We start from the raw sequence: 53,636 nt of genomic DNA on the forward strand, positions 1-53,636 counted from the left end.
CGCACCGGGTGCCCCGCCGCCTTCAGCGCCGCCGCCGCGACATAGCCGTCGCCGCCATTGTTGCCCGGCCCGCACAGCACCAGCACCGCGCGGTCGCCCGCGAGCCGCCGCACCGCCACGGCGATGGCCGCCCCGGCGCGCGCCATCAGCGTATCGACGGTGACGCCGCCCGTCATCGCCCCATCCTCCGCCTCCGCCGCGCGCATCGCGGCGGCGGTGAGGATCGGCCGGCCGTCGATCCGGATCATTTGGCGGTCGCGCCCTTTACCGTCGCGGGCAGCCGATACCGGTCCGCACCGATCGCCACCTCGATCTCGGCGGGGCCGCGCACCGTCACCTTCGCGGGCTCGGCACCGTCCGCCGCGATCACGCCGCGGCCGTCGCGCGTGACCAGCAGGCGGTGGAAACCGCCATCGGCATTGCGCACCGTCAGTTCGAGCCCGTGATCGCCCTGGAGCTGGTCGACGGTGCAGGTGTGCGCCATGGCGGCATCGCCATGCGCGCATGCGATCCGGCCGTCGTCCGCGGCCTCGGTCTGCTGGTTCGCCTCCGCCGCCGCCAGTGCGCGGTTGTCGGGCCGGGTGGCCGTGCCGCAGGCGGCGAGCGACAGGGCGAGCGCCAGCGCGCTAGATATCCGCATAGACATGGGTTTCGGCGGCGGCTCCGGGGTGCGTGACCGCCCCCTTGTAGGCCGGGCCGACCGTCTTCGCATAGCGCCAGAGTGCGCCCGCCTGATAATCGTTGGTGCGCGGCACCCAGGCGGCGCGGCGGGCGGCGAGCACGTCCTCGTCCACCAGCAGGTCGATCACGCCCTGTTCGGCGTCGATCCGGATCCGGTCGCCGTCCTCGACCAGCGCGATCGGGCCGCCATCGGCCGCCTCGGGTCCGACATGGCCGATGCAGAAACCGCGCGTGCCGCCCGAGAAGCGCCCGTCGGTGACCAGCGCGACCTTCTCGCCCAGCCCCAACCCATAGAGCGCCGCGGTGGTCGACAGCATCTCGCGCATGCCGGGGCCGCCCTTCGGTCCCTCGTAGCGGATCACGATCACCGCGCCCTCCGCGATGTCGCGGGCCTCGACCGCGGCGAACGTGTCCTCCTCGCAATCGAAGACCCGCGCCGGCCCCTCGAACACCAGCCGCTGCATGCCCGCCACCTTCACGATCGCGCCATCGGGCGCCAGGCTGCCGCGCAAGCCGACGACGCCGCCGGTGGGGGTGATCGGCGTCTTGACGTCGTAGATCACCTTCTGGTCGGGATTCCACGTCACCCGGTCGATATTCTCGGCGAGCGTCTTCCCCGTCACCGTCATGCAGTCGCCATGGAGGAAGCCGCCCGCCATCAGCGTCTTCATCAGCATATAGACGCCGCCCGCCTCGTACATGTCCTTGGCGACATAGCGGCCGCCCGGTTTCAGGTCGGCGATATAGGGCGTGGTCTTGAAGATCTCGGCCACGTCGAACAGGTCGAAATCGATCCCCGCCTCGTTCGCCATCGCCGGCAGATGGAGCGCGCCGTTGGTCGAGCCACCCGTCGCCGCCACCACGCGCGCGGCGTTCTCGAACGCGTCGCGGGTGCAGATGTCGCGTGGGCGGATATTCGCCTCGACGAGTGCCATGACCTGCTCGCCCGCTGCCACCGCGATCCCGGCGCGGTCGACGAAGGGCGCCGGCATCATGTTCGAATTGGGCAGCGACAGCCCGATCGCCTCGCCCACGCACGCCATGGTGTTGGCGGTGAACTGGCCGCCGCACGCGCCGTGGCCGGGGCACGCGACCTTTTCCAGCGCGATCAGCTCCTTCAGCGGGCAATTGCCCGCGGCGTGCTGGCCGACCGCCTCGAACACGTCGACCACGGTCACGTCCTTGTCGTGAAACCGGCCCGGCAGGATCGATCCGCCATAGACGAAGATCGACGGCACGTTCAGCCGCAGCATCGCCATCATCATGCCCGGCAGCGACTTGTCGCAGCCCGCAAAGCCGACCAGCGCGTCATAGCAATGGCCGCGCACCGACAGCTCGACCGAATCGGCGATCACCTCGCGGCTGACGAGGCTGGACTTCATGCCCTGATGGCCCATCGCGATCCCGTCGGTGACGGTGATGGTGTTGAACCGCCGCGGCATGCCGCCGCCGGCGATCACGCCCGCCTGCGCCGCATCGGCCTGCGCATCGAGCGTGGTGTTGCACGGCGCCGAATTGTTGCCCGCGCTCGCCAGCCCGACGAAGGGCTTGGCGATGTCCTCCTCGGTGATGCCCATCGCATAATAATAGCTGCGATGCGGCGCGCGTTCGGGGCCCACCGACACGTGACGGCTGGGCAGGCGGGATTTGTCGAAGTTACGGATCATGACGACAGCCTATTGCGTCGGCCGGGTCGCCCACGCAACCCTGTTGCGTATCACCGCGCGCAAAGGCTTAGAGCGAGTCGAGCGCCTTGGCCACGCCGTCCATCGTGAACGGCTTGTGGAGCTTGGGCCGATCGGCATGATGGCCCAGATCCGAATCCGCGCTGCCCCCGGTGGCGAAGACGAAGGGGATGCCCAGCTCGGCCAGCCGGTCCGCGATGGGCGCGCTCTTCTCGCCGCCGCGCAGATTGACGTCGAGGATCGCGGCATCGATCCCGCCCGCGTCGATCAGCGCCAGCGCCGACTGCACGCTATCCGCCGAACCCGCGACCTGACGATCGAGCACGTCGAGGAAATCCTCGAGCATCATGGCGATCAGGGGTTCATCCTCGACAATGAGGATACGCGAAGGCGATGTCATCACCGTCCCTTTGGCAATGTTCGCGGTTTGAGCCAAGGAAATTGTGCATCAACCAGATCAGTCGACCGACCGGCGCCGCGAGGGCTTCAGCGCCCCGCCAGCACGTCGCGCGCGGCCTCGGCGAGCTGCTGCACCGAAAAGGGTTTGGGCAGGAACGCGACATTGTCGAGATCGATCGACTTGCGGAGCTGTTCCTCGGCATAGCCCGACATGAACAGGATCGGCAGATCGGGATAGCGCGTGCGCACCTCGCGCACCATCGTCGGCCCGTCCATCAGCGGCATCACCACGTCGCTGATGAGCAGATCGGGCCGACCGCTCGTCTCGAGCAGCGCCAGCGCCGCCTCGCCATTGGCGGCGGTCAGCACGCTATAGCCCTGCCGGGTCAGCGCGCGCTCGGCCACCGCGCGGACCATGTCCTCGTCCTCAACCAGCAGGATCGTGCCCGTGCCCCAAAGCTCGGCGGGCTTGGCGGTGCCGCGCACCGGCGCCGACCGCGCCGCCGCGACGGGCGCGGCATGGACGGGCAGGTACATCGTGAACACCGCCCCTTGCCCCGGCGGCGACTCGGCGAAGATATAGCCGCCCGACTGTTTGACGATGCCATAAACGGTGGAGAGCCCGAGCCCGGTGCCCTTGCCCACCTCCTTGGTGGTGAAGAACGGCTCGAATATCTTGGGCAGGATCTCGGGCGCGATCCCGGTGCCGCTGTCGGCCACGACGAGCGCGGTATAGTCCGCCACCGGCATGATGTCCGACGCCATCTGCCGCACCTCGGCGGACGACACCGTGCGGGTGGTGATCGACAGCGTGCCGCCGCCCCGGGCGGTCGCCACCATCGCGTCGCGCGCGTTCACCGCCAGGTTCACCACCACCTGTTCGAGCTGCCCCGGATCGGCGCGCACCGGCCCCAGGCTGCGGCCGTGGCTGACGTCCAGCCGCACCGTCTCGCCCATCAGGCGCTTCAGCAGGTTCGACACCTCCGACACCACGTCGGGCAGTTGCAGCACCTGCGGACGCAGCGTCTGCTGCCGGCTGAACGCGAGCAACTGGCGCGTGAGGCTGGCCGCGCGGTTGGAATTGGTGCGGATCTGCTGGATGTCGTCATAATCGCTGTCGCCGGGCGAATGGCGCATCATCATCAGGTCGCAGTGCCCGATGATGGCGGTGAGGATATTGTTGAAATCATGCGCGACGCCGCCCGCGAGCTGGCCGACCGCCTGCATCTTGGTCGCCTGCGCCACTTCGCGCTTCAGCCGCGATTCCTCGCTATTGTCCTTCAGCGACAGCAGCACCGCGGCATCGCCCAGCCCGCGCGCGCCCGCGATCGTCAACGCCACCGGCTCGTCGGGATGGCCTTTCAGGCGAATCGCCATATCGGTGGTGTGGGCAGCACCACTCGCGAAGCGGCGGATCGCATCGGCCACCGCGGCCTTGTCCTCGCGCACCACCAGATCGCCGGGATAGAGCGGCGGCTGCTGCGAATCGACGCCGGCGGCGCGCTGGAACGAATCGTTCATCTGGAGGAAGCGCCCGTCGCGATCGACCAGCGCCATGCCGAACGGCATCAGGCTGACGAGGCTTCGGACATGCGCCGCCGCGCTGGTGCCGATCGCGGGGGTGCCCTCGGCATCGTCGAGCAGCGCGACCAGCATCGGCGCGTCGACTGCGTCGCTGCCGCTCGGCACCTGGAGCACGCGCAGCGGCGTGCCGTCCAGCCCCTCGCGCTCGAAGCGGATCAGCCCGCGGCTGTCGGTGACGAGCAGATGCGCGAAGTCGCGTCCCTCGATCCGCCCCCCTTCGCCCACGGCGCGCACGCCCAGCACGCGGTTCGCGGCCTGGACGCTGCCGTCGGGCGCGATCAGCGCGGCCATGATCCCCGCCGCGCCCAGCCGGTCGCCCGTACCCTCGCCGAGCAGGGTGGCGAGCGTCTCGACGCCGTCGAACCGCCGTGCGACCGCGAAGCGCCACACCAGCAGATCGGCCTCCTCGCCCGCACGCACCACCGTGAGCGAGAGCGGCGTGCCGCCCGTCACCAGCCCATCGGCCGCCGCCTCGCCGTCGCGCCACGCCGCGCGGCCGACCTGGCCGAGCACCGCCACGCCCGCCTCGCCGAGCGGCAGGCCGGGCGGCGTGGGATAGCCGTCGAACAGCGCGGCATAGCGGTCGTTCGCACACACCAGCCGGCCGGCGCGATCCGTCACCGCGACCGCATCGGCGCTGGCCCCGGCGAGCGCGTGCGCGAAGCTCCAGTCGATCGTTCCGCGCTCGGGCCGGGCGGCGGGCGCCACGCGCGTCCAGGCGATCGCCACTGCCCCCGCGACGATGCCGGCGGCGAGGAAACACGCCGCGAACGCCACGCTGCCGACCGCCCACAGCACCAGCAGCGCGGCGGCGAGGCCGCCGCCGACGGCCACCAGCGCCGCCGAGCGGACCGGCGTCAGGGCGGTGGTGGTGGGAAGCGATGCCATCGCCCCCGGTCTTCCGCGCTCGCGATCAACCGGTCAAGCGGCCTACCAGATCCGCACGCGCTGTTCGGGCGTGAGATACATCGCCTGGCCGGGCTTCGCGCCGAATGCCGCATACCAGGGATCGAGGTTGCGCACCGTCAGCGTGCGGTCATGCCCCGGCGCGTGGGGATCGGACAGCAGCGCCTGGCGGAGCGCCGGCTCGCGCCACTTCACCCGCCACACCTGCGCCCAGCCATAATAGAAACGCTGGTCGCCCGTCGTACCGTCGATGATCGGCGCGGGCTTGCCGCCGAGCGACTTGTGATAGGCGTCGAGCGCCACCGTCAGGCCGGCCAGATCGGCGATGTTCTCGCCAAGCGTCAGGCCACCCTGGATATGCTGGCCCGGCAGCGGCTCATAGGCGTCATATTGCGCGACGAGCTTGTCGGTGAAGGTCTTGAAGCGCGCGACGTCCTGCGGCGTCCACCAGTCGGTCAGCTTGCCGGTGGCATCGTATTTGCGGCCCTGATCGTCGAAATGGTGGCTGATCTCATGGCCGATCACCGCGCCGATCCCGCCATAGTTCACCGCGGGGTCGGCCTTGGGATCGAAGAAGGGCGGCTGCAGGATCGCGGCCGGGAACACCACTTCGTTCATCGGCGGGTTGGCATAGGCGTTGATCGTCATCGGCGTCATGAACCATTCGCCGCGATCAAGCGGGCTCCCGAGCTTCTTCAGGTCGCGATCATAGTCAAAGGCATTGGCACGCGCGACGTTGCCGACCAGATCGCCGCGCTGGATGGTCAGCGCCGAATAGTCGCGCCACGTGTCGGGATAGCCGATCTTGGGGCGGAAGGCGGCGAGCTTCTGCAACGCCTTGGTCTTGGTCTCGGGCGCCATCCATTCCAGGTTGCGCAGCCGCTCGCCCATCGCGGCGATCACGTTCTTGACCAGATCGTCGGCCGCCGCCTTTGCCTCGGGCGGAAAATATTTCGCGACATATTGCTGGCCGATCGCCTCGCCCATGCCGCCGCTGACCGTCGACACCGCGCGCTTCCAGCGCACCTGCTGCTCGGGCGTGCCCGACAGCGTGGTGCCGTAGAAGGCGAAATTGGTCTTGTCGAAATCGCTCGACAGATACGGCGCATAGCCGCGCAGCACCTTGAGCATCGCCCAGTCCTTCAGCACCGGCAGCGGCGTGGCGGCATAGACCTGCGCCTCGCCGGTGATCGCGCTCGGCTGCGCGACGAGATAGAAGGGCCGGCCGCTCACCCCCATGGCGCTCATATAGCGCGCCCAAGGAAAGCCCGGCGCCTTGGCGGCGAAATCGGCGGCGGTCCACTGGTTGTAGGTCTTGTCGGCGTCGCGGCTCTCGATCCGCGTCCAGTGCGCGGCGGCGATCGCCTTCTCCATCCCGAACACCGCCGCGGCGCGCGTCTCGGCATTGGGCTCGCCCGCCAGCGTCAGCATGCGCGCGAGATATGCCTGATAGGCGGTCCGCACCGCGGCGAGCTTGGCATCGTCCTTCAGGTAATAATCGCGGTCGGGCAGGCCGAGCCCCGCCTGCTGCGTGGCGACGACATAGGTCTCGGGCGCCTTGTCGTCCTGGCCCACGCCCATGCCGACGAGTCCGCCGACGCCCATCCGCTGGAGCTTTGCGATCTCCACCGCCAGCGCCTGTTTGTCGGGTGCGGCGGCGATCGCGGCGAGCCACGGCTTCACCGGCGCCACGCCCTTGGCGTCGGCAGCCGCCTGGTCCATAAAGCTGGTGTAGAAATCGCCGACCTTGTCGCCCGGCTGCTTCGCCGCCGTCTCCAGGATGCCGCGGGTGCGCTCGAGCGACAGGTCCTGCAGGACGTGGAACATGCCGTAGGACGAGCGGTCCGCGGGGATCGTGGTGTTCTTGTACCAGGTGCCGTCGGCATAATCGAAGAAGTCGTTGCCCGGCAGCACGCTCGTATCGCGCCCGGCCATGTCATAGCCGAATGCGCCGATCTGCGGCCGGTCGGCGGCCTTGGGCGCGACCGGGCCCACCGCCTCGGTCTTGAGCGTGCGGGCCTGCTGGGCGCCGGTCTGAGCGCCGGTCTGGGCGATGGCGGGAATGGCGGTGGCGGAGGCGAGCAGGCAGGCGACGAAAACCGGGCGCATCAACGATCCTTTGTGACGAAATATGTCACGGGTGTGTCATGACGCGACCGCCATCGTCAATGCCGATCGACGCAGCCCCGATCAGCCGCGATCGCGCATGATCCGGCCCTGTTCGCGCTTCCAGTCGCGCTCGCGGATGGTGTCGCGCTTGTCATGGTCCTTCTTGCCCTTGGCGAGCGCGAGCTCGACCTTGGCGCGGCCCTTGGAGTTGAAATACACCATCAGCGGCACGAGCGTCATGCCCTCGCGCGCCACCGCGCCGTGCATCTTGTTGATCTCGCGCTCGTGCAACAGCAGCTTGCGCGGCCGCTTGGGCTCGTGGTTGAAGCGGTTGCCGTGGCTGAATTCGGGCACGTTCGAGTTGACGAGCCACACCTGCCCCTCGCGCACCTCGGCATAGCTTTCCGCGATCGAGCCGGTGCCGCTGCGCAGCGACTTCACCTCGGTGCCGGTGAGCGCGATGCCCGCCTCGTACACATGCTCGATATAATAATCGAAGCGCGCGCGGCGGTTCTCCGCGACGATCTTGGTCTTCTCGAACAGGGGGGGCTTGGGACGCGACATGCGCGCGACATAGGGACGCGGGGGATCGAGGGGAAGCGCCCAATCCGCCCGCGTGGGCCGGGGCTTAGACGAGCCCCGCCGTTTCGAGCCCGGCGTCCACCAGCGCCCGCGCGGCCTCGCCCGGCCACGTCATCGGCAGGCGGATGCCCGCCGGGAAGCCGGGACGCACGCGCGTCATCGCGTATTTCACCGGGCCCGGCGACGCATCGGCGAACATCGCGTCGTGCAGCGGATAGAGCCGGTCGTGCAGCGCCAGCGCCCCGGCGCCATCCCCACGCGCGCACGCGGCCTGGAACGCGGCGCAGAGCGCCGGTGCGACATTGGCGGTGACCGAGATACAGCCGCCGCCGCCCATCGCGTTGAACGCCAGCGCCAGATCGTCGTTGCCTGAGAGCTGGACGAAACTCGGCGGGCAGGCGGCGCGGTGCTGGCTCACACGCGCGAGCACGCCGCTCGCGTCCTTTACGGCCACGAACACGGCGGGATGCGCGTTGACGATCCGCGCCAGCGTCTCGGGCAGGATGTCGGTCACCGTGCGACCGGGCACGTTGTAGAGGATGATCGGCAGTTGCGCGTGGGTCGCCAGCGCGTCGAAGTGGCGGAAGATCCCCTCCTGCCCCGGCCGGTTGTAATAAGGCGGCACCATCAGCGCGGCGTCCGCGCCCGCATCCTTCGCACGGCCCAAATTCGCGGCGGCGACGCGGGTGTCGTTCGATCCCGCGCCCGCGATCACCGGGACGCGCCCGCGCGCCTGATCGACGCAGACGCGCACGATGTGGAAATGCTCCTCGGCGGTCAGCGTCGCCGCCTCGCCGGTGGTGCCGCAGGGCACCAGCGCCGCCGACCCTTCCGCGATCTGCCACTCGATCAGGTCGCGATAGGCGGTCTCGGCGAAATCGCCGGCGTCGTCGAACGGCGTGACCAGCGCTGGGATGGACCCGGAAAACATGAAACGTGGCTCCTGCGCGCCCAATCGCGCGATTTTGTTCAGGACAGATACGGGTGGCGGCCCTATCCTGTCCACATGGTAGCATTGGCGGCGAAGACGGGCTTGATGATGGCGGCGCTGGCGGGCGTGACGATGCCTTCCGGCGGGGGGCAGGACGCGCTCGACCGCTATCGCACGCAGATGGCGAACATGGGGCCGCAGGCGCCGATGCCCGCCACGCCGGCGGACGGCGCGATCGTCGCCGCCATCGCCCAGTGGCGCGCGGTGCAGCAGACCGACGCGCTGCCGTTCGACAGCTATGCCGGCTTCCTGATGGCGCATCCCGGCTGGCCGGGCGAGGCCGCCAACCGGCGCGCCGCCGAACGCCAGGCGGCGAACGGCGCGCCGGGCAGCGTCATCGCCTATTTCCGGCGCTTCCCGCCGCAATCGGCCGCCGGCGGCGTGGCCTTCGCGCGCGCGCTGCAGGCGAGCGGCATGGCCGCCGACGCCGCGGTGGCGGCGCGGAATGCCTGGCGCAAGGGCGTGCTCGCCCCGCAGGACGAGAGCTATGTGCAGACCGCGTTCGCCACCGTGCTGACGCCTGTTGACCAGGACGCGCGGATGGATGCGCTGCTCTGGGCCGGCGCGATCCCCGCCGCGCAGCGCCAGTTGGCGTGGACCTCGCCGGCGCGGCGCGCGGTGTTCACCGCCCGGTTGTCGCTGCGCAGCAACGCGCCCGACGCCAGCGGCTATGCGACCGGCGGCACCAGCGGCTTCGCGAGCGATCCCGGCTATGTCGCGGACCGGGCGATCTGGCTGCGCGGCGCGAACGACGCGCCCGGTGCACGCGCCTGGCTGGCGCAGCCGCGCGCGCTGACGGCAGCGCCCGCCAATCCGCAGAACTGGTACGACGTGCTGCTGACGAACGCGCGCGCGGCGAGCACCGACGGCCAGTATCAGCTCGCCTACGACATCGCGCGGCAGCTCGACGACGGCTATCCGCAAGGCACCGACATCGCGACCAAGCCGTTCGGCGAGCGCGACAATTACACCAGTCTCGCCTGGCTGGGCGGGCAGACCGCGCTGAAACGGCTGGGCCGCCCCGCCGACGCCGCGACCCTCTTCGACCGCTATGCGCGCGCCAGCCAGGCGCCGCAGACGCGCGCGCGCGGCTTCTACTGGGCGGGCCGCGCCGCCGAGGCCGCGGGGCGCAGCGCCGAGGCGGCGAGTTATTATGCGCACGCTGCGGGCTATCGCGACGTCTTCTACGGCCAGCTCGCGCTCGAACATACGGGGCATGCGCTGGTGGCGCCGGTGGCGGCCACGGGCCTGATCGTCGACCCGACCGCGCGCGCCGCCTTCGCGCAGCGCGAGACGGTGCGCGCCGCGCGCTTTCTCGGCCAGATCGGCGACTGGCAGGACCAGACCGCCTTCATCCGCCAGATCGCGGCGGATGCGCATAGCGACACCGATCACCTGCTCGCCACGGACTTCTCGCGCGAGATCAACCGGCCCGATCTCGCCGTGCTGGTGGGCCGCAGCGCGATGCAGAGCGGGCTGACCGATTATGCCGCGTCGGGCTTCCCCACGGTGCCGGTGCCCGCGGGCTACGAGGACAATTGGACGATCATCCACGCCATCTCGCGCCAGGAAAGCCAGTTCGACCGCGCCGCCGTCAGCCATGCCGGCGCGCGCGGGCTGATGCAGCTGATGCCGGGCACCGCGCGCGAGCAATCAGGCAAGATCGGCCTCGCCTATTCGCCCGACATGCTGACGCGCGATTCCAACATCTCGATCATGCTCGGCTCCAGCTATTTCCAGCGCGTGTTCGCCAATTACGGCAGCTATCCGCTCGCCATCGCCGCCTATAACGCGGGCGGCGGCAACGTGAACAAATGGCTGGCGGCGAACGGCGATCCGCGCACGGGCGCGATCGACATGGTCGACTGGATCGAGGCGATCCCCTTCACCGAGACGCGCAACTATGTGCAGCGCGTGCTGGAGAATGCGGTGGTGTACGACCTCATGAACCCGCAGCGTTCCAAGAGCACGGGCACCGCGCGGCTGAGCTGGTATCTGGGCCGCGCGCGCGCCGGCTGACCATGACCGACCGGCCGAACTATATCAGCCCGGCAGGCTATGCCGCCTTGCGCGCCGAATATGATCTGCTCTTCGGCACGGAGCGCCCCGCGCTGGTCGAGACGATCGCCTGGGCGGCGGGCAATGGCGACCGGTCCGAGAACGGCGATTATATCTATGGCCGCAAGCGGCTGCGCGAGATCGACCGGCGGCTCGGCTGGCTGTCCAGGCGGATGAAGGCGGCGAAGGTGGTCGATCCCGCGGCACAGGCCGACCGGACGCGGATCTGGTTCGGGGCCACGGTGACCGTGGCGGACGAGGACGATGCGGAGCGGGTGCTGACCCTGGTCGGCGACGACGAGACCGATGCAAGCGCCGGGCGGATCGGCTGGAACTCGCCCTTCGCCCGCGCGCTGCGCGGCGCCGGCATTGCCGATCTGCGCCGCGTCGCCTTGCCCATGGGCGAACGTGAATATGAAGTGATTTCCATCCGTTACCCGGATGCGTGAGGGAACGCGGCGCAGCCTGACCGGTTCTCCTTGTCCAAGAGGAGAGCATCCATGGAAAATCCCCGCACCACCGCCGCCCGCGACCATGACGATCACGCGCTGATCGACGCCGCCGTCGCCGATGCAGAGCCGGGCGCGATTGCCGAAAGCGCCGGCGGCGATCTGCAGACCGACATCGGCTCCGCCGCCGACCTGAAGCGCGCGGTCGCCGATCCCGACGGCATGACGCGCCCCGAAAAGCAGGACGATATCGCGCATGGCGACGCCTATGAGCGCGATCGTCGCGGCGACGCCTGATGCCGCGAAGCCCGACGGCTATGGGCGATTGACGCGGCCATCGCCGCGGGTGAGGGTGGCGGCATGACCGACACCACCACCCGCAACGTCGCCCTGTTGATCGACGCCGACAATGCCTCCGCCGCCACGCTCGATCCGGTGCTCACGGTGCTGGCCGAACTCGGCACCGTCAACGTCCGGCGCGTCTATGGCAATTGGTCCAAGCCCGCGCTGAAGGCATGGCGCGACATGTCGATCCGCCACGGAATCGAGCCGCAGCAGCAGTTCGACCTGACCAAGGGCAAGAACGCGACCGACATGAAGATGACGATCGACGCGATGGACCTGCTGTTCCGCGGGCGGATCGACGGCTTCGGCATCATGTCGTCGGACAGCGATTTCATGCCGCTAGCCACCCGGATCCGCCAGGACGGCGTGCCCGTCTATGGCTTCGGCACGAGCCGCACGCCCGAGGGCTTCCGCCAAGCCTGCACGCGCTTCATCGACGTGGGCGCGCTGGACGAGACGCCTGCCGCGATGCCGCTGCCCCCGGCGATCGGCGGCGACCGACCGGCCCCTGCCCCGGCACGCGCGCGCGGCGGCAAGGAGATCGGGCCCGAACTGCTGAAACTGCTGATCGACGCGTACAACGCGGTGAAGCGCGACGAGCGCGGCTATGTCAGCCTGACCGAGATGGGCCAGCTCGCGGGCAACCGCTCGAGCTTCGACGCGCGCAACTACGGGTTCAACCGCCTCAGCGACCTGATCGAGACCGTTCCCAATTTCCAGACCGAACGCCGCGAGGGCGGCCGCGTGTTCGTGAAGCGGCTGCGGTGATGTTGGTCGGCGCAGGTGAGGATGCTATCGTAGCGCGATGAACGTTCATGTGCCCTTCGATCATCGTGAGCCGCTTCGTTTGCGGGCCGATGCATTCTGGGCGCTGAAACAGGCAGGCGCATTTGCGGGCTTTTCGAAATGCGAGTTGCTCGACGGCGAGATATCCGGCGTGCCGATGCAGGACGAGAACGAGCCGGAGTCCGATGCCTCGGTTCCTATCAAGTTGCGTCGTCAGGACTATGCGTTTCTCGACCGGCTCGGCATGCTTGATGGACACGGAAAGACGGAGCTTATCGATGGTCTGGTCTATCCGATGAGCCCGCAATATCGCCGGCACGGTTATATCAAGGACGAACTTGCCTACCGGTTGCGGCGCGCTCTCGAAAATGGAGGCACGTCGTTACGCGTCGCCACCGAACAATCGGTCGCGATCGACACGGTCAGCGAGCCTCAGCCGGACATCATCGTCACGCGAGAGCCAAGAGGCGATGGACCGATCCCGGCGGATTCGGTGGCGTTGCTGGTCGAGGTGTCGGTCCATACCGCGCGGTTCGATCTCGACGAAAAGGTCCGCCTCTATTCTGGCGGTGGCATCCCGGAATATTGGGTCGCCGACGTGAATGCGCGGATCATTCACCAGATGTGGATGCCGCAGGGCTCGGCATTTGACGAACGGCGCCAAATTGCTTTCGGCGATCGGATCGACCTCGCCACGATTGGGGCGATCACGATCGATACTGCGGACCTTTGATCGTCTAGGCGCCGGTTCGAGCCGCCCAATAATCGAACGCCGCCCCCTGAACCCGATCGACATAGGCCCGCGCGTCCGCGTTGTCGCTCGTCGGCCCGTCGCGCCCGATCCACCAGCCCTGCCCCGGCAGCCCGTCGCCCTCGCGCACCACCAGCACCGCGAGTTCCGGTTCACCCGCGGCGCGCCCCGCCTTGTCGATCGCGTCGAGCGTGCGGCACACCGCGCGCATCCGCGGGCGGGTGAAGCGGTGGCCGAGCAACCCCAGCAGTTCGGAATAGCTCAGCGCCCGCCGCTCGCGTGCGGCTTCGACGAGCAGCGCCTTCACCCGCACCACGTCGCCGAGATCCTGCACCTCGGTGGGTACGATCCCCGAATCCTCCAGCCATTGCGACAGCGTGCCGCCATGGCCGGAGGACGTGCGAGTCACCGGGTCAGCTTCTTGTACGCCAGCCGGGTCGGCCGGTCGGCCGCGTCGCCCATCCGGCGGCGCTTGTCTTCCTCATAGCTCTCGTAATTGCCCTCGAACCATTCGACATGGCTGTCGCCCTCGAAGGCGAGGATGTGCGTGGCGAGGCGATCGAGGAAGAAGCGATCGTGGCTGATGACCACCGCGCAGCCCGCGAACGTCTCCAGCGCCTCTTCGAGCGCGCGCAGCGTCTCGACGTCGAGATCGTTGGTCGGTTCGTCGAGCAGCAGGACGTTGCCGCCCTCCTTCAGCATCTTGGCCATATGGACGCGGTTGCGCTCGCCGCCCGAGAGCTGGCCGACCTTCTTCTGCTGGTCGGGCCCGCGGAAGTTGAACGCGCCGACATAGGCGCGCGTCCCCATCTCCTGCTTGCCGAAGCGGAAGACCTCCAGCTCGTCGGAAATTTCCTGCCAGACATTCTTGTTGGGATCGAGATCGTCGCGGCTCTGGTCGACATAGCCGAGCTTGACGGTCGATCCGACCTCGATCGTGCCCTCGTCGGGCTGTTCCTGCCCGGTGATGAGCTTGAACAGCGTCGACTTGCCCGCGCCGTTGGGCCCGATCACGCCGACGATGCCGCCCGGCGGCAGCGTGAAGTCGAGCCCGTCGAACAGCAATTTGTCGCCATAGCTCTTGGTCAGGCCCTTGGCCTCGATCACCTTGCCGCCCAGGCGCGCGGGCAGCTGGATCAGGATCGCGGCCTTGCCGGCGACGCGATTCTCCTGCTTCTCCATCAGCTCGTCGAACGCGCGGATGCGGGCCTTGCTCTTGGTCTGGCGGGCCTTGGGCGTCTGGCGCATCCAGGCCAGCTCGTCGGCGATCGCGCGCTGCTTGCCCTGCTCCTCGCGCTCCTCCTGCTCCAGCCGCTTGGCCTTCTTCTCGAGATAGCCCGAATAGTTGCTCTCATAGGTGTAATAACGGCCGCGATCGAGCTCGAGCACCCAGTTGACGACATTGTCGAGGAAGTAGCGATCGTGCGTCACCAGGATGACGTTGCCGGCATATTCCTTCAGGTAATTCTCGAGCCACGCGACGCTCTCGGCATCGAGATGGTTGGTCGGTTCGTCGAGCAGCAGGATATCGGGCTTTTCGAGCAGCAGCTTGCACAGCGCCACGCGGCGCTTCTCGCCGCCCGAGAGCGTCGTCACATCGGCATCGCCCGGCGGGCAGCGCAGCGCTTCCATCGCCTGTTCGAGCTGGCTGTCGAGCGCCCAGCCGTCGACCGCGTCGATCTTGGCCTGGAGATCGCCCATCTCCTCCATCAGCGCGTCGAAATCGGTGTCGTCCTGGGGATCGCCCATCTCCGCCGAGATCGCGTTGAACCGGTCGACCAGATCGGCGACGGGGCGCACGCCGTCCTTCACATTGCCCATCACGTCCTTGGTCGGATCGAGGACCGGCTCCTGCGCGAGATAGCCCACGCGAATGCCCTCGGCCGCCCAGGCCTCGCCGACGTAATCGGGATCCATCCCCGCCATGATCTTCATCAGCGTCGATTTGCCCGAGCCGTTGGGCCCGATGATCGCGATCTTGGCCGACGGAATGAACTGCAGGTGGATGTTGTTGAGGACGGGCTTGTTGGCGCCGGGGAAGGTCTTGGTCAGACCCTTCATGACGTAGGTATACTGGACGGCCATGACGGTCGCTGCGCTCCGCGTTGAAAGGGAAAGAATATGCGCGCCATGTAAGGGGCGCACGGGCGGTTGGCAAACCGCGCGCGATGGTGAACCATGGCTGCATCGCTTCCCTATCAAGGATCGCCCATGCGCCTCGCCTCCCTCCTGCTCGCCACGTCCCTGTTCGCGGCGCCCGCGCTCGCCCAGCGGACCGCTCCCGCCGCCACCCCCGTCGACGCGGGCGCGGCGGCGCTGCGCGACAAGGCGCTGGGCGACGACACCGCCTATGGCATCGTCGCGGGGATCACGACCGAGGTCGGCCCGCGGATGGACGGCACCGAAGCCGAGGGCCGCGCGCGCACCTGGGCGGTGGCCAGGCTGAAGGCGCTCGGCTTTCGCAACGTGCATGTCGAACCGTTCCAGTTGCCCGTCTGGATTCGCGGCACCGAGAGCGCATCGGTGGTCGCGCCCTATCCGCAGGCGCTGCGGCTCGTCGGCCTGGGCAATTCGGGCGCCACGCCGCCGGGCGGGATGACGCTGCCGATCGTCTATTTCGCCAGCTTCAACGATCTCCAGCTCGCGCCGGCGGGCAGCCTGGCCGGCAAGATCGCCTTCGTCTCGAACGCGATGCAGCCGACGCAGGACGGATCGAGCTATGGCAGCCAGGGCTCGGCGCGGTTCGTGGGGCCGAGCGTCGCGGCGACGAAGGGGGCGGCGGCGATCCTGATCCGCTCGATCGGCACCGATCACGGCCGCGGACCGCATGCCGGCGTCACCAACTTCGCCGCGGGCGTGGCGCCGATCCCCGCCGCGGCGCTGTCGGTGGCGGATGCGGAAAATCTCGAACGCATGGTGAAGCTGGGCAAACCCGTCATTGTCCACCTCGTGCTCGACGATCATCCGGTGGGCTCGCGCGAATCAGGCAACGTGATCGCCGAAGTGCCCGGCCGCGATCCCGCGGCGGGCGTGGTGCTGATCGGTGGCCATCTCGACAGCTGGGATCTCGGCACCGGCGCGATCGACGACGCGTCCGGCATCGCGATCACCGCCGCGGCGGCCCGGCTGGTGATGGAGGCCGGCCGCCCCCGCCGCACCATCCGCGTGGTGTGGTTCGGCGACGAGGAAACCGGCGGCTATGGCGGCCTCGCTTATGCCAAGGCGCATGCGGACGAGCGCCATGCACTGGCCGCCGAATCCGATTTCGGCGCGGACCGGGTGTGGCGCTTCAACACCAACCTGCCTGCCGGTGCCGGCGCGGTGGCCGACCGGCTCGCGGTGCTGCTCGCGCCGCTGGGCGTGGTGCGCGGCAGCGAGACGGCGGGCGACGGCACCGATGTGGAGCCGACGCTCGCCCGCGGCGTCCCCGCGATCGACCTCAACCAATCGGGCCTGCGCTATTTCGATTGGCACCACACGCCCGAAGACACGCTCGACCGCATCGACCCCGACCAAATCCGCCAGAATGTGGCGGCTTGGGCCACAATGCTGGCGGTCGTCGCCAATGCCCCCGAGGAACTGGGCACCGTCGTGCCTAAATCCGGACACTAACCTTTCCAGCAGATGAATTTCGGTTTGACGGGCGCGGAACTGCGGCTATGAAACGGGCTCGCGACGGCAATCGGGTCGGCCGCGATGATTTGCTATGCTTGGGAGCATCCGAATGAAGAAGATCGCCTTTGTTCTCGCTGCCGCCGGCCTGATGACCGTGGCTGCTTGCCACAAGTCGCCCGAGGCCGTCGCTGTCGAGAACAACGCCGACATGCTGGCGGACAACATGGAAATGCAGGCGGACAACATGGACGCCGTGGCCGGTAACACCGCCAACGCGACCACCGCTGCCGTGATGTCGAACGCTGCCGACAACATGAACGCCGCTGCCGACAACGTCCGCGACGAAGGCAAGGCCGAAGCCAAGAACATGAACTAATCGCTATCGGGTGTTCGCATCCGAAGCGTATGTTCTGCCGAAAGGGCGTCCCTGCGGGGGCGCCCTTTTTGCGTCGTCGGAGCGGCGCGGTGGCGTTGCTTGGCGAAACTTTGGCCACGTGGTTCGCGCACGGGCGTGAGCTGAACGAGAACGGGATGACGTTGGGTTACTCCAGCCTCTCCGTCCGTTCGTGCTGAGCTTGTCGAAGCACCTGCTCCGCCGTCGAGCATGGGCGTGTGGTACAGACCCTTCGACAAGCTCAGGGCTGACGGATCGATATATTGTCATCAAACTCCAGAACGAGATCACGCCCCAGTGCGGCCACAGCCATCGGGCGGCGGACTGATCGAACCGTCCGTTGACGCCCGACCAGATGGCCGGCACCATCACGACGTGGATGGCGTGAACGGCGGCCTCATCATGCGGGCGGTGAAGAGATGACCGATACGTCGGAACGGGTTCGGCAGACCTTGTTGACGTTCCCCGGGATAGTCGAGGGCACGGCGTATGGCAGCCCGATATTCAAGATCGGCAAGAGGATGATCGCCCGCTTTCGCGACGATGGCGTGATGGTGCTCAAAGTCGATGCGATGACGCGCGACGTTATGCTGGATACGGAACCAGCCGCCTATTTTCTCGAAGACCATTACCGGCCACACCCCCTCGTTCTCGTTCGCATTCTCCTGGCCGAACCGCACCGGCTGAACGCGCTGATCGAGCAATGCTGGAAGGAACTCGCCCCCAAAAGGCTGGTCGGTTCCCGGCTCGGCAAACCGCCCTGTTGACGTCAGACTCGGTAGCGTCGGCAATCCCCGCCCAGGCGCGCACCTCGGCGTCCGGCTCATTGCGCCATGCTGTCGGATAGCTGCCTGAGCGCGAGAGCGCCATTCGGCGACCAGCGGAGCCGAGGGCAACGGAACAGGGATGGCGGCGGCGACGTTCTCGCTGCGCAACCTCCCACCGGAGCCAATCCCCATGCCTTATGTGAAAACCCGCGACGGGACCGATCTCTACGTCAAGGATTGGGGAAGCGGCCGCCCCGTGATCCTGCTCCATGGCTGGCCGCTCAACGCCGATAGCTGGGATCCGCAGGCGATGGCGCTGGCGGATGCCGGGTTCCGCGCGATCGCCTATGATCGCCGCGGCTTCGGCCGTTCGGGCCAGCCCTGGAACGGCTATGATTACGACACGCTGTCGGACGATCTTGCCGACGTCATGGTGGCGACGGGCGCCGAGCAGGACGCGACGATCGTCGGCTTCTCGATGGGTGGCGGCGAAGTCGCGCGCTACATGAGCCGCCATGGCGGCAAGGGCGTGATCGCCGCCGCGCTGATCGCGTCGGTGGTGCCTTACATGCTCCAGACCGACGACAATCCGCACGGCACGCCGCAATCGACCTTCGATCAGATCTCCGACGGCATCCGTACGGACCGGGCGAAGTTCTTCCACGATACGTTCGTGCCGCAATTCTACGGCGTGGGCATGATCTCCAGCCCGGTCAGCCAGGAGCAGATCGATCATTCGACCGCGCTGGCGATGATGGCCGGCCTGAAGCCCACCCTCGCCTGTGCCGAGGCGTTCGGCCACACCGACTTCCGCCCGGATCTGGCGTCGTTCCGTGTGCCCACGCTGATCGTCCACGGCACGGGCGACAAGACGGTGCCGATCGACGCATCGGGCCGCGCCGCCGCCAAGGGCATCGCGGGCAGCCAGTTGGTGGAATATGAGGGCGCGCCGCATGGCCTGAACGTCACCGAGAGCGATCGCCTGACGCGCGATCTGCTGACGTTCCTCGGGCGATAGCGGGAAGACGCAAGCCCGATCCCTAAACCCGTTCGTGCTGAGCACGTCGAAGCACGCTTGCGATGGCAGCGCCGTCGTGTCCGATACAGGCGCTTCGACAAGCTCAGGGCGAACGGGGAATAGGTAAAGATCGTCGGGTCCGGCCCCCGCCGCCCCGCAGATGACAGACCGCTCGGGCCTATTTCAGTGGAACGATCACCTCGTCGGGGTGCGCGACGTTCAGTTCCTTGCGCACCATCTCGTCGACCATGTCCGGATTGGCGTGATCCGGATCGAGCAGCGCGACACGGTTCTTCAGAACCTCGCGCTGCTGGTCGAGTACCTGATAATCATGCTCGCGCCGCGCAAGCTGGCGCTTGTAGTCCCCATACGCGAGCGCCCCATTGGGCCCGAGCACCGCATAGGCGCCGAAGAACGCCATCAGCGTGAGCCCCATGGCGGGCAGGGCGGCGCGGCGCAGCGTGCGCTGGAGGGGCGTTGCGGTCTTCACCCCTCCATCATCATGCTTAATCTGCCGTCAATCAAGCGCCGATCAGCACGCTTCGTCCCGCATATCGGGCGGCATCGCCCAATTCTTCCTCGATGCGGATGAGCTGGTTGTATTTGGCGAGCCGGTCGGACCGCGCGAGGCTGCCCGTCTTGATCTGTCCGCAATTGGTCGCCACCGCCAGATCGGCGATCGTCGCGTCCTCGGTCTCACCCGAACGGTGCGACATCACCGCGGTATAGCCCGCGCGCTGCGCCATCGACACCGCCTCCAGCGTTTCGCTCAACGTACCGATCTGATTGACCTTCACCAGCAGCGAATTCGCGATGCCTTCGGTGATGCCGCGCTTCAGCCGCTTGGGATTGGTGACGAACAGATCGTCGCCGACGAGCTGGACGGTTTTGCCGACCAGATCGGTGAGCGCCTTCCAGCCCTCCCAATCGTCTTCCGCCATCCCGTCCTCGATGGAGAAGATCGGATAGCGGCGGGTCAGGTCGGCGAGATATTCGGCCATCGCGCCGCTTTCGAGGATCCGGCCCTCGCCCGAGATGTCGTAGCGGCCATCCTTGTAGAATTCGGTCGCCGCGCAATCGAGCGCAAGCATCACGTCGTCGCCGGGGGTGTAGCCGGCCTTCTCGATGCTGGCGGTGATGAAGTCGAGCGCCTCGGTGGTGCTGCCGATATTGGGGGCAAAGCCGCCCTCGTCGCCGACGCTGGTCGACAGGCCCTTGTCCGCCAGGCCTTTTTTCAGCGTGTGGAAGATCTCCGAGCCGCAGCGCACCGCCTCCAGGATCGACGATGCGCCGACGGGCACGATCATGAATTCCTGGAAGTCGATCGGGTTGTCGGCATGTTCGCCGCCATTGATGATGTTCATCATCGGCACCGGCAGCACATGCGCCGCCACGCCGCCGACATAGCGATAGAGCGGCAGCCCGCGCGCCTCGGCGCCGGCCTTCGCCGCGGCCAGGCTCACGCCCAGAATCGCGTTCGCGCCCAGCCGGCCCTTGTTCTCGGTGCCGTCCAGCTCGATCATCGCGGCGTCGAGATCGGCCTGGTCCTCGGCGTCGAGGCCCAGCACCGCCTCCGCGATCTCGCCATTCACCGCGGCGACCGCATCGTCCACGCCCTTGCCGCCCCAGCGGCTCTTGTCGCCATCGCGGCGCTCGACCGCCTCATGCGCGCCGGTCGAGGCGCCCGAGGGCACGGCGGCGCGGCCGAAGCTGCCATCGTCCAGCAGCACGTCCACCTCCACCGTGGGATTGCCGCGGCTGTCGAGGATCTGGCGCGCGTGGATGTCGATGATTGCGGTCACGAAACGATGCTCCTAGGCTGACGCGGGTCGCGTGGATCGCGGCCGGCTCTATCGCGCGGCCAAAGGCGAGGCAATGCGCCGGTCGTGGAACACCCATCGCGGATCGGGGTTGGAACGATCATAACTGGAAAAAGGGATTTCCCATGGCCGACGACTCGCTGAAGCCGATGCAGGATGGGGACGCCATCCCGCCGCCCGCGAACACCGATTTCGAGCCCGCCGCACCGCTGAAGGACGCGGGCGCTGCCTTTTCGGCCGAAGGCGGAACGCTGGGCGACAAGACGGCGGGCGCCCGGCAGACGCGGACCGATGGCGCGGGCAAGCTGCAGCAGCAGGCCTATGACAAGGTCCGCCTGTTCGCCGAGGACGGCAAGGGCAAGGTGAGCGGCGCGCTGGATCAGCTCGTACAGATGCTGACCGACGCGGCGACCACGGTCGACGAGAAGCTGGGCGAGCAATATGGCCAATATGCCCGCACCGCGGCCGAAACTGTGTCCGGCTATTCCGAGCAGGTGAAGGGCAAGGATGTGGACGCGCTGTTCGACGATGCCCGCGGCTATGTCCGCCAGAGCCCGGCGGTCGCGGTGGGCGTTGCTGCCGCGGTGGGTTTCGTCGCCGCCCGGCTGATCCAGTCGGGCATCGAAGCCGGTGCCGATGCCGCCAAGTCCTGATCGCATGACGTTCGCCGGTCACAAGGACAGCGTACCCGATCTGCTGTCGCGGCTGATCGAGGATGCGAAGGCCGCTGCCAGCGCGGAATTGAACCTGCGCAAGATCCGGCTGACCGATCGGATCGCCGCCTACAAGACGGCGATGATCTTCTTCGCGGTGGCGGGCGTGCTGGCGCTGGCGGCGCTGATCGCGCTGCTGGTCGGCGCGATCCTGTCGCTGGCGACGCTGATCGGGCCGGGCTTCGCGACCCTGGCCGTGGTGTTCGGCGTGCTGCTGATCGCCGGTGTGCTGGCGATGATCGGCAAGGCGCGGCTCGCGCCGCCGGCGCCGGTGGGAGACGCGGCATGACGCTCCCCTCCCCCCGCCTCATCGCGGCGGAAGCCGAGGCAGCCGCCACCCGGGCCAAGCTCAACGCCACGCTCGAAGCGGTTCAGGCGCGGCTCGAGCCCCGTCGCCTCGCGCGGGAAACGATGCGCGAAGTGGGCGATGCGGGCGGAGTCGCGGCCCAACGCGGGATCGAGGTCGCGCAGCGGAACCCGGGCGCGCTGGCCGGCGCGGTCGCGGTCGCCGGGCTGTTCCTCGGGCGCCACCGGATCGCCGGGCTGTTCCGGCGCAAAGCATGAAACCGCAGGCGCATCCTAGCGTTGCCTGCCCATACACCCCCGAATCGCCAAGGATGATCCCATGACCGACAAGCCGCATGACGACACCCAGAGCCGCCTTCGCGAAGGCTATAGCCAGGCCCGCGATGTAGCGACCGACGTGATCGACCGCGCCGGCGAGACCGCGCGGCGCACCGCCGCCGGGCTCGACGCCAATCCGATCGGCATCCTGGTCGGCGGGCTGGCGGTTGGCGTGCTCGCCGGCGCGCTGCTGCCGCGCTCGGACCGGGAGAAGGAACTGCTCGCACCGATGGGCGCGCGGATCGGCGCGACCGCCAAGGCCGCGGCGCAGGCCGCCCGCGAGGCCGGCCAGAACGAACTGGCCGAAGCGGGCATCAGCAAGGATGCGGCGCGCGATCAGGTGCGTGGGCTGTTCGACGGCGTGACCAAGGCGCTGTCGAGCGCCGGGGCCGCCGCGGTGAAGGCCGCGACGCAGAAGCCCGCCGCTTAAGGGGGGTTCAATCGCGCCGCGTCTCGCGCTACGCGATCCGGCGTCATCCGCGTCCGGGAACCCCGCATCATGAGCAAGCTCCACCTCGTCTTCGGCGGCCGCGTCAGCGATCCGCAGACGCTCGACTTCAACGATCTGAAGTCGATCGACGTGGTGGGGGTGTTCCCCGATTATGCTAGCGCCGAAAAGGCGTGGCGCGGTGCCGCACAGCGCACGGTGGACGATGCCGAGATGAAATATGTGCTCGTCCACCTGCACCGGCTACTCCAGCCCGACGTGCTCGACGGCGCGGCATAACCGCGCTTTGGACCGGCGGCCGTCCGCTTGATCGGATGACGAGGTCCGTTCGTGCTGAGCTTGGCGAAGCACGCTCTCCGCAGGCGTATCCTAGCATTCGGTCCAGGTCCTTCGACATGCTCGGGGCGAACGGAGCCGGAAAGCCATCCTAGTCTAGCCCGGCTCGCCCGCTCAGGCGTGCCGGTAGCGCCAGAGCAGCAGCGGCCGGGCCAGCGCCAGTCCGGCGACGAATCCGCCGATATGCGCGCCGATCGCGATCGGCCCGGTGCCGGTGCCGGCGCCTTCGCCGAAGCCTGCATAGCCGATGAGCAACTGAATTCCGATCCACGCCGCCGCAAGCCACGCGACATGAACCACGCCGCCCGGGATCGGCCCGATCGCCTGCGCGCGGCGCTCGCCGTACAGCAGCGCATAGGCTGCCACGACCGCCGAGATCGCCCCGCTCGCGCCGATCATCGGCGACAGCGACGACGGATCGAACGCATATTGCGCCGCGGCTGCCGCATAGGCGCCGACGACATAGAGGATCGCGAGCCCCGTGGCCCCCGTCGCGCGCTCGGCCTGCTGCCCGCAATAGACCAGCATCACGAGGTTGAAGCCGAGATGCGCGATGCCGCCATGCACGAGCGTGGCCGTCAGCGGCGTCAGCAGCAACGGCACGAGAAAGGCGTGCGCGACCATGCCCGACGCGCGCACGGGGATGAACCCGGCCTCGACCGCGGCATAAGGCAACCGCCCGGTTAGAAGGATCAGCGCCGAGACGATCGCCGTGCCGATCGCGATGATCGCCGTCGCGCGCGCGCCGGCCATCATGGTCAGATGAATTCGATCTTGGCGACCTGATAATAACGATCGCCCGACGGCACCGTCACCTCGACATCGTCGTCCACCCGGCGCCCGATCAGCGCGCGGCCGAGCGGCGAATTGTACGAGATGCGGCCCGTGCGCGCATCGGCCTCCGTCTGGCCGACGATCTGATAGCGAACCGGCTTGTCGTCGTCGTCGAGCAACGTGACCGTGGCGCCGAACACCACCTTGTCGCCCGACAGGTCGCGCGGATCGATGATCTGGGCGCGGCTCAGCTTGTCCTCGATGTCGGAGATCGATGCCTCGATCTGGCCCTGACGCTCCTTGGCGGCATGATATTCGGCGTTTTCCGACAGATCGCCATGCGCGCGCGCTTCCTCGATCGCGTCGACGATCGTCGGGCGTTCCGCCTTCAGCCGTTTCAGATCGGCATTCAGCTTCTCGTAGCCCTCCTGGAGCATCGGCATCTTTTCGACGGTCGCCATCGGTCGTCCCCATTCTTTCATCCCCGCGCGAAGCCATCCGGCCCCGCCCGCACCCTGCATTCAGCTTTTCGGGATCACTTGTGCGAATGGGAATGATAGGATTGCAGCGGCCTGACTTCAAGGCTGCGCGTTCCGGACTCCACGATCGCGCGCGCCGCCTCGATGCTGGCGGAGGCGGTGGTGAAATAGGGAATGCGCCCCGACAGCGCCGCGGCGCGGATCGGCTGCGAGTCCTTCAGGCTCTGCCAGCCCTCGGTGGTGTTGACGATCAGCGCGATGCCGCCGTCCTTGATCCGGTCGACGATGTGCGGTCGGCCTTGCGCCACCTTGTTGATCCGCTCGACCGCCAGCCCCGCGCGCGCAAGGTGATCCGCGGTGCCGCCGGTGGCGACGATCCGGAAGCCGGCGCCGATCAACTGCTCCGCCGCGCCGAGGATGCCGCGCTTGTCGCCATCCTTCACGCTGATGAAGACGGCGCCCTCGGTCGGCAGCACGGTGCCCGCGCCGAGCTGTGCCTTGGCGAAGGCGGTGGTGAAATCGTCCGCGATCCCCATCACTTCGCCGGTGGACTTCATCTCGGGTGAGAGAACCGGATCGACGCCGGGGAATTTGGCGAAGGGGAACACCGCCTCCTTCACCGCGAAATAATCGATGTGCCGGTCGATCGCGGGCAGGTCGGCGAGCTTCTCGCCCGCCATCACCCGCGCGGCGATCTTGGCGACGGGCGCGCCGATCGCCTTGGCGACGAAGGGCACCGTGCGGCTGGCCCGCGGGTTCACCTCGATCAGATAGACCAGCCCGTCCTTCACCGCGAACTGGATGTTCATCAGCCCGACCACCGACAGCGCATGCGCCAGCGCCACCGTCTGCCGCTCGATCTCGGCGACGATCTCCGCCGACAGCGAATAGGGCGGGATCGAACAGGCGCTGTCGCCCGAATGGACGCCCGCCTCCTCGATATGCTGGAGGATGCCGGCGACGACCACATCGGTGCCGTCGCTGATCGCATCCACGTCCACCTCGGTCGCGTCGCGCAGATACTGGTCGATCAGCACGGGCGATTCGCCCGACACCTGCACCGCGGTAGCGATGTAATCATCGAGCTGCGCCGGGCCGTCGACGATCTCCATCGCCCGGCCGCCCAGCACATAGCTCGGGCGCATCAACACCGGATAGCCGATGCGCTCGGCCGCGGCGATCGCCTCGTCGCGGCTGCGCGCCAGGCCGTTCGCGGGCTGGCGAAGGCCCAGCTTGTTGACCAAGGCCGCGAACCGCTCGCGATCCTCCGCCAGATCGATCGCATCCGGGCTGGTGCCGAGGATCGGGATCCCCGCAGCCTCGAGCGCGCGCGCCAGGTTGAGCGGTGTCTGGCCGCCGAACTGCACGATCACGCCCGCCAGCGTTCCCGCCTGCTGCTCGACATGCAGGATCTCGAGCACGTCCTCGGCGGTCAGCGGTTCGAAATAGAGCCGGTCGGACGTGTCGTAATCGGTGCTCACCGTCTCCGGGTTGCAGTTGACCATGATCGTCTCGTAGCCCGCGTCCGCGAGCGCGAAACAGGCGTGGCAGCAGCAATAGTCGAATTCGATGCCCTGCCCGATCCGGTTCGGCCCGCCGCCCAGGATCACGACCTTCTTGCGGTCGGTCGGCATGCTCTCATTCTCGGGCTCGCCGAAGCTCGGCGCCTCGTAGGTCGAGTACATATAGGGCGTCTTCGCGTCGAACTCGGCGGCGCAGGTGTCGATCCGCTTGAAGACGGGGCGCACGCCCAGCCGGTGGCGCAACGCGCGCACCTCGGCCTCGGTCACGCCGCCGGTCATCGCGACCACCGCGTCGTGGATCAGCCCGGACCCACGCGCGATCCCGCGGGCGTTGCCGCGCAGATTGGCCGATTTCAACGCGAGATAGGCGAGCCGCTTGTCGCTAAACCCCATCGACTTGAGACGCCGCAAGCCGGCGGCTTCGATCGGCAGGCCCTCACGGCACACCACCGCCTCGGCCTCGACGATCTCGGCGATGCGTTCGAGAAACCAGGGATCGTATTTCGCGATACGGTTGATCTCGGCGACGGTGAAGCCCTCGCGCAACGCTTGCGCCGCCACCAGCAGCCGATCGGGCGTGGCGCGAGCGAGCGCCGCCTCGATCTCCGCGCGCGGCGCGCCTACGAGCGCATCGACCTGGTTGAAGCCCGACAGCCCCGTCTCCAGCCCGCGCAACGCCTTTTGCAGCGATTCGTGGATGTTGCGGCCGATCGCCATCACCTCGCCGACTGACTTCATCGCGGTGCCCAGATTGGGCGACGCCCCCTTGAACTTCTCGAACGCGAAGCGCGGGATCTTGGTGACGACGTAATCGATCGTCGGCTCGAAGCTGGCGGGCGTGGCACCGGTGATGTCGTTCTCGATCTCGTCGAGCGTGTAGCCGACCGCCAGCTTGGCCGCGACCTTGGCGATCGGAAAGCCCGTCGCCTTGGACGCCAGCGCCGAGGAGCGCGAGACGCGCGGGTTCATCTCGATGACGACCAGCCGCCCGTCCTGCGGTTTCACCGCGAACTGGACGTTCGAGCCGCCCGTCTCCACACCGATTTCGCGCAAGACCGCGATCGATGCGTTGCGCATGATCTGATATTCCTTGTCGGTCAGCGTCAGCGCCGGCGCGACGGTGATCGAATCGCCGGTGTGGACGCCCATCGGATCGATATTCTCGATCGAGCAGATGATGATGGCGTTGTCCGCACGGTCGCGGACCACCTCCATCTCATATTCCTTCCAGCCGAGCAGCGATTCCTCGATCAGCACCTCGGTGGTCGGCGACAGATCGAGCCCGCGCCGGACGATCTCGACGAACTCCTCGCGGTTGTACGCGATGCCGCCACCCGACCCGCCCATGGTGAAGCTCGGGCGGATGATCGAGGGCAGCCCGGTGACCTCCAGGCCCGCGAGCGCCTCCTCCACGGTATGCGCGATCGCCGAGCGCGCGCTTTCGAGCCCGATCCGGTCCATCGCGTCGCGGAACTTCAGGCGATCCTCCGCCATGTCGATCGCGTCGGCATCGGCGCCGATCATCTGGACGCCGTATTTCTCCAGCGTGCCGTCGCGGAACAGCGCGAGCGCGGTGTTGAGCGCGGTCTGCCCGCCCATCGTCGGCAGCACCGCATCCGGCCGCTCCTTCGCGATGATCGCGGCGACGACCTCGGGCGTGATCGGCTCGACATAGGTCGCGTCGGCCAGCTCGGGATCGGTCATGATCGTGGCGGGGTTGGAGTTGACGAGGACGATGCGATAGCCCTCCTCCTTCAACGCCTTGATCGCCTGCGTGCCCGAATAATCGAACTCGCACGCCTGCCCGATGACGATGGGTCCTGCGCCGATGACGAGGATGGAGGAGATGTCGGTGCGTTTGGGCATTAGAAATTCTCAAATGGCTGCGCCGCGCGGGCGATTATGCGAATGGGGCCGCAATGAGAGCCAATTTCGCGAATGTTCTTGGGCGCGACGTGATGAGTAACGATAAGTGTCGAACTGTCTTGCCAAGCCAAGTCAACCTTAGCTTCGCCATCAGCCCAGAATGCCATGCAACTTAACAGCGGTTCGTCGCTAACATTCCAGGAATGCTTTAACCAAACAAGACGTTCGAAGCCGCTAAGCGCTCCGCCGTCGTCAAACTGAACACGTGCTTCGTGCCATCCATCTGGCGATTTGACTCGTTCATAAACGTTGCGCTTCGCTCCCAAAGCCAGTGCTGCTCCCAACGCAAAACCCATGCCGATGGGTGTCAGCACGATAACTAATGCTACGCAGCCTAAAATCGCGAAGGCAGCGCGCCAGTTTTTCACCCCAGCATCCCCACAAACCGCTCGAACAGATACAGACTATCCTGCGGCCCCGGGCTGGCCTCCGGGTGATATTGCACGCTGAACGCCGGACGATCCGTCAGCTCCAGCCCCGCATTGCTCCCGTCGAACAGCGACACATGGGTCTCGCGCACGTTCGCCGGCAGCGAGTCGCGCTCGACCGCGAAGCCGTGGTTCATGCTGGTGATCTCGACCGCGCCGTCGGACAGGCGCTTGACCGGGTGGTTGGCGCCGCGGTGCCCCTGGAACATCTTGGTCGTGCGCGCGCCGACCGCAAGGCCGAGCAACTGGTGGCCGAGGCAGATGCCGAACAGCGGCTTGCCCGTCTCCAGCAACTGGCGGATGACGGGGACGGCATATTCGCCGGTCGCGGCGGGATCGCCGGGGCCGTTCGACAGGAAGATGCCGTCGGGTGCGAACGCCATGACCTGATCGAAGCTCGCGGTCGCTGGCACCACCGTCACGCGCGCGCCGGCAAGCGCCAGGTTGCGGAAGATGTTGCGCTTGGAGCCGTAATCGATCGCGACGACATGAGGTTTGGCGACGCCGGACTTCTCGACTTCGCTCGAAGCGAACGGAAGGGAAGTGGATTGCCCACCATCATGTCCGTTCGTGTCGAGCGCAGTCGAGACACCCTCGCCATAACCGAAGCCCAGCCGCCACACCCCGCCATCCCAGCCATAATGCGTCTCGGTCGACACCTCCCTGGCCAGGTCCATGCCCTCCAGCCCCGGCCAGGCCTGCGCCATGTTCAGCAGGAAGGGGATGTCGAACGATCCCGCCGCCGAATGCGCGATCACGCCGTTGGGGGCGCCGCCGCCCCGGATCCGCCGGGTGAGCGCGCGCGTGTCGATGCCCGACAGGCCGATCCGCGCATGGCGCTTCATCCAGCCGTCCAGCCGCTCGACCGCGCGGAACGAGGAGGGCGCGGTCACGTCCTCGCGCACGATCATGCCGAGCGCGTGGGGGGCGTCGGCCTCCACATCGTCGGGGTTCGCGCCGACATTGCCGATATGCGGGAAGGTGAAGGTGATGACCTGCCCGGCGAACGACGGATCGGTCATGATCTCCTGATAGCCCGTCATCGCGGTGTGGAAGCACACTTCGCCCACCGCCTGCCCTTCCGCGCCGAAGCCGCGCCCCCACACCACCTCGCCGCTCGCGAGGACGAGAACGCCGGTCGCGCCCTCGGGCTGGGGCGTGGCGGGCACGGGTGTCGGCGTGGCGTCGGCCATGGTCAGGCGGGCACTCTCTTGGCTGTCGATGTCGCTAAGCCGCAGCCGCTAAGGCCGCAGGTCGGCAGCGTCAATCTGTTAAACCGGGCCACCCTCGTCTATGATCCTCGCCGATCCCGGAACGCACGGGCGAACAACACGAAAGCCGACATCATGATTCGCGACGACATCAAGGCCGCGCAACTGGCCGCCATGAAAGCCGGCGACAAGGACACCCGCGGCGCGGTCAGCCTGATCCAGGCCGCGATCAAGAATCGCGACATCGAGGCGCGCACCGGCAAGGCGCCCACCGACGACGACGCGCTGATCGTCGAGGTGCTGCAGAAGATGGTGAAGCAGCGCCGCGAATCGATCGACATGTATGTGAAAGGCGACCGTCCCGAACTCGCCGAGGCCGAGGCGAAGGAGGTGGCGGTGATCGAACGCTTTCTCCCGAAAACGCTGAGCGACGATGAGACGCGCGCCGCGATCGAGACGATCAAGGCCGATCTGGGTGCCGCGGGCATGAAGGACATGGGCCGCGTGATGGCCGAGCTGAAGGCGCGGCATGCGAGCGTGCTGGACATGAGCAAGGCGAGCGGGCTGGTGAAGGCGGCGTTGGGGTAAGGCGGGGCGAACGCGGGAGCGAGCCCACGTCCGCACCCCTCCGTTCGTTTCGAGCGAAGTCGAGAAACCGGCTCCACGGCACGCGGCGGCTCGACGGCGCACGCGGCGAAGGTTAGGGTCCGCCATGACCTTCTGGACGTATATGCTGCGCTGTTCGGACGGTCGCTACTATACCGGGCACACCGACAATCTCGAGCGGCGTATCGGCCAGCACCAGGCCGGCGGATGCTGCGCGTTCACGTCCACACGGCGACCGGTCGTGCTGGTATGGAGCGAGTATTTTGGCTCCCGGCTCGAAGCGCTGGAGGCCGAGCGGATCGTCGGCGGCTGGTCGCGCGGCAAGAAGGAAGCGTTGATCGCGGGCAATTGGTCGATGCTGTCCCATCTCGCCCGCCCTCCCAGGGAGAGGGGTTTCTCGACTGCGCTCGAAACGAACGGCGTGGGACAGGCCAGCTATCCACCGCCGTCGGGATCGGGCGAACGCGAAGACTTTGTAGCATGACCCTCACCCCCCAATTTCTCGACGAACTGCGCGCGCGCACCTCGCTCACCGCGCTGATCGGCAAGTCGGTCAAGCTCACCAAGGCCGGGCGCGAGCATCGCGGATGTTGCCCGTTCCACAACGAGAAGACGCCCAGCTTCTACGTCAACGACGACAAGGGCTTCTATCACTGCTTCGGCTGCTCGGCGCATGGGGATGCGATCCGGTGGATGACCGATCAGCGCGGGCTGCCGTTCATGGATGCGGTGAAGGAGCTGGCGCAGGCGGCCGGACTCGACATGCCCGCGATGGACCCGCGCGCCGCGCAGAAGGCGGAACGCGCCAAGGGGCTGCACGAGGCGTGCGGCGATGCGGCCTCGTGGTTCGCCGAGCAGCTGGGCGGGATCGCCGGCACCGAGGCGCGCGCGCTGCTCGACCGGCGCGGGATCTCGGCCGAGACGGCGCGCGCGTTCGGCATGGGCTTTTCGCCCGACAGCCGCGGCAAGCTGCGCGCGGCGCTGAAGGAGTATGGCGACCCGATGCTGGTCGAGGCCGGGCTGCTGATCCAGGTGGACGGCAAGGAGCCGTACGATCGGTTCCGCGGCCGGCTGATGATCCCGATCCGCGATCCGCGCGGGCGCACCATCGCGTTCGGGGGGCGCGTGCTGGACGGCGGCGAGCCGAAATATCTGAACTCGCCCGACACCCCGCTCTTCGACAAGGGGCGCACGCTCTACAATCTCGATCGCGCCGCCCCCGCCGTGCGCAAGGCCGGGCGCGTGCTGGTGGTCGAGGGCTATATGGACGTCATCGCGTTGGCGCAGGGCGGCTTTCCCGAAGCCGTGGCCCCGCTCGGCACCGCGCTGACGGAGGCGCAACTGGAGCGGCTGTGGCGGCTGGTGGACGTGCCGATCCTCTGCCTCGACGGGGACAGCGCGGGGCAGAAGGCCGCGTTGAGAGCGGCGCACCGCGCGCTGCCGATGCTGGCGCCGGGGCGCAGCCTCGCCTTCGCCACACTGCCACAGGGACAGGATCCCGACGACCTGATCCGCGCCCGCGGGCCCGCCGCGTTCGAGGCGCTGCTCCGCGCGACCGAGCCGCTGGTCGAGCGGCTGTGGGCGAGCGAGCTTCAGGCCGAAGCGCTCGACACGCCCGAGCAGCGCGCGGGATTACGGCGACGGCTCGACGAGCTGGCCGCCACGATCGCCGATCCGTCGGTGCGGCAGGAATATCAGGCCGAGTTCAAGCGCCGCTGCTACGCGCAGTTCGCCCCCAAGCGCGCGCCCTTCGTGCCCCGCGGCGAGCGGCCGAAGGGCGGATGGAAACCGCCGCTCGCCCCCGTCACGGCCGATGCCAAGGCATTCCGTACGGCGGGGATCGACCGCGTGCTGGCCAAAGCGGTGCTGGCGGGCCTGATCCGCCATCCCGCCGAGATCGCGCGGCACATGGAGGTGCTGGGCTCGCTGCGGCTGGCGGACGGCGCGCTCGGGCGGCTGTTCGAGGCCGTGGTCGACGTGGCGCTCGAAGATCGGGCGCTTGATAGCGGGCGGCTGCTCACCATATTGGCCAGATCCGGTTTCGATACGGTCGCTACTGATTTGTTGAGAGCCGATACGATGCCCTATTCGTTCACGCAGAAGTCGGCCGATCCGGTTCGCATCCAGGCCGATCTCGACGAGGCGATCGCCATTTTGGTGGCGCGCCCCGAAGTGGATGCGGCGCTGGAGGATGCGACCGCGCAGATGCAGTCGCGGTTCACGACCGAAGCGTTCGAACGGCAAGTGGCATTGGTGATGGAAAAACAGGCGTTGGACGTGCGGCTTGCAAATCTCGTGCAAGCGAACGAAGACGCCCGAGCGTTGGGCACCGAGGGCGATTGATGGCGAAGGCGATTGCGGCGGATACCGCCGAGACGAACGAGACGGGCGATGCCCCGCTGATCGACATGAACGACGCTTCGATCAAGAAGCTGATCGCGCGTGCCAAGAAGCGCGGCTACATCACCTATGAGCAGCTGAACGAAGGCCTGCCGCAGGACCAGATGACCTCGGATCAGCTCGAGGACGTGATGTCCGCGCTGAACGAGATGGGCATCAACATCGTCGAGAACGAGGATGCCGGCGAGGATGGCGATGCCGAGCCGCAGAAGGACGACGAGGAAGAGGTCGAATCGGTCGATGCCGAGGCCGATACCGGCCCTGTGCCGGAAAAGAAGAAAGAGACGGTCGATCGCACCGACGATCCCGTCCGGATGTACCTGCGCGAGATGGGCGCGGTCGAGCTGCTCAGCCGCGAGGGCGAGATCGCGATCGCCAAGCGGATCGAGGCCGGCCGCGACACGATGATCCTCGGCCTGTGCGAATCGCCGATCACCTTCAACGCGATCATCGACTGGTCGACCGCGCTGAACGAAGGCACGATGCAGCTGCGCGAGATCATGGATCTCGATGCGATGCTGTCCAAGGATCCCGCCCCCGACGCGCTGGCCGAGGACGAGGAAGGCGACGGCGAAATTTCCGAGAAGAACGCCGGCCCGTCGTTCAAGGAAGAGGCCGAGCCCGAAGAGCCGTCGGTGGATGAGGACGAGGATGGCGAGCGCCGCACGCCGCGTGCCTCCGACGACGAGGAGGAGGACAACACCCTGAGCCTCGCTCAGATGGAAGAGCAGCTGAAGCCGATCGCGCTCGAGCGGTTCGCGAGCATCACCGCGCTCTACAAGAAATTCTCCAAGGTGCAGCAGAGTCGGCTCGACGCCATGGCGGCGGGCGGTGAACTGTCCGCTGCCGACGAGCGCAAATATCACAAGCTGCGCGAAGAGCTGACGGCCGAGGTGGAGAGCGTGCAATTCCACAACGCCAAGATCGAGTATCTGGTCGATCAGCTCTATGCCTATAACCGCCGCCTGACCGCGCTCGGCGGGCAGATGCTGCGCCTGGCCGAACGCCACAAGGTGAACCGCAAGGATTTCCTCGATCGCTATCTCGGCCACGAGCTGGACGAGCATTGGATTGCGGGGCTCGGCAAGCTCGACAAGAAATGGACCGCCTTCGCCACCGCCGAGGGCGACGCCGTCGACCGGATCCGGGGCGAGATCGCCGACATCGCGCAGCAGACCGGCATGGCGCTCGGCGAGTTCCGCCGGATCGTCAACATGGTCCAGAAGGGCGAGCGCGAGGCGCGGATCGCCAAGAAGGAGATGGTCGAGGCGAACCTGCGCCTCGTCATCTCGATCGCCAAGAAATACACCAATCGCGGATTGCAGTTCCTGGATCTGATCCAGGAGGGCAATATCGGCCTGATGAAGGCCGTCGATAAGTTCGAATACCGCCGCGGCTACAAGTTCAGCACCTATGCCACCTGGTGGATCCGCCAGGCGATCACGCGCTCGATCGCGGATCAGGCGCGGACGATCCGCATCCCGGTGCACATGATCGAGACAATCAACAAGCTGGTCCGAACCAGCCGCCAGTTCCTCCACGAGCAGGGCCGCGAGCCCACGCCCGAGGAAATGGCGGAGCGCCTCTCGATGCCGCTCGAGAAGGTCCGCAAGGTGATGAAGATCGCCAAGGAGCCGATCAGCCTCGAGACGCCGATCGGCGACGAGGAGGATTCGCATCTGGGCGACTTCATCGAGGACAAGAACGCGATCATCCCGGTGGATGCCGCGATCCAGGCGAACCTCAAGGAGACCGTCACCCGCGTGCTGGCCTCGCTCACCCCGCGCGAGGAGCGCGTGCTGCGCATGCGCTTCGGGATCGGGATGAACACCGATCACACGCTGGAAGAGGTCGGCCAGCAATTCTCGGTCACGCGCGAGCGCATCCGCCAGATCGAGGCCAAGGCGCTGCGCAAGCTGAAGCACCCGTCGCGCAGCCGCAAGATGCGCAGCTTCCTCGATCAATGATGCCATCGGCCGGGGTTCGCACCCCGGCCGTTTCACCCATGACCAGCCGCCTCTTACTCACGCTCGCGCTGCTCGGCGTGGCCGCAGCACCCCCCGCCAATCGGCCGCAGCCGGGGATCGTCCGGGTACGGCTCGACACGTCGGCGGGGCCGATCGTCCTCGCGCTCGACGCAAAACGGGCGCCGCGCACCACCGCCAATTTCCTCGCCTATGTCGATGACGGGCGGCTGGACGATACGCTCTTCTACCGCGCGACGCGGGGCAAGGCCAATCCCCGCACCGGCTTCATCCAGGGCGGGATCGGCACCGACGCCAAGCGCATCCTGCCCTCCTTCCCGTTCGAATCGACCACGCAGACGGGCATCCGCCATCTCGACGCCACCGTCTCGATGGCGCGGGGCGCCTCGCCCGATTCGGCGGGCGGCAATTTCGTGCTGACCGTCGGCCCCGCCCCCGCGATGGACGCGCGCGCGCCCGCGCTCGGCTATGCCGCGTTCGGGCATGTGGTGGACGGCATGGCCGTCGTGAAGCGCATCCTCGCGCTGCCGACCGGCGGCGGCATGGACGAGTTCAAGGGTCAGATGATCCTCCGCCCCGTAACCATCGTGCGCGCGGTGCGGCTGGACGGCGTCGCCAGGCCCACGGGCGGCCCCAAGGTGTGGCTGCTGCTCAAGGGCATCCGGTAACACACAGTACCCCGGCGAAGGCCGGGGCCCAGTTGGGAAGGCCTTGGCAACAACGCGGGCTGCCCGTCACCAGACGCGTTCCCTGGGCCCCGGCCTTCGCCGGAGAACGGCACGAAAAAAGGGCGCGGAGACCATCGCCTCCGCGCCCTTCGTTCCGTCATGCGACCGGGATCACTCCGCGGCGGCGACGCCCTTGGCAGGGCGCGTGTCGCGGCGCTCGGCGATACGTGCCGACTTGCCGGTGCGGCCACGCAGATAATAGAGCTTGGCGCGACGCACCGCACCCTTGCGAACCACTTCGATAGAATCGACGTTGGGCGAATAGAGCGGGAAAACGCGCTCGACACCCTCGCCGAAGCTGATCTTGCGCACGGTGAAGTTGCTGCCCATGCCCTTGTTCGAGCGCGCGATGCACACGCCCTCGTAATTCTGGACGCGGGTGCGCTCGCCTTCGACGACCTTCACGCCGACCTTCAGCGTATCGCCGGGGCGGAAATCGGGGATCGTCTTGCCTTCGAGGAACTTGGCGATCTGCTCGGCTTCGAGCGTCTGGATCAGATTCATGTCTCGTCCTTCGTTCGCCGCGCGCCAGAGGGCGGCTGGACCCGAACGCCCTCGTGGCGCTCCCAAAGGTCCGGCCGCCTTAGCCGTGTATCGGTCTCGGCCATGGCCTTGCGCCATGCCGCGATCCTCGCATGATCCCCCGATCGCAGCACTTCGGGGATCGTGCGCCCTTCCCACATCTGCGGTCGGGTATAATGCGGATATTCGAGGAGGCCGCTTTCGAAGCTTTCCTCGTCCCCGCTGGAAGCCGCGCCCATTACCCCGGGAAGCAGCCGGATGCAAGCATCGAGCAGGACGAGCGCGGCCATCTCGCCGCCCGACAACACATAGTCGCCGATCGACACCTCTTCGATGGCGCGCGCCTCGAACAACCGCTGGTCGAACCCCTCGAATCGGCCGCACAGCAGCGTGACGCCCGGCCCCGCCGCCAGCGCCCGGACGCGCGCCTGCGTCAGCGGGTGCCCGCGCGGCGTCATCGCCAGCACGGGGCGGCCGGGCGCCTGCGCGTCGATCGCGGCGGCCACCACATCGGCGCGCAGCACCATGCCCGCGCCGCCGCCCGCGGGCGTGTCGTCCACCGAGCGGTGCCGGTCGGTCGCGTAATCGCGGATGTTGACCGGATCGAGCGACCAGCGCCCCTCCCCCAGCGCGCGCCCGGCGAGCGACTGGCCCAAGGGGCCCGGAAACATGTCGGGATAGAGGGTGAGGACGGTGGCGGCGAAGGTCATGGCCGCATGCCAGACCACCCCGCCCACGCGCGCGCAAGCGGAACCCTTCCCCGCGCTCCGCGCTTCGTCGTCATGGACGATTGCATCATCATCGGTGGCGGCCCCGCCGGCCAGACCGCAGCGATCTATCTCGCGCGCTTCCATCTCCGTGTGCGGCTGATCGACTCAGGGGACAGCCGCGCCGCGCTGATCCCCTGCACGCGCAACCATGCCGGCTTTCCCGACGGCATCTCCGGCACCGACCTGCTGGAGCGGATGCGTGCGCAGGCGGCGCGCTACGGCGTCGATCATGAGGCGGCGACGGTCGACCGGCTGGAAGTCGCAGATGACGGCTTCGCGGTCGGCATCGGTGATCGCACGCTGAACGCACGCACCGTGCTGATCGCCACCGGCGTGGTGAACCGGCGGCCGCGGATGGACGACGCGCTCCACGATGCGGCGCTGGCGCGCGGGCTGATCCGCTACTGCCCGATCTGCGACGGTTACGAGGTGACCGACAAGCGCGTGGGCGTGATCGGCACCGGCGCGCATGGCATGCGCGAGGCGCTGTTCCTGCGCGGCTATACGCGCGACGTGACGCTGATCGCACCGGGCGCCGCGCACGACCTGGACGCGAGCTGCGAGGCCAAGCTCGACGAAGCGGGCATCGTCCATGTCGATGGCCCGTGCGAGCGACTCGCCATCGACGGCGACCGGCTGGCGATCGAGACCGCCGCCGGCCCGATGACGTTCGACAGCGTCTATCCCGCGCTCGGCTCCGACATCCGCTCCGAACTGGCTGTCGCGGCAGGCGCGCGGCACAATGGCGAGGGCTGCCTGGAGGTGGACGACCACCAGCGGACGTCGATCCCAGGCCTGTTCGCCGCCGGCGACGTGGTGAAGGGGCTGGACCAGATCAGCCACGCCATGGGCGAGGCGGGCGTGGCCGCCACCACCATCCGCAACCTGCTCGCCGAACGCCGGCCGCTCTGGCGCTGATGGCCGCTCAGCTCTCGACGAACAGCGGATCGATCGCGAGCGCTTCGGGGCCGATCGTCACCGCCGCGGCGACGGGCACGAGAAACCGGGCGCCGCCCTCGCGTTCGATCTCGAGCAGATCGCCCGCGCCATAATTCTCGACCGCGACCGAGCGGCCGATCGTTCGGCCGTCGACCGTGCAGGGCAGACCGATCAGGTCGGCATGGTAATATTCGCCGTCGTCGAGCGGCGGCAGCGCGCTGCGGGGCACGCGGAGTTCGGTGCCGCGCAGCGCCTCGGCGGCGTTGCGGTCGGTCACCTCGGCGATGCGCGCGATCGTACCGTTGCTGCCCGCGCGCGCCGATTTCAGCGTGAGCGTGCCGTCGTTGAACAGCCGATAGGCGGCGAGGTCGTCGGTGAACACCTTCAACCGCACCTCGCCCGCAATGCCGTGCGCGCCGATCACCACGGCGAGCACGACGCTGCGATCGGCCACGCGATCAGCCGGCGGGGGAGCCGCCATCGGGGGCGGGTTCGGTGTCGGATCCCTCGGCGGGATCTTCGGCGGAGACGCCCCGGTTCGTGATGTCGTCATCGTCGTCCGCTGCGGTTCTCGGATCGGGTTCGGCCGTCATGCTGTGTCTCCTTCACGAGAGGGAGGAAGGAAACGCATGACGGCCGATGTTCGATGCCTGTTACTCGGCGCCTGTTTACTCGGCAGCCGCGTCGGCGGGCTGCTCGGCCTCGGCGGCGGGCGTCGCCGCGGCGGCGGCAGCGGCGTCTTCCTGCGCCTTCAGCTTCTCGGCCCGCTCCTCGGCGCGCTCGGTCGCCTTCTCACCAGGCTTGCCCTTGTTGGGGTTCTGGCGGGCCGCACGCTCGCGCACGCCGGCCACGTCGAGGAAGCGCGCCACGCGGTCGGTCGGCTGCGCGCCGTTCGACAGCCAGTATTTCGCGCGCTCGGCGTCGAGCTGCACGCGCTGCTCGTTGTCCTTGGCGAGAAGCGGGTTGTAGTTGCCGATCTTCTCGATGAACTTGCCGTCGCGCGGCGACCGCGCATCGGCCACGACGATGCGGTAATAGGGACGCTTCTTGGAGCCGCCACGCGACAGCCGGATGCTGATTGCCATGTTATTCTTCCTTCTTCTTCGCTTTTACGAACCGGCGAGCCGGATCACTTCTTCTTCATGAAATTGTCGAAACCGGGCGGCAGTTGCGGCATGCCGCCCTGCCCCCCGCCCAGCCCCGGCAGGCCGCCGCCCGCCTTGCCGAGCATATCGCCGAGGCCCGGGCCGCCGAGCGCGTTGCCGAGGCCGGCCATGCCGCCCCCCATGCCGCCCTTGCCCAGCATCGCCATCATGCCCTTCAGGCCGCCCATCTTCTTGAGCTTCTTCATGGCGGTGGCCATTTCCTGATGCATCTTGAGCAGCTTGTTCACGTCCTGCACGGTCGTGCCGCTGCCTTTGGCGATGCGGATCTTGCGTTTGGCGTTGATAAGCTCGGGCTTGCTGCGCTCCTTCTGGGTCATCGACGTAATCATCGCGTCCATATGGATCAGCAGCTTGTCGCCGCCCGCGGTCGCGAGCGCCCCTTGCGCCTTCTTCATGCCGGGCATCATGCCCGCCAGCGCGCCGAGCCCGCCCATCCGGCGCATCTGCGCGAGCTGCCCGCGAAGATCGTCCAGGTCGAACTGACCCTTCGCCATCTTCGCGGCCATCCGCTCGGCGTCTTCCTGCTGGATCGACTCCGCCGCGCGCTCGACGAGGCTGACGACGTCGCCCATGCCCAGGATGCGCCCGGCGACTCGTTCCGGATGGAACGCCTCCAGCGCGTCGAGCTTCTCGCCCGTGCCTGCGAACTTGATCGGCTTGCCCGTCACCGCGCGCATCGAGAGCGCCGCACCGCCGCGGGCATCGCCGTCCATCCGCGTCAGCACGATGCCGGTGAGCGGCACCTGATCGGAGAAGTTCTGCGCGACGTTCACCGCGTCCTGGCCGGTTAGCGAATCGACCACTAGCAGGATCTCGGCGGGTTTGGCCACCTCTGCCACCGCCTTCATCTCGTCCATCAGCGCCTGATCGACGTGCAGGCGCCCCGCGGTATCAAGCATCAGGACGTCATAGCCCTGCAGCTTGGCCGCCTGGAGCGCGCGGCGCGCGATCTCGACCGGCTGCTGCCCGGCGATGATCGGCAGCGTCGCCACATCGACCTGCGTGCCGAGCGTCGCGAGCTGCTCCTGCGCGTTGGGGCGATTGACGTCGAGCGACGCCATCAGCACCTTCTTGCGGTCGCGACCCGTCAGCCGCTTCGCGATCTTGGCGGTCGTGGTCGTCTTGCCCGAGCCCTGAAGCCCGACCATCATCACGACGGCAGGCGGCGTCACGTCGAGCGCGAGGTCGGATTCGTCCGCGCCCAGCATCGCGACCAGCGCGTCGTTGACGATCTTGACGACCTGCTGGCCCGGCGTGATCGAGCGCAGCACATTGTGGCCGACCGCCTGTTCGGTCACGTCGTCGACGAACTTTCGGGCGACTGGCAGCGCGACGTCGGCCTCGAGCAAGGCGACGCGCACCTCGCGCATGGCGCCGCGCACATCGGCTTCGGTCAGCGCACCACGGCCGCGAAGACGGTCGAAGACGCCGCCCAGCCGATCGCTCAGACTTTCGAACATGCCAATCCAAACCCTCTTGCCGCCAAACGCAAAAGCGCCGGCGGGCGAAACCTCGCCGGCCAGCGTGCGCCCGCAGACGCTCTACCTCCGCGCCTCGCGAACGAAACGTGGACCGGCCCTACGCCCGATCGCCCCAAAACGCAAGAACATGGACTTGGCGCCCCTCGCGCCCTAGATCGCGCGCCATGCCTGCCGCCACCGAGCCCGAGATCGTCACGCTCGGCTGCCGCCTCAACATCGCCGAGAGCGAGACGATCCGCGCGCTGGTGAACGGCCGCGACCTGATCGTCGTCAACAGTTGCGCGGTGACGAACGAGGCGGTGAAGGCCACGCGCGCCGCGATCCGCCGCGCGCGCCGCGCACGACCCGCCGCCGAACTCGTGGTGACGGGCTGCGCCGCACAGATCGATCCGGCCGGCTTCGCCCGCATGGCGGAGGTCGACCGCGTGATCGGCAATGGCGAGAAGCTGTCACCCGCCGCCTGGCGCGCGCCGGACGCCGTCGTCGTCGGCGACATCATGCGGGTGCGCGAGACCGCGCCGCATCTCGCCGCCAGCTTCGCCGGCCATGCCCGCGCCTTCGTCGAGGTGCAGAATGGCTGCGACCATCGCTGCACCTTCTGCGCCATTCCCTTCGGCCGCGGCCCCAGCCGGTCGGTGCCCGCCGCGATCGTGGTCGCGCGGATCGCCGCGCTGGCGGCGGCCGGGCACCGCGAGATCGTGCTGACCGGCGTCGATCTCACCAGCTATGCTGCCGCCGATGCCGCCGATCTCGGCGCGCTGGTGGAGCGCATCCTGACCGACGTGCCCGCTTTGCCCAGGCTGCGGCTATCCTCGCTCGACTCGATCGAGATCGACGACCGGCTGTTCGCGCTCGTCACGCAGGAGCCGCGGATCATGCCGCACCTGCACCTCTCGTTCCAATCGGGCAGCGACCTGATCCTCAAGCGGATGAAGCGCCGCCATTCGCGGCGGCAGGCGATCGACACCGTCGCACGGCTGAAGGCGGCGCGCGCGGAGATCGCGATCGGCGCCGACCTGATTGCCGGCTTCCCCACCGAGGACGCGGCGATGGCGGCGGACACGCTGGCGCTGATCGCCGACGCCGACATCGTCCATGCGCACATCTTCCCCTATTCGCCGCGCGACCACACGCCGGCCGCGCGCATGCCGCAGGTGGAGCCCGCGCTCCGCCGCGCCCGTGCCGCAACGCTCCGGGCGGCGGCGGCGGAGCGCAAGGCGGCGTGGTTGCGGGATCTGGTGGGGACGGTGCAGGCGGTGCTGATCGAACGCCGCGGCGATGCCGGCCACGCCGCGAACTTCGCAGAGGTACGGCTTTCCGCCGCAGGTGCTTCGACAGGCTCAGCACGAACCGGGACCATCACCTCCCCCGTTCGTCCCGAGCCTGTCGAAAGATATGTCCCGGGCGCCGCCCGAGCCCCAGCCCCCGGCACGATCGCCCGCGTCCGCATCACCGCCGCCACCGACTCCGAACTGCAAGGCATGTCCCTATGAGCAACAGCTGGCACGACAAGCTGCTGGGCGGTTTCCGCCGCACCTCCGATCGGCTGATCGGCAATCTCGCGGGTCTGGGCACCGGGCGGCTCGATACCGCGACGCTGGACGATATCGAGGAAGCGCTGATCGCCTCCGACCTCGGCCCCGAAACCGCGGGCCATATCCGCGGCCGCCTCGCCGAGGGCAGTTTCGAACGCGACATGGAGGAACTGGGCATCCGCCTCGTCGTGGCGGAAGAGGTCGAGAAGACGCTCGCCAAGGTCGCGCGCCCGATCGAGATCGACGCCTTTCCGCGGCCGCAGGTGATCCTCGTGATCGGCGTTAACGGCTCGGGCAAGACGACGACGATCGCCAAGCTCGCGCACGTATTGATGGAGCAGGATTACGGCGTGATGCTGGCCGCCGGCGACACGTTCCGCGCGGCCGCGATCGGACAGTTGCGCACCTGGGCGGACCGGGTGGGCGTGCCGATCGTCACCGGACCGGAGGGCGGCGATGCGGCGGGCGTCGTGTGGGATGCGGTGAAGAAGGCCACCGAGACCGGGATCGACGTGCTGATCGTCGACACCGCCGGGCGGTTGCAGAACAAGCGCGAGCTGATGGACGAGCTGGCGAAAATCCGCCGCGTGCTCGGCCGGATCAACCCCGCCTCGCCGCACGACGTCGTCCTCGTGCTCGACGCCACCACTGGGCAAAACGCGCTCCAGCAGATCGCGGTGTTCAAGGAGGTGGCGGGCGTGACGGGTCTCGTCATGACGAAGCTGGACGGCACCGCGCGCGGCGGCGTGCTGGTTGCCGCGGCCGAGCGTTACGGCCTGCCCATCCACGCGATCGGGGTGGGCGAGGGCATGGGCGACCTGCGCCCCTTCGACGCCAACGAGGTCAGCCGGATCATCGCCGGCGTGGATAGCGTACGAAAGTGAGCGCCATGACGAACAAAGCCTCGACCCCCGGCTTGCGGATGGCGATCGACTATGGCCCGCTGGTCGTGTTCTTCGCGGTCAATTTCCTCGCGCCCGCGGTGCCGCTGATGCGGCTCGTCGCGGCGTCGACCGGGTTTCTGTCGGATCTCGACCGGATGGCGGCGCTGGTGATCGCGCGCGTGATCGTGGCGACGCTCGCCTTCATGCTCGCGACGGTGGCGGCGATCATCGTGTCGAGGGTGAAGCTCGGCCATGTCTCGCCGATGCTGTGGATCACCGGCGCGCTCGTCGTGGTGTTCGGCGGCCTGACGATCTATTTCCACGATCCGCGCTTCATCCAGATGAAGCCCACCTTCGTCTATCTGATCTTTTCGGGGGTGCTCACCTTCGGGCTGCTGACCGGGCGACCGCTGCTGCAGGGGCTGCTGGAAGCCGCCTATCCGGGGCTGACCGCCGCGGGCTGGCGCAGGCTGACACGCAACTGGGCGGTGTTCTTCCTGTTCATGGCGGTGCTGAACGAGGCCGTGTGGCGCAACAGCACCTGGGATTTCTGGGTCGGCTTCAAGCTGTGGGGCGCGATCCCGCTCACCCTGCTCTTCGCCTTTGCCAACATCCCCATGCTGTTGAAGCACGGGTTGCAGACCGAAGGGGATGCCGTGACCGACATCCCCCCCGAAGGCTGAGTCAGCCCGCGACCGCGGCGTAGCGCGTGCCGACAGTGTCCCAGTCGACCACGTCCCACCAGGCCTTCAAATAGCCGGGCCGGTCGTTCATGTACGTCAGATAATAAGCATGTTCCCACACGTCGTTGCCGAGCAGCGGCGTACCGGGCTCCTTGGCATCGTCCATCAGCGGATTGTCCTGGTTAGGCGTGCTCGTCACCTTCAGCGTGCCGCTCTCGTCCGCGATCAGCCACGCCCAGCCCGAGCCGAACTGGCCCGCACCCTTGGTGTTGAACTGCTCCTTCAGTGCGTCGAGCCCGCCGAAATCGCGCTCGATTGCCTCGGCGAGTGCGCCCGACGGCTGGCCGCCGCCCTTCTTCATGCTCTTCCAGAAAAAATCGTGGTTCCAATAGCCGCCGCCATTGTTGCGGATGAGCGGCGGCTGCGACGAGATCATGCCGAGGATCTCCTCGATCGTCTTGCCCTGGAGCGCTGAGTCCTTCTCGACGCCTTCGTTCAGCTTGTCGGTATAGGCCTTGTGATGCTTGTCGTGGTGGAAATGCATCGTATCCTTGGAGATCACCGGCTCCAGCGCGTCATAGTCGTAGGGGAGCGGGGGGAGTTCGAACGCCATCGGAAGTCTCCTTTGAAATGGGTCGCGGCGGTAACGCGCACCCGGTGCAAATGGCTCCGGCGCCGTCGTTGCGCAAGCGTTCCTAGCCGCCGTTCGCGATCAGGTCGTGGCGGCGCAGCGCGTGGCGCAGCTGATCGTAGCTGAGCCCCAGCGCATCCGCGGTCGCGCGCTGGTTGAACCGGTGTTCGCCGAGCGTGCGCGAGAGGAGTTCGCGCTCGAACCGTGCGACCCGCGCCTTGAAGTCGGATGGCCCCGTCTCGCATGCCGCGACCGGCTCGTCGTCATGCGGGTTCGCGGGCGTCGGGATCGCCGGGGCGGGGGCGCCGCGCGCCGCGCCGGGACGATGCGGGGACTGGAACGGATCGATCTCGATCGAATCGATCGGCCCCGCCTGCTCCCAGCGATAGACCGCGCGCTCCACCACGTTGCGCAGTTCGCGAACGTTGCCCGGCCAGTCATGCTGCGCCAGCGCGTCGATCGCGCTCGGGCCGAACCCCTCCCACCGGTCGCGCCCCAGCTCGGACGCCATGCGCCGTCCGAAATGATCCGCCAGCACCATCACGTCGCCCGCGCGCGCGCGCAGCGGCGGCAGCGTGACTACCTCGAACGAGAGCCGGTCGAGCAGATCGGCGCGAAAACTGTGGTTCGCCACCTTGTCGGGCAGATGTTCGTTGGTGGCCGCGACGATGCGCACGTCGACGCGCATCGGCCGTGACGACCCGATCCGCGTGATCTCGCCATATTCCACCGCGCGGAGCAGCCGGTCCTGCGCCGCCATGGACAGCGTGCCGAGCTCGTCGAGGAACAGCGTGCCGCCGTCCGCCTCCTCGAACCGCCCCGCACGGGCCTTGGTCGCGCCGGTGAACGCGCCCGCCTCATGGCCGAACAGTTCCGCCTCGATCAGCGTCTCGGGGAGGGCCGCGCAATTCATGATGACGAGCGGCTGGTCCCAGCGCGGACTCAGGCGATGAAGGCGTTCGGCGACCAGCTCCTTGCCCGTGCCGCGCTCGCCGATCACGAGCACCGGGCGGTCGAGCGCGGCGGCGCGGCTGGCGCGTTCGAGCGCGCCCATGAAGCTGCTCGACTGACCGATGACCTGGGTGGTGCGCTCCATCGCCAAACTCTGGTGGAAAATCCCGACACTTGGCAAGGGGCAAGTGCGAACGGCCGTGCGAACCCACGCTTTTCCGCCATTTTTGCAATTGGCACGGCGCATGCAAAGCCTGGGATATCCCGCCGCAGCGCGGTCCACCAGGGTTCAGGAGAACGACCATGACCAATTCCAGCTTCGGCCGCACCATCGCCACCCTCGCCTGCACGCTGCTCTTCAGCGGCATGGCGATCATCGGCGCGGTCGGCCCCGCGACCGCCGGTACCGGCGCCGCTTCCCCGACGACCCACACCGTCGCATAAGCAGCGGCGCCAGTTCACCCAGGAGTATCCGAATGGGCATTTTTTCCCGCACCCGCGACATCGTCGCCGCCAACTTCGCCGACCTGCTCGAAAAAGCGGAGGATCCCGCGAAGATGATCCGCATGATCATCCTCGAGATGGAGGAGACGCTGGTCGAGGTTCGCGCGTCGGCCGCGCGCACCATCGCCGACCAGAAGGAGATGCGCCGCCATATCGCCAAGCTCGAGCAGCTCGAGGCGGGCTGGACCGAGAAGGCCGAACTGGCGCTGTCGAAGAACCGCGAGGATCTGGCCAAGGCGGCGCTGGTCGAGCGGCAGAAGGCGGCGGACATGGCCGAACAGCTCCAGGCCGAAGTCGGCGTGCTCGACGATGCGCTGCGCGCGTCGGAAGAGGATATCGCCAAGCTCCAGACCAAGCTGCGCGAGGCGCGTACCAAGCAGAACAACGTGACGACCCGCCTCGAAAGCGCGAACAACCGCGTGCGGCTCCGCGAGATGTACAACGGCCCCAAGACTCAGGACGCGTTCAGCCGCTTCGACGTGCTGGAACGCCGGGTGGACGATGCCGAGGGCCGCGCCGAAGCGATGGGCCTGGGAGTCGTGAAGACGCTGGAGGACGAGATCGCCGAGCTGCGCCAGAGCGACCGCGTCGATGCCGAACTCGCCGCGCTGAAGGCCCGCCTGAACACGAAGCGGGAGGGCTGAGCGATGGAAGATCTGTTCGGATTAAGCGTGCCGCTGCTCGCGATCGCCGCGATCTTCATCGGCCTGCCCTGGTTGATCCTCCACTATGTCACCAAGTGGAAGCAGGCGCCCAAGATCACCGTCGAGGACGAGAAGCTGCTGGACGAGATGTTCAACCTGGCCCGCCGCCTCGAAGACCGCGTGAACACCGTCGAGCGGATCATCGCCGCCGACCATCCCGACTGGAAGCCGAGCATCGCGCCCAGCCCGTCGCCCTATCAGCTCGATCGGAGGAACTGAGATGTCCGCCAGCCGCACCAAATTCTACCTCGACAAGCAGGATGCCAAGGTAAAAGGCGTCTGTTCGGGGATCGCCGATTACACCGGCGTCGACGTCACCATCGTCCGCATCGCCGCCGTCGTGCTGGCTTTTGCGACCAGCGGATGGCTGATCCTGGCCTATATCGCCGCCGCGTGGCTGGCGCCGGTCAAGCCGATCGGGCTGTACGACACCGCCGAGGATGCCAAATTCTGGCAGGGCGTGCGCGCCAATCCCAAGCGATCCACCGCCGAGGTCCGCTCGCAATTCCGCGACATCGATCGCCGCCTGGCGGATATCGAACTTCATTATACCAGCCGCAACAGCCAGCTCGCGAGCGAGATCGAAAGCCTGCGCTGACACCGACGTAAAAGGGGGAACATCATGAGCAATCTTGGTATCTTGGTCCCGATCGCGATCTTCACCGTGGGACCGATGAGCTGGGCGTTCAACAACTGGGTGCGTGCGCGGCACGGTTACGAGCCCGAGACCTGGAAGGGCCGCCGCCAGCGCCGTCAGGAGGGGGCGCTCGAAAGCGATCGCAAGATCCTGCTGCTGTCCGACGAGAACGAGAAGCTCGTGGGCAAGATCGGCCGGCTCGAGGAGCGGCTCGCGGTGCTGGAACGCATCGCCACCGATCCCGCCGAGCGCACCGCCCGCGAGATCGAAGCGCTTCGCTAGCCACCCGCCGCAACCGACACCCGGAGCAGATCCATGAATCCCCTCGAAATGGTCGTCGCGATCATCCTGATCGTGACCGTCAGCAAGATCATCCAGACGCACCTACGCACCAGGGCGGAGAGCGCACAGGGCGCGGACATCGCCGAGATCGTCCAGATGCGCGCCGAGATGCGCACGCTGAAGGAGCGTATCGCGGTGCTGGAACGCGTCGTCACCGACAACCACACCAGCCTCGATCTCGACCGCGAGATCGCCCGGCTGCGCGATCGCTGAAGGAGGCGAGACATGGGACCGAACGAATATACGATCGTCGCCAGCGCGGGGCTCGCCGGGCTCGCGATGCTGGTCGCCGCCGGCCTGTCGGGTTGGCGCGGCTGGCTGGCGCTGAAGCGCACCGAGATCGACCAGACCCATGCCCCCGCCAGCGGCGGCGGCGCGGGCGCCCGAAACGAGATCGCCGACCTGAAGGAACGCATCCGCAAGCTGGAGGCGATCGCCGCGGGGGTGGACCTTTGAGGGCACCCGCTCTAGCGCCCGCGCCATGCAGAGCCTCGCCGAACTCCACGACGAATATGATTTCCTCGACGCCGACGATCGCTATCGCCTGCTGATCGATCTGGGCCGTGCGCTGGAGCCGATGCCGGAGGCGCTCAAGACCGAGGCGACGCTGGTGCGGGGATGTTCGGCTTCGGTATGGGTCTACCCCATGGCGCAGGGCGACGGCACGCTGCACTTCCTCGCCGATTCGAACGCGGCGATCACCAAGGGGATCATCGCCCTCGTGCTTGCCGCGCTACAGGACGGCACGCCCTCCGCGATCCTGGCGACCGACATCGCCGCCGCGCTCGCGCCCTTCGATCTCGGCAACCAACTGAGTTCGAACCGGACGCAGGGCATCCCCAACATGATCGCGCTGATCCGGGAAACCGCCGCGCGCTACGCCTGATCGCTGCCACCGCCGATCGACAGTTGCGCGGTCACCGCCGCCAGCGGCGTTCCCATCGGCACGATCAACCAGGCGCCGGGGCGGGCGCCGTCGACCACCATAACCGCGCCCTTCGGGCACACGCCCAGGCATTTCGTCTCGACCACGCCGCCCGCCGCCCTGCGGCCCTTCAGCCCCAGCGCGCGGCGCAACGCCTTGGCGAGCGGGTGCCAGCGCTTCGGTCCGAATCCGCCGCCGACCTTTTTCGAACATTTGCCGCAGACCAGCACCACGTCGTTCCAGCCGCTGCGGAGCGGCCGGATCACGCCGGCTTCCACGTCCGCGCATCCTCGGCGGCGCGCAGCACCTCATAGGCCGCCTGCACCGCCTGGAAACGCCCCGCCGCATCGGCATCGCCGGGGCGCACGTCGGGATGGTTCGCCTTGGCCATGCGCCGCCACGCGGTGCGGACCTCGTCGAACGCCGCGTCGGGATCGAGCTCCAGCACCGCCAGCGCGCGCATCTCGTCGCGCGAGCGGCTGCCATCGCCAGGGCCGGCCCAGCCATAATGTTTCGCCTCCGCAAAGCCCTCGGCGGCGCGCGTCTCGTTCGCCTCGCGCGCGGCGGCCTCCTCGGCGCTCAGCCCCTCGAAATAATTCCAGCCGCGATTGTATTCGCCCGCATGCGTCGTGCAGAAATACCAGCGGTCCGGGCTGTTGGGCGATTTGGGCGCGGGGCAGTTGCCGGGTTCGTTGCAGCCATGCCGGTCGCACAGCCGCACCGTGGTCGCTTCGCGCGCGGCGCCATATTCGCGCCAGCGGGGAAAGCCCCAGTCGTTCGATCGTGTCGGAATGCGCGCCATCGGCCCGACATAGGCCGCGCGGCGCGCGGTGCAACCGAAAGACCGTGCCAGAGGGTCTGTAAGCCGGGTTCTGTCCACCACCCTTGCGGGCGGATGGGCGACCATTCCTCTAGGACGACGCTTGCGCGCCGCCTCCAGCAATCAACCCGGGTGACGAGCCGGAACGAAGCCCCTATGCCACCCCTATTCGATCTTGCTCCCGGTGGGGTTTGCCGTGCCGCCCCCGTTACCGGGCGCGCGGTGCGCTCTTACCGCACCCTTTCACCGTGACCGTCCCGAAGGCCGGCCGTCTGCTCTCTGTGGCACTGTCCCTGGGGTCACCCCCGCCGGGCGTTACCCGGCACCGTCGTTCCGCGGAGCCCGGACTTTCCTCGCGTATCGTGACGATACCCGCGGCCGCCCGACCCTCTGGCGGATCAGGCCCTAATCGTCGCCCTGCGGTTTGGGAAGCAGCAAAGCGAGCAGGATCATCCGGCATTCGGCATCCACCTCACCGTCGATCAGTTCGGGGCGGAAGCGGCGCTGAAACGCCATGATCGCCGCCATCCGGTCGCTCACGTCATAGCCGAAGCGTTCGAGCGCGAGGCAGAAGCCGCCTTCCGTCCACATCGGGTCCATCAGGTTCCGCGTGGGGCGCGGCAGCGCTAGGCGCAGGCGCGCGAGCTGCCCCCAGGGGAACAGCTCGCCCGGATCGCGCTTGCGCGCCGGCGCGACGTCCGAATGGCCGACGATGTCGCCGCGGCCGATCCCGTGGCCTTCCTTGATCGCGGCGACCAGCGGGATCAGCGCCTCGATCTGCTGCGGCGGAAAGGGGCGATAGCCGAATTCATGGCCGGGATTGACGATCTCGATCCCGACACTCGCCGAATTGACGTCCTCGATCCCGCGCCAGTGCGAGCGGCCGGCATGCCAGGCGCGCTTGTCCTCCGGCACCATCCGCAGCACGGTGCCGTCTTCAGCCACGACATAATGGGCGGACACCTTGGCGGCGGGATCACGCAGCCGGTCGATCGCCGACTGCGCGTCGATCATGCCGGTATAGTGGAGCACGATCATCGTCACCGGCAGGGCACGTTCGTCGAAATTGGGCGAGGGCGTCTCGATGATCGTCATGGCGCTTCCCGTGGACGTCGTTGCCGCCAAATGCTTGGCGCGGGCCTGCGTCAAAGTAAACCGTCAGCCGCGCGCGACGTAGAACCCCCGCGCGGTCTTGCTCGGGACGAAATCGGGGGTCTGGCCGATCACCGTCTCGCCTGCCCCCAGCACGAGCGTGCCGCCTGACTGGAGCGATCGCGCCATCAGCGCGAACACCGCGACCTTCGTGGCGGGCGCCAGATACAGCAGGACGTTGCGACACAGCACCAGATCGAACCGGCCCGGCAATGCGTGATCGGCGACCAGGTTCATCCGGCGAAAGGTGATCGCGCGGAGCAGTTCCGGCTTGGCGACCCAGTCTCCCCCGGCCTCGTCGAACCAGCGCACCATGCGGCGGATCGGCAGGCCGCGCTGGATCTCGAACTGGGTATAGCGCCCGGCGCGCGCGCGGGCGAGCGCCGCCTCGGACACGTCGGTCGCCACGATCTCGGGGATCGGCGTGCCGCGCGCCTCGGCGCGTTCGGTGAAGAGCATCGCGAGCGACAGCGGCTCCTGCCCGGTCGAACAGCCCGCGCACCAGATCCGCACCCGGCGCCCCGCGGCCTCTGCCTCGGCCACTACTTCGGCGATCTGGTCGAAGACGGCCGCGTCGCGAAAGAACGAGGTTTCCTGGTTCAGCAGCGCATCGACGATCAGGTCGCCGACGTCGCGGTCCTGCCCGTCGAGCAATTGCGTGACGAGCTGGTCGAGCGTTTCGAGGCCGCGCGCGCGCATCAGCGGCTTCACCGCGGTGTCGATCCGCCACGAGCGATAGCTGGCCATCTGCTGGCCGGTCCGCGCCTCGAGCAACGCAGTCAGCACGTTGATCGCGGTCTGCGAAACGGCGGGGTCGGGAATGGGGGTGTGCATCATGGCCGGCGGCGTGTCGCGATGAGCGCGCCGATATCGTCGGGGGCGAGGATCGCGTCGGCGATGTCCGCCGCCGCACCCGGCATCCCCCATACGACCGAGCTTTCGCGATCCTGCACCACCACGCACCCGCCCGCGGCATGGACGAGCCGCGCACCGTCGGCGCCGTCGCGGCCCATCCCGCTCAGCACGACCGCCAGCGCGCGTGCGCCGAAAACCTCCGCCAGCGTCTCGAACATCGGATCGACCGAGGGTGTGCAGCCGCTGGCGGCGGGCTCGGACGACAGCCGGATCCCGACGCCGCCGTCGCCGAGTGACACCAGACGGATATGCGCGTCGCCCGGCGCCAGCACGACGCGGCCGGGCATCAGCCGCATCCGATCGATCGCAACGTCGCACGGCCGCCCGGCGAGCGTCGCCACCTGCGCGGCGAAGAACGGCATGAAGGTGGACGGCAGATGCTGCGTGACGAGCACCGGAATGTGGAATTCCTTGGGAAGCTGCCGGAACAGCTGGCCGAGCGCATGGATGCCGCCGGTGGAAGCGCCGATCGCCACGACGTCGTAATCCGCGGCGCCGCGTGCGGGTGCGGCGGATACCGACACGCGCGGGGGAAAGCTGAGCACGGCCGATCGCGGTTCGGGTTCGGTGGTCGCGGGCCAGTCGATCAGGCGACCGAGCTTGTCGACGAGCATGTCGGCAAACAGGCTCGACCGCAAGGCGAGACCGGGCTTGACCAGCGTGTCGACCGCGCCCAGCGCCATCGCCTGGATCGTCGCCATCGCGCCTTCGGTGGCCGAAGACGACACCACCAGCACGCGTGCGCCCTGCCCCACCGCGATCAGATCGGGCAGCGCGGTCAGCCCGTTCATGCCGGGCATTTCGAGATCCAGCAGGATGACGTCGACGCGGTGCTGTTTCAGGAAGGCGATCGCGGCACCTGCATGCGCCACCGCGGCGGAGACCACGAACCGGTCCTCGGCCTGCACCATCTGCTGGAGCACGGCGCGCATCACCACCGAATCATCGACGATCAGGATGCGTCCGCGCGAATCCTCGCCGCCCGACGGCGGCCGATCGCTCGATTGGGCCAACGCCATCGCTTGCGCTCCGCTCAGGCGACGCCGACGATCTGCAGCTTGCTTTCCAGCGTGTCCCGATCGAACGGCTTCATGACATATTCGTCCGCCCCCGCCTCGATCGCGGCGCGGATATAGGCGGTGCCGTTCTCCGTCGTGCAGAACACGACCTTGGACCGCGCGGCCACGCTGCTCTGGCGGAGCGCGCGGAGGAAATCGAGGCCGCTCATCACCGGCATGTTCCAGTCGAGCAGGATGACGTCGGGGGGCGATGCCATGCACGCGTCCAGCGCTTCGCGGCCGTCACAGGCCTCGCTGACGGTGAAGTCGAGCGTCTCGAGAATGTGCCGAGCCACCTTCCGGATCACCTTCGAATCATCGACGACTAGACAGGTCTTCATGAAACGCCCTTTTTCTGGGATGACGTGTGTTCGCCGCGAGCCTTGTGCCAGCAAAGCGTAAGCGCCCCGTTAAGCGCTTCTCGAAAAACGGATTCAGGCCGCGATGGCGAGCGTCGGCAGGATGGCGGCCAGATCGATCACGAGCAGCGGTTCGCCGTCGCGCTCCACCATCCCCGTGCCGACCGTGGCCCAGCCCCGATCGAGCGTGACGCCCGACGACAGCGGCACCCGCTCCAGCATCGTCACGTCCTCGAGCGCATCGACCAGGATCGCATAATGATGGCCATCGACGCGCGTGATGATCGCCCGCTTCGCGCTCGTCGCGGTCGCCGACAGGCCCAGGGCGGTGCCGGTGTCGATCACGGTGACCACCCGGCTGCGCAGCGCCGCCAGTCCGCGCACCGCACCGGGCGCGCACGGCACCGCGACGATCTCGCCCAGATCGACGACGGAATCGACCTGTGTTGTGTCGATCGCGACCCCGCGGCCCGCGATATGGGCGATGAGGAACAACGGCGTCATGCGGCTTTCCCGTGTGAGACCGCTGCGACCGCGGCAAGCAGCGCCTGGCGATCGTAGCGATAGATGCTGGGATGGGAGGGGTCGGCAATCGCGACCTCGCGGCGCAGGTGGACGACGGGCGTGGCTCCGATGACGGGTGGATCGCCCTCCATCGCGAGCGCGACCGCGGCGACCTCGCCCGCGCCGAGCCGGGTGACGCAGCGATAGCCGCTCGCCTCCAGCACCGGCTTCAGGAACACGTCCATCCAGCCATCGGCCTCGATCAGGCAGAGCGGCGTGCGGGTGCCGTTCGCCGGCTGGCCCGCGAAGAGGGCGTGCGGATCGATCAGCTCGATCTGCTGGCCCGCGATCATCGCCACCCCGGCGATCGGCCCCGACGATCCGGCGGTGGGGATGATCTCGGCCGGCAGGGTGACGATCTCGATCGCTTCGCCGATGGCATAGGCGATCTCGGTCGCGCCGTCGGTCAGGCGGAGGACGGGCACCTCGCTGCGTCCGTCGAGCGGGGCGCAGGCGTGGAGCGGCACGATCGCCCCGCCGATCGTCAGCCGCAGCCGCCCCGCGGTATGCCGGATCGCGTCGATCGCCACCGGCTCGACGCGGTCGACGACCGACAGCGCGATGGCGCGGCGGCAGCCGTCGAGATCCTCGAACAGCAGCGCGGCGATGCCCGGTGTCGCATCGCTCGCATCGGCATGCTCGTCGGCGCGCACCGTCTCGAAGCGCAGCCCCGCCGCCGCGGCGATGCCGCCGCCGTCGAGCAGCAGCATCGGCAGCCCGCTGTCGGGCAGCGTCTGGCCCGCATAGAGGCCCGTCGCCATCACCGCCGGTGCGGCGGGCTTCACCACGAGTTCCTCCGTGTCGAGCACCGAATCGATCGCCAGCGCATAGGTGCCGTCGCGGCTCGCGACGATCGCCACGGTCGAGGGCTCCGGCGCGGCGGCGATGCCCAGCAACGCGCCCAGATCGACCAGCGGGAGCCGCCGGCCGCGGAGGCTGACGACGCGTGTGTCGCCGATCGTATCGATCCGCA

At 68.0% G+C, this 53,636-nt stretch carries 64 protein-coding genes and 1 other RNA gene (2 of these 65 only partly in view); 31 read left to right on the forward strand and 34 right to left on the reverse strand.

Translation table 11 applies throughout. The features are described from left to right. The 8 genes from OXQ95_RS04915 to dapA form a co-directional block, all read right to left on the reverse strand. Positions 1-248: the start of an NAD(P)H-hydrate dehydratase gene (locus OXQ95_RS04915; protein WP_267380284.1), read on the reverse strand. Its footprint begins 1,252 nt before the window's first position; 248 of the gene's 1,500 nt are visible here — the first part of the coding sequence; it begins with the start codon at positions 246-248; its stop codon lies off the left edge, out of view. Next, positions 245-646, reverse strand: a complete 402-nt coding sequence (locus OXQ95_RS04920; protein WP_242095636.1) for a hypothetical protein — start codon at positions 644-646, stop codon at positions 245-247. The genes OXQ95_RS04915 and OXQ95_RS04920 overlap by 4 nt, the downstream gene beginning before the upstream one ends. After that, the gene (gene ilvD / locus OXQ95_RS04925; RefSeq protein ID WP_267380286.1) at positions 627-2,348 is read right to left on the reverse strand and encodes a dihydroxy-acid dehydratase; all 1,722 of its coding nucleotides are present in this window, start codon (positions 2,346-2,348) and stop codon (positions 627-629) included. The genes OXQ95_RS04920 and ilvD overlap by 20 nt, the downstream gene beginning before the upstream one ends. Positions 2,349-2,415: 67 nt before the next feature. Next, positions 2,416-2,766, reverse strand: coding sequence for a response regulator (locus tag OXQ95_RS04930; protein ID WP_242095634.1), 351 nt, complete (start codon positions 2,764-2,766; stop codon positions 2,416-2,418). Between the two features lie 86 nt (positions 2,767-2,852). Further along, the gene (locus OXQ95_RS04935; protein ID WP_267380289.1) at positions 2,853-5,237 is read right to left on the reverse strand and encodes a response regulator; all 2,385 of its coding nucleotides are present in this window, start codon (positions 5,235-5,237) and stop codon (positions 2,853-2,855) included. 42 nt (positions 5,238-5,279) lie between these two features. After that, a complete protein-coding gene (locus OXQ95_RS04940) occupies positions 5,280-7,364 on the reverse strand; it encodes a M13 family metallopeptidase (RefSeq protein ID WP_267380291.1) in 2,085 nt (694 codons plus the stop codon). Between the two features lie 81 nt (positions 7,365-7,445). After that, positions 7,446-7,928: an SsrA-binding protein SmpB gene (smpB, locus tag OXQ95_RS04945; protein ID WP_242095631.1), complete on the reverse strand. Its 483-nt coding sequence runs from the start codon at positions 7,926-7,928 to the stop codon at positions 7,446-7,448. 64 nt (positions 7,929-7,992) lie between these two features. Further along, on the reverse strand, positions 7,993-8,877 hold the full coding sequence (dapA, locus tag OXQ95_RS04950; RefSeq protein ID WP_267380294.1) for a 4-hydroxy-tetrahydrodipicolinate synthase: 885 nt from the start codon (positions 8,875-8,877) through the stop codon (positions 7,993-7,995). A gap of 105 nt (positions 8,878-8,982) precedes the next feature. Between dapA and OXQ95_RS04955 the strand changes: the two genes are divergently transcribed. From OXQ95_RS04955 to OXQ95_RS04975, 5 genes are all read left to right on the forward strand, one after another. Then, positions 8,983-10,956 carry a lytic transglycosylase domain-containing protein gene (locus OXQ95_RS04955; protein WP_267380296.1) on the forward strand — a complete coding sequence of 658 codons (1,974 nt, stop codon included), beginning with the start codon at positions 8,983-8,985 and terminating at the stop codon, positions 10,954-10,956. 2 nt (positions 10,957-10,958) lie between these two features. Continuing rightward, positions 10,959-11,444 (forward strand): GreA/GreB family elongation factor, encoded by a 486-nt coding sequence (locus tag OXQ95_RS04960; protein WP_267380298.1) that lies wholly within the window; start codon positions 10,959-10,961, stop codon positions 11,442-11,444. 51 nt (positions 11,445-11,495) lie between these two features. After that, complete coding sequence (locus OXQ95_RS04965) at positions 11,496-11,741, forward strand: hypothetical protein (RefSeq protein WP_267380300.1); 246 nt, start codon at positions 11,496-11,498, stop codon at positions 11,739-11,741. A 63-nt stretch (positions 11,742-11,804) separates the two neighbouring features. After that, positions 11,805-12,557 carry an NYN domain-containing protein gene (locus OXQ95_RS04970; protein WP_267380302.1) on the forward strand — a complete coding sequence of 251 codons (753 nt, stop codon included), beginning with the start codon at positions 11,805-11,807 and terminating at the stop codon, positions 12,555-12,557. Between the two features lie 49 nt (positions 12,558-12,606). Further along, positions 12,607-13,308 carry a Uma2 family endonuclease gene (locus OXQ95_RS04975; protein ID WP_242095625.1) on the forward strand — a complete coding sequence of 234 codons (702 nt, stop codon included), beginning with the start codon at positions 12,607-12,609 and terminating at the stop codon, positions 13,306-13,308. 4 nt (positions 13,309-13,312) lie between these two features. Here OXQ95_RS04975 and OXQ95_RS04980 read toward each other — a convergent pair whose 3' ends face one another. After that, positions 13,313-13,702, reverse strand: a complete 390-nt coding sequence (locus OXQ95_RS04980; protein ID WP_267380665.1) for a ribose-phosphate pyrophosphokinase — start codon at positions 13,700-13,702, stop codon at positions 13,313-13,315. A 29-nt stretch (positions 13,703-13,731) separates the two neighbouring features. Then, the gene (gene ettA, locus OXQ95_RS04985; RefSeq protein ID WP_267380304.1) at positions 13,732-15,411 is read right to left on the reverse strand and encodes an energy-dependent translational throttle protein EttA; all 1,680 of its coding nucleotides are present in this window, start codon (positions 15,409-15,411) and stop codon (positions 13,732-13,734) included. 126 nt (positions 15,412-15,537) lie between these two features. Here ettA and OXQ95_RS04990 point away from each other — a divergent pair, with 126 nt between their 5' ends. From OXQ95_RS04990 to OXQ95_RS05005, 4 genes are all read left to right on the forward strand, one after another. Further along, positions 15,538-16,938, forward strand: a complete 1,401-nt coding sequence (locus OXQ95_RS04990) for a M20/M25/M40 family metallo-hydrolase (protein WP_267380306.1) — start codon at positions 15,538-15,540, stop codon at positions 16,936-16,938. Between the two features lie 112 nt (positions 16,939-17,050). After that, a complete protein-coding gene (locus tag OXQ95_RS04995; protein WP_242095622.1) occupies positions 17,051-17,317 on the forward strand; it encodes a hypothetical protein in 267 nt (88 codons plus the stop codon). A 437-nt stretch (positions 17,318-17,754) separates the two neighbouring features. Further along, positions 17,755-18,102, forward strand: coding sequence for a hypothetical protein (locus OXQ95_RS05000; protein WP_267380310.1), 348 nt, complete (start codon positions 17,755-17,757; stop codon positions 18,100-18,102). Between the two features lie 190 nt (positions 18,103-18,292). Further along, positions 18,293-19,120, forward strand: a complete 828-nt coding sequence (locus OXQ95_RS05005; protein ID WP_267380311.1) for an alpha/beta hydrolase — start codon at positions 18,293-18,295, stop codon at positions 19,118-19,120. A gap of 178 nt (positions 19,121-19,298) precedes the next feature. Here the strand turns inward: OXQ95_RS05005 and OXQ95_RS05010 are convergent, their stop codons facing one another. Together OXQ95_RS05010 and eno are read right to left on the reverse strand one after the other, a co-directional pair. Beyond that, complete coding sequence (locus tag OXQ95_RS05010; protein WP_267380667.1) at positions 19,299-19,556, reverse strand: septum formation initiator family protein; 258 nt, start codon at positions 19,554-19,556, stop codon at positions 19,299-19,301. 85 nt (positions 19,557-19,641) lie between these two features. After that, positions 19,642-20,922, reverse strand: coding sequence for a phosphopyruvate hydratase (eno, locus tag OXQ95_RS05015; RefSeq protein WP_242095619.1), 1,281 nt, complete (start codon positions 20,920-20,922; stop codon positions 19,642-19,644). 143 nt (positions 20,923-21,065) lie between these two features. Here eno and OXQ95_RS05020 point away from each other — a divergent pair, with 143 nt between their 5' ends. The 5 genes from OXQ95_RS05020 to OXQ95_RS05040 all read left to right on the forward strand — a co-directional run bounded on the left by OXQ95_RS05020 (position 21,066) and on the right by OXQ95_RS05040 (position 23,004). Further along, complete coding sequence (locus OXQ95_RS05020) at positions 21,066-21,593, forward strand: hypothetical protein (RefSeq protein ID WP_267380313.1); 528 nt, start codon at positions 21,066-21,068, stop codon at positions 21,591-21,593. A gap of 4 nt (positions 21,594-21,597) precedes the next feature. Continuing rightward, on the forward strand, positions 21,598-21,942 hold the full coding sequence (locus tag OXQ95_RS05025; RefSeq protein WP_242095617.1) for a phage holin family protein: 345 nt from the start codon (positions 21,598-21,600) through the stop codon (positions 21,940-21,942). Continuing rightward, a complete protein-coding gene (locus OXQ95_RS05030) occupies positions 21,939-22,217 on the forward strand; it encodes a DUF3618 domain-containing protein (RefSeq protein WP_267380316.1) in 279 nt (92 codons plus the stop codon). The genes OXQ95_RS05025 and OXQ95_RS05030 overlap by 4 nt, the downstream gene beginning before the upstream one ends. 61 nt (positions 22,218-22,278) lie before the next feature. Then, positions 22,279-22,707 carry a hypothetical protein gene (locus OXQ95_RS05035; protein WP_242095615.1) on the forward strand — a complete coding sequence of 143 codons (429 nt, stop codon included), beginning with the start codon at positions 22,279-22,281 and terminating at the stop codon, positions 22,705-22,707. 69 nt (positions 22,708-22,776) lie between these two features. Next, on the forward strand, positions 22,777-23,004 hold the full coding sequence (locus OXQ95_RS05040; RefSeq protein WP_242095614.1) for a DUF4170 domain-containing protein: 228 nt from the start codon (positions 22,777-22,779) through the stop codon (positions 23,002-23,004). A 171-nt stretch (positions 23,005-23,175) separates the two neighbouring features. Here the strand turns inward: OXQ95_RS05040 and OXQ95_RS05045 are convergent, their stop codons facing one another. The 5 genes from OXQ95_RS05045 to carA form a co-directional block, all read right to left on the reverse strand. Continuing rightward, the gene (locus OXQ95_RS05045) at positions 23,176-23,817 is read right to left on the reverse strand and encodes a rhomboid family intramembrane serine protease (RefSeq protein WP_267380320.1); all 642 of its coding nucleotides are present in this window, start codon (positions 23,815-23,817) and stop codon (positions 23,176-23,178) included. Positions 23,818-23,819: 2 nt separating this feature from the next. Continuing rightward, positions 23,820-24,296, reverse strand: coding sequence for a transcription elongation factor GreA (gene greA, locus OXQ95_RS05050; protein WP_242095612.1), 477 nt, complete (start codon positions 24,294-24,296; stop codon positions 23,820-23,822). 74 nt (positions 24,297-24,370) lie between these two features. Beyond that, positions 24,371-27,703: a carbamoyl-phosphate synthase large subunit gene (gene carB / locus OXQ95_RS05055; protein ID WP_267380321.1), complete on the reverse strand. Its 3,333-nt coding sequence runs from the start codon at positions 27,701-27,703 to the stop codon at positions 24,371-24,373. Then, positions 27,703-28,131, reverse strand: a complete 429-nt coding sequence (locus OXQ95_RS05060; RefSeq protein ID WP_267380323.1) for a hypothetical protein — start codon at positions 28,129-28,131, stop codon at positions 27,703-27,705. Before OXQ95_RS05060 ends, carB begins: the two co-directional genes overlap by 1 nt. Continuing rightward, a complete protein-coding gene (carA, locus tag OXQ95_RS05065; RefSeq protein ID WP_267380325.1) occupies positions 28,128-29,384 on the reverse strand; it encodes a glutamine-hydrolyzing carbamoyl-phosphate synthase small subunit in 1,257 nt (418 codons plus the stop codon). The genes OXQ95_RS05060 and carA overlap by 4 nt, the downstream gene beginning before the upstream one ends. Before the next feature lie 153 nt (positions 29,385-29,537). Between carA and OXQ95_RS05070 the strand changes: the two genes are divergently transcribed. The 5 genes from OXQ95_RS05070 to OXQ95_RS05090 all read left to right on the forward strand — a co-directional run bounded on the left by OXQ95_RS05070 (position 29,538) and on the right by OXQ95_RS05090 (position 35,061). Further along, the gene (locus OXQ95_RS05070; RefSeq protein WP_242095608.1) at positions 29,538-29,990 is read left to right on the forward strand and encodes a GatB/YqeY domain-containing protein; all 453 of its coding nucleotides are present in this window, start codon (positions 29,538-29,540) and stop codon (positions 29,988-29,990) included. Between the two features lie 124 nt (positions 29,991-30,114). Next, complete coding sequence (locus OXQ95_RS05075; RefSeq protein ID WP_267380328.1) at positions 30,115-30,492, forward strand: GIY-YIG nuclease family protein; 378 nt, start codon at positions 30,115-30,117, stop codon at positions 30,490-30,492. Next, complete coding sequence (dnaG, locus tag OXQ95_RS05080) at positions 30,489-32,351, forward strand: DNA primase (RefSeq protein ID WP_267380330.1); 1,863 nt, start codon at positions 30,489-30,491, stop codon at positions 32,349-32,351. Before OXQ95_RS05075 ends, dnaG begins: the two co-directional genes overlap by 4 nt. Continuing rightward, positions 32,351-34,375 (forward strand): RNA polymerase sigma factor RpoD, encoded by a 2,025-nt coding sequence (gene rpoD, locus OXQ95_RS05085; protein ID WP_242095605.1) that lies wholly within the window; start codon positions 32,351-32,353, stop codon positions 34,373-34,375. The genes dnaG and rpoD overlap by 1 nt, the downstream gene beginning before the upstream one ends. 38 nt (positions 34,376-34,413) lie before the next feature. Next, entirely contained in the window at positions 34,414-35,061 is a 648-nt protein-coding gene (locus OXQ95_RS05090; RefSeq protein WP_267380331.1) for a peptidylprolyl isomerase, read from the forward strand. 171 nt (positions 35,062-35,232) lie between these two features. Here the strand turns inward: OXQ95_RS05090 and rplS are convergent, their stop codons facing one another. Beyond that, positions 35,233-35,625 carry a 50S ribosomal protein L19 gene (gene rplS / locus OXQ95_RS05095; protein WP_242095603.1) on the reverse strand — a complete coding sequence of 131 codons (393 nt, stop codon included), beginning with the start codon at positions 35,623-35,625 and terminating at the stop codon, positions 35,233-35,235. Next, on the reverse strand, positions 35,622-36,353 hold the full coding sequence (gene trmD, locus OXQ95_RS05100) for a tRNA (guanosine(37)-N1)-methyltransferase TrmD (protein ID WP_242095602.1): 732 nt from the start codon (positions 36,351-36,353) through the stop codon (positions 35,622-35,624). Before trmD ends, rplS begins: the two co-directional genes overlap by 4 nt. A gap of 72 nt (positions 36,354-36,425) precedes the next feature. Between trmD and OXQ95_RS05105 the strand changes: the two genes are divergently transcribed. Beyond that, positions 36,426-37,331 (forward strand): NAD(P)/FAD-dependent oxidoreductase, encoded by a 906-nt coding sequence (locus tag OXQ95_RS05105; protein ID WP_267380334.1) that lies wholly within the window; start codon positions 36,426-36,428, stop codon positions 37,329-37,331. 7 nt (positions 37,332-37,338) lie between these two features. Here OXQ95_RS05105 and rimM read toward each other — a convergent pair whose 3' ends face one another. The 4 genes from rimM to ffh all read right to left on the reverse strand — a co-directional run bounded on the left by rimM (position 37,339) and on the right by ffh (position 39,978). Next, entirely contained in the window at positions 37,339-37,833 is a 495-nt protein-coding gene (gene rimM, locus OXQ95_RS05110; protein WP_267380335.1) for a ribosome maturation factor RimM, read from the reverse strand. Beyond that, positions 37,811-37,945 carry a hypothetical protein gene (locus OXQ95_RS05115; protein WP_267380337.1) on the reverse strand — a complete coding sequence of 45 codons (135 nt, stop codon included), beginning with the start codon at positions 37,943-37,945 and terminating at the stop codon, positions 37,811-37,813. Before OXQ95_RS05115 ends, rimM begins: the two co-directional genes overlap by 23 nt. A gap of 75 nt (positions 37,946-38,020) precedes the next feature. Continuing rightward, a complete protein-coding gene (gene rpsP / locus OXQ95_RS05120; protein WP_242095599.1) occupies positions 38,021-38,437 on the reverse strand; it encodes a 30S ribosomal protein S16 in 417 nt (138 codons plus the stop codon). A gap of 44 nt (positions 38,438-38,481) precedes the next feature. Continuing rightward, a complete protein-coding gene (gene ffh / locus OXQ95_RS05125; protein ID WP_242095598.1) occupies positions 38,482-39,978 on the reverse strand; it encodes a signal recognition particle protein in 1,497 nt (498 codons plus the stop codon). 185 nt (positions 39,979-40,163) lie between these two features. Here ffh and mtaB point away from each other — a divergent pair, with 185 nt between their 5' ends. Genes mtaB through OXQ95_RS05140 form a run of 3 tightly spaced genes read left to right on the forward strand, consistent with a single transcriptional unit; the run spans position 40,164 to position 43,101 of the window. After that, positions 40,164-41,492: a tRNA (N(6)-L-threonylcarbamoyladenosine(37)-C(2))-methylthiotransferase MtaB gene (mtaB, locus tag OXQ95_RS05130; protein WP_267380340.1), complete on the forward strand. Its 1,329-nt coding sequence runs from the start codon at positions 40,164-40,166 to the stop codon at positions 41,490-41,492. After that, a complete protein-coding gene (gene ftsY / locus OXQ95_RS05135) occupies positions 41,489-42,418 on the forward strand; it encodes a signal recognition particle-docking protein FtsY (protein WP_242095596.1) in 930 nt (309 codons plus the stop codon). The genes mtaB and ftsY overlap by 4 nt, the downstream gene beginning before the upstream one ends. 5 nt (positions 42,419-42,423) lie before the next feature. Continuing rightward, the gene (locus OXQ95_RS05140; protein WP_267380343.1) at positions 42,424-43,101 is read left to right on the forward strand and encodes a septation protein A; all 678 of its coding nucleotides are present in this window, start codon (positions 42,424-42,426) and stop codon (positions 43,099-43,101) included. A 1-nt stretch (position 43,102) separates the two neighbouring features. Here the strand turns inward: OXQ95_RS05140 and OXQ95_RS05145 are convergent, their stop codons facing one another. Then, a complete protein-coding gene (locus tag OXQ95_RS05145) occupies positions 43,103-43,714 on the reverse strand; it encodes a superoxide dismutase (RefSeq protein WP_267380345.1) in 612 nt (203 codons plus the stop codon). An 82-nt stretch (positions 43,715-43,796) separates the two neighbouring features. Beyond that, a complete protein-coding gene (gene pspF / locus OXQ95_RS05150) occupies positions 43,797-44,828 on the reverse strand; it encodes a phage shock protein operon transcriptional activator (RefSeq protein WP_267380347.1) in 1,032 nt (343 codons plus the stop codon). A gap of 158 nt (positions 44,829-44,986) precedes the next feature. On the opposite strand from pspF, the gene OXQ95_RS05155 reads away from it, so the two are divergent. Genes OXQ95_RS05155 through OXQ95_RS05190 form a run of 8 tightly spaced genes read left to right on the forward strand, consistent with a single transcriptional unit; the run spans position 44,987 to position 47,756 of the window. After that, entirely contained in the window at positions 44,987-45,127 is a 141-nt protein-coding gene (locus tag OXQ95_RS05155; RefSeq protein ID WP_267380349.1) for a hypothetical protein, read from the forward strand. Positions 45,128-45,159: 32 nt separating this feature from the next. Continuing rightward, positions 45,160-45,831 (forward strand): phage shock protein PspA, encoded by a 672-nt coding sequence (gene pspA / locus OXQ95_RS05160; protein WP_267380351.1) that lies wholly within the window; start codon positions 45,160-45,162, stop codon positions 45,829-45,831. 3 nt (positions 45,832-45,834) lie between these two features. Further along, on the forward strand, positions 45,835-46,110 hold the full coding sequence (pspB, locus tag OXQ95_RS05165) for an envelope stress response membrane protein PspB (protein WP_242095590.1): 276 nt from the start codon (positions 45,835-45,837) through the stop codon (positions 46,108-46,110). 1 nt (position 46,111) lies between these two features. Continuing rightward, positions 46,112-46,489 (forward strand): envelope stress response membrane protein PspC, encoded by a 378-nt coding sequence (pspC, locus tag OXQ95_RS05170; protein WP_267380353.1) that lies wholly within the window; start codon positions 46,112-46,114, stop codon positions 46,487-46,489. Positions 46,490-46,513: 24 nt separating this feature from the next. Further along, a complete protein-coding gene (locus OXQ95_RS05175) occupies positions 46,514-46,810 on the forward strand; it encodes a hypothetical protein (protein ID WP_242095588.1) in 297 nt (98 codons plus the stop codon). 33 nt (positions 46,811-46,843) lie between these two features. Further along, positions 46,844-47,083, forward strand: coding sequence for a hypothetical protein (locus tag OXQ95_RS05180; protein ID WP_242095587.1), 240 nt, complete (start codon positions 46,844-46,846; stop codon positions 47,081-47,083). Positions 47,084-47,095: 12 nt separating this feature from the next. Then, positions 47,096-47,326 (forward strand): hypothetical protein, encoded by a 231-nt coding sequence (locus OXQ95_RS05185; protein ID WP_267380355.1) that lies wholly within the window; start codon positions 47,096-47,098, stop codon positions 47,324-47,326. A 25-nt stretch (positions 47,327-47,351) separates the two neighbouring features. Further along, entirely contained in the window at positions 47,352-47,756 is a 405-nt protein-coding gene (locus OXQ95_RS05190; protein WP_267380357.1) for a SufE family protein, read from the forward strand. On the opposite strand, the gene OXQ95_RS05195 is transcribed toward OXQ95_RS05190, so the two are convergent. The 9 genes from OXQ95_RS05195 to OXQ95_RS05235 all read right to left on the reverse strand — a co-directional run. Further along, the gene (locus OXQ95_RS05195) at positions 47,747-48,061 is read right to left on the reverse strand and encodes a (2Fe-2S) ferredoxin domain-containing protein (RefSeq protein ID WP_267380358.1); all 315 of its coding nucleotides are present in this window, start codon (positions 48,059-48,061) and stop codon (positions 47,747-47,749) included. The two genes, OXQ95_RS05190 and OXQ95_RS05195, sit on opposite strands and share 10 nt — an antisense overlap. Beyond that, complete coding sequence (locus OXQ95_RS05200) at positions 48,058-48,597, reverse strand: J domain-containing protein (protein WP_267380359.1); 540 nt, start codon at positions 48,595-48,597, stop codon at positions 48,058-48,060. Before OXQ95_RS05200 ends, OXQ95_RS05195 begins: the two co-directional genes overlap by 4 nt. A gap of 43 nt (positions 48,598-48,640) precedes the next feature. Next, an RNA gene (gene rnpB, locus OXQ95_RS05205) (RNase P RNA component class A) lies at positions 48,641-49,009 on the reverse strand. A gap of 11 nt (positions 49,010-49,020) precedes the next feature. Continuing rightward, positions 49,021-49,710, reverse strand: coding sequence for an N-acetylmuramoyl-L-alanine amidase (locus tag OXQ95_RS05210; RefSeq protein ID WP_267380361.1), 690 nt, complete (start codon positions 49,708-49,710; stop codon positions 49,021-49,023). 63 nt (positions 49,711-49,773) lie between these two features. Continuing rightward, entirely contained in the window at positions 49,774-50,604 is an 831-nt protein-coding gene (locus OXQ95_RS05215) for a protein-glutamate O-methyltransferase CheR (RefSeq protein WP_346731928.1), read from the reverse strand. Further along, positions 50,601-51,701: a chemotaxis protein CheB gene (locus OXQ95_RS05220; RefSeq protein ID WP_267380363.1), complete on the reverse strand. Its 1,101-nt coding sequence runs from the start codon at positions 51,699-51,701 to the stop codon at positions 50,601-50,603. Before OXQ95_RS05220 ends, OXQ95_RS05215 begins: the two co-directional genes overlap by 4 nt. Before the next feature lie 14 nt (positions 51,702-51,715). Continuing rightward, positions 51,716-52,081 (reverse strand): response regulator, encoded by a 366-nt coding sequence (locus OXQ95_RS05225; RefSeq protein ID WP_242095580.1) that lies wholly within the window; start codon positions 52,079-52,081, stop codon positions 51,716-51,718. Positions 52,082-52,174: 93 nt separating this feature from the next. After that, positions 52,175-52,603, reverse strand: a complete 429-nt coding sequence (locus OXQ95_RS05230; protein WP_242095579.1) for a chemotaxis protein CheW — start codon at positions 52,601-52,603, stop codon at positions 52,175-52,177. Then, positions 52,600-53,636, reverse strand: partial view of a chemotaxis protein CheW gene (locus tag OXQ95_RS05235; RefSeq protein ID WP_267380368.1) — the final stretch only. 1,258 nt of this gene lie beyond the right edge of the window; 1,037 of the gene's 2,295 nt are visible here — the last part of the coding sequence; the start codon falls outside the window, past its right edge; the stop codon is at positions 52,600-52,602. The genes OXQ95_RS05230 and OXQ95_RS05235 overlap by 4 nt, the downstream gene beginning before the upstream one ends.

It is taken from the genome of Sphingomonas sp. GC_Shp_6, assembly GCF_026540835.1.
Taxonomy (GTDB): domain Bacteria; phylum Pseudomonadota; class Alphaproteobacteria; order Sphingomonadales; family Sphingomonadaceae; genus Sphingomonas.

Coding starts and splice junctions, on each gene's coding strand:
- OXQ95_RS04920 (WP_242095636.1), bottom strand. CDS start 646: ATGTCTATGCGGATATCTAGCGCGCTGGCGCTCGCCCTGTCGCTCGCC.
- ilvD (WP_267380286.1), bottom strand. CDS start 2,348: ATGATCCGTAACTTCGACAAATCCCGCCTGCCCAGCCGTCACGTGTCG.
- OXQ95_RS04930 (WP_242095634.1), bottom strand. CDS start 2,766: ATGACATCGCCTTCGCGTATCCTCATTGTCGAGGATGAACCCCTGATC.
- OXQ95_RS04935 (WP_267380289.1), bottom strand. CDS start 5,237: ATGGCATCGCTTCCCACCACCACCGCCCTGACGCCGGTCCGCTCGGCG.
- OXQ95_RS04940 (WP_267380291.1), bottom strand. CDS start 7,364: ATGCGCCCGGTTTTCGTCGCCTGCCTGCTCGCCTCCGCCACCGCCATT.
- smpB (WP_242095631.1), bottom strand. CDS start 7,928: ATGTCGCGTCCCAAGCCCCCCCTGTTCGAGAAGACCAAGATCGTCGCG.
- dapA (WP_267380294.1), bottom strand. CDS start 8,877: ATGTTTTCCGGGTCCATCCCAGCGCTGGTCACGCCGTTCGACGACGCC.
- OXQ95_RS04955 (WP_267380296.1), top strand. CDS start 8,983: ATGATGGCGGCGCTGGCGGGCGTGACGATGCCTTCCGGCGGGGGGCAG.
- OXQ95_RS04960 (WP_267380298.1), top strand. CDS start 10,959: ATGACCGACCGGCCGAACTATATCAGCCCGGCAGGCTATGCCGCCTTG.
- OXQ95_RS04965 (WP_267380300.1), top strand. CDS start 11,496: ATGGAAAATCCCCGCACCACCGCCGCCCGCGACCATGACGATCACGCG.
- OXQ95_RS04970 (WP_267380302.1), top strand. CDS start 11,805: ATGACCGACACCACCACCCGCAACGTCGCCCTGTTGATCGACGCCGAC.
- ettA (WP_267380304.1), bottom strand. CDS start 15,411: ATGGCCGTCCAGTATACCTACGTCATGAAGGGTCTGACCAAGACCTTC.
- OXQ95_RS04990 (WP_267380306.1), top strand. CDS start 15,538: ATGCGCCTCGCCTCCCTCCTGCTCGCCACGTCCCTGTTCGCGGCGCCC.
- OXQ95_RS04995 (WP_242095622.1), top strand. CDS start 17,051: ATGAAGAAGATCGCCTTTGTTCTCGCTGCCGCCGGCCTGATGACCGTG.
- OXQ95_RS05000 (WP_267380310.1), top strand. CDS start 17,755: ATGACCGATACGTCGGAACGGGTTCGGCAGACCTTGTTGACGTTCCCC.
- OXQ95_RS05005 (WP_267380311.1), top strand. CDS start 18,293: ATGCCTTATGTGAAAACCCGCGACGGGACCGATCTCTACGTCAAGGAT.
- OXQ95_RS05010 (WP_267380667.1), bottom strand. CDS start 19,556: ATGGGGCTCACGCTGATGGCGTTCTTCGGCGCCTATGCGGTGCTCGGG.
- OXQ95_RS05020 (WP_267380313.1), top strand. CDS start 21,066: ATGGCCGACGACTCGCTGAAGCCGATGCAGGATGGGGACGCCATCCCG.
- OXQ95_RS05025 (WP_242095617.1), top strand. CDS start 21,598: ATGACGTTCGCCGGTCACAAGGACAGCGTACCCGATCTGCTGTCGCGG.
- OXQ95_RS05030 (WP_267380316.1), top strand. CDS start 21,939: ATGACGCTCCCCTCCCCCCGCCTCATCGCGGCGGAAGCCGAGGCAGCC.
- OXQ95_RS05035 (WP_242095615.1), top strand. CDS start 22,279: ATGACCGACAAGCCGCATGACGACACCCAGAGCCGCCTTCGCGAAGGC.
- OXQ95_RS05040 (WP_242095614.1), top strand. CDS start 22,777: ATGAGCAAGCTCCACCTCGTCTTCGGCGGCCGCGTCAGCGATCCGCAG.
- OXQ95_RS05045 (WP_267380320.1), bottom strand. CDS start 23,817: ATGATGGCCGGCGCGCGCGCGACGGCGATCATCGCGATCGGCACGGCG.
- greA (WP_242095612.1), bottom strand. CDS start 24,296: ATGGCGACCGTCGAAAAGATGCCGATGCTCCAGGAGGGCTACGAGAAG.
- carB (WP_267380321.1), bottom strand. CDS start 27,703: ATGCCCAAACGCACCGACATCTCCTCCATCCTCGTCATCGGCGCAGGA.
- carA (WP_267380325.1), bottom strand. CDS start 29,384: ATGGCCGACGCCACGCCGACACCCGTGCCCGCCACGCCCCAGCCCGAG.
- OXQ95_RS05070 (WP_242095608.1), top strand. CDS start 29,538: ATGATTCGCGACGACATCAAGGCCGCGCAACTGGCCGCCATGAAAGCC.
- OXQ95_RS05075 (WP_267380328.1), top strand. CDS start 30,115: ATGACCTTCTGGACGTATATGCTGCGCTGTTCGGACGGTCGCTACTAT.
- dnaG (WP_267380330.1), top strand. CDS start 30,489: ATGACCCTCACCCCCCAATTTCTCGACGAACTGCGCGCGCGCACCTCG.
- rpoD (WP_242095605.1), top strand. CDS start 32,351: ATGGCGAAGGCGATTGCGGCGGATACCGCCGAGACGAACGAGACGGGC.
- OXQ95_RS05090 (WP_267380331.1), top strand. CDS start 34,414: ATGACCAGCCGCCTCTTACTCACGCTCGCGCTGCTCGGCGTGGCCGCA.
- rplS (WP_242095603.1), bottom strand. CDS start 35,625: ATGAATCTGATCCAGACGCTCGAAGCCGAGCAGATCGCCAAGTTCCTC.
- trmD (WP_242095602.1), bottom strand. CDS start 36,353: ATGACCTTCGCCGCCACCGTCCTCACCCTCTATCCCGACATGTTTCCG.
- OXQ95_RS05105 (WP_267380334.1), top strand. CDS start 36,426: ATGGACGATTGCATCATCATCGGTGGCGGCCCCGCCGGCCAGACCGCA.
- rimM (WP_267380335.1), bottom strand. CDS start 37,833: ATGGCGGCTCCCCCGCCGGCTGATCGCGTGGCCGATCGCAGCGTCGTG.
- OXQ95_RS05115 (WP_267380337.1), bottom strand. CDS start 37,945: ATGACGGCCGAACCCGATCCGAGAACCGCAGCGGACGACGATGACGAC.
- rpsP (WP_242095599.1), bottom strand. CDS start 38,437: ATGGCAATCAGCATCCGGCTGTCGCGTGGCGGCTCCAAGAAGCGTCCC.
- ffh (WP_242095598.1), bottom strand. CDS start 39,978: ATGTTCGAAAGTCTGAGCGATCGGCTGGGCGGCGTCTTCGACCGTCTT.
- mtaB (WP_267380340.1), top strand. CDS start 40,164: ATGCCTGCCGCCACCGAGCCCGAGATCGTCACGCTCGGCTGCCGCCTC.
- ftsY (WP_242095596.1), top strand. CDS start 41,489: ATGAGCAACAGCTGGCACGACAAGCTGCTGGGCGGTTTCCGCCGCACC.
- OXQ95_RS05140 (WP_267380343.1), top strand. CDS start 42,424: ATGACGAACAAAGCCTCGACCCCCGGCTTGCGGATGGCGATCGACTAT.
- OXQ95_RS05145 (WP_267380345.1), bottom strand. CDS start 43,714: ATGGCGTTCGAACTCCCCCCGCTCCCCTACGACTATGACGCGCTGGAG.
- pspF (WP_267380347.1), bottom strand. CDS start 44,828: ATGGAGCGCACCACCCAGGTCATCGGTCAGTCGAGCAGCTTCATGGGC.
- OXQ95_RS05155 (WP_267380349.1), top strand. CDS start 44,987: ATGACCAATTCCAGCTTCGGCCGCACCATCGCCACCCTCGCCTGCACG.
- pspA (WP_267380351.1), top strand. CDS start 45,160: ATGGGCATTTTTTCCCGCACCCGCGACATCGTCGCCGCCAACTTCGCC.
- pspB (WP_242095590.1), top strand. CDS start 45,835: ATGGAAGATCTGTTCGGATTAAGCGTGCCGCTGCTCGCGATCGCCGCG.
- pspC (WP_267380353.1), top strand. CDS start 46,112: ATGTCCGCCAGCCGCACCAAATTCTACCTCGACAAGCAGGATGCCAAG.
- OXQ95_RS05175 (WP_242095588.1), top strand. CDS start 46,514: ATGAGCAATCTTGGTATCTTGGTCCCGATCGCGATCTTCACCGTGGGA.
- OXQ95_RS05180 (WP_242095587.1), top strand. CDS start 46,844: ATGAATCCCCTCGAAATGGTCGTCGCGATCATCCTGATCGTGACCGTC.
- OXQ95_RS05185 (WP_267380355.1), top strand. CDS start 47,096: ATGGGACCGAACGAATATACGATCGTCGCCAGCGCGGGGCTCGCCGGG.
- OXQ95_RS05190 (WP_267380357.1), top strand. CDS start 47,352: ATGCAGAGCCTCGCCGAACTCCACGACGAATATGATTTCCTCGACGCC.
- OXQ95_RS05200 (WP_267380359.1), bottom strand. CDS start 48,597: ATGGCGCGCATTCCGACACGATCGAACGACTGGGGCTTTCCCCGCTGG.
- OXQ95_RS05210 (WP_267380361.1), bottom strand. CDS start 49,710: ATGACGATCATCGAGACGCCCTCGCCCAATTTCGACGAACGTGCCCTG.
- OXQ95_RS05215 (WP_346731928.1), bottom strand. CDS start 50,604: ATGATGCACACCCCCATTCCCGACCCCGCCGTTTCGCAGACCGCGATC.
- OXQ95_RS05220 (WP_267380363.1), bottom strand. CDS start 51,701: ATGGCGTTGGCCCAATCGAGCGATCGGCCGCCGTCGGGCGGCGAGGAT.
- OXQ95_RS05225 (WP_242095580.1), bottom strand. CDS start 52,081: ATGAAGACCTGTCTAGTCGTCGATGATTCGAAGGTGATCCGGAAGGTG.
- OXQ95_RS05230 (WP_242095579.1), bottom strand. CDS start 52,603: ATGACGCCGTTGTTCCTCATCGCCCATATCGCGGGCCGCGGGGTCGCG.